The following is a 55784-nucleotide window of genomic DNA, read 5'->3' as shown; positions in this document are numbered from 1 at the left end:
GCTGCGCTCGCCCGGCTCCAAGTGCGCCGGCGGCGAGACGAACACCCAGTCCAATTCCTGCTCGCCGCGCAGGCGGTTCAGCGCCTCGCGGGCCGCCAGGGCGCCGGCCTTCCACTCGGCCGGGAACTGGGGCGTGTCCACCAGCTGCACGCCGGGCGCCACGTAGAGGCTGCCCGCGCCGCCCACCACCAGCAGCCGCGCCACGCCGGCCTGCTTGACGCCGGCCGTGATGGCGGCCGAGCCGCGCAGGAACTCCTCGAACAGCGCCGGGTGGCCCCAACCGGGGTTGTAGGCACTCAGCACCGCATCCACGCCCTGCACCGCCGCAGCCACGGCCTCGGCCTCAGTGGCATCGGCCTGATGCACCTCCAGCCCCGGCTGCACGGCCAGCTTGGCCGGGTCGCGCAGCAGCGCGCGCACCTCGTGGCCGCGCGCCAGCAATTCCTTCAGCAGCGCCGAGCCCACGAAACCGGTGGCGCCAATCAATGCGATCTTCATCTTCAGTCCTTCAGTCCAGATGCCAGCCACAGCGGCCGGCGTGTTGTGATGGGCTCAACTTTATGGACTTCACAATCAAGCCATAAGTCCTCAGAATCGCCTTGGACTCTTTAGAAAAACTTCATGCTGGACCAACTCAAGCGCATGGCCGTGCTGGCCACGGTGGTGGAGCAAGGCAGCTTTGTCGCCGCCGCGCGCCAGCTGCAAACCACCACCTCGGCCGTCAGCCAACAGGTGCGGGCGCTGGAGCGCGACATGGGCATCACGCTCTTGCACCGCAGCACCCGCAAACTCAGCCTGACCCCGGCCGGCGAGCGCTTTCACGCCGGCTGCGCCGCCATGCTCAGCGCGGCCCGCGGCGCGCAGCAGCAGCTGATCCAGCTGCGCGACGCACCCGAAGGCGAGCTGCGCATCGCCGCCCCCGTGGGCTTTGCCCGCCAGCTGGGCCCGGCCCTGGCGCCGCTGCTGCAGGCCCATCCGGGCCTGAGCCTGCATCTGGAGGTGGAGGACGGATTCACCGACCTGGTCGACCGGCGCATCGATCTGGCCATCCGCTTCGGCCGTCTGCCCGACAGCAGCTGGGTGGCGCAGCGCATCGGCGAAAAAAGCATCGCCCTCTACGCCGCACCGGCCTACCTAGCGCAGCGCGGCGTGCCTGCCCAACTGTCGGATCTGGCCGACACGGGCCACGACTGGCTGGCCCTGCGCAGCGGCACCGACCAGCCCCTCGCCCTGAGCCTGCGGCGCGGCGACGATGTCAGCGAATCGGTCCAGGCCGGCCATCTCCTGCCCCTGCTGCCGGGCTTGCAGCTGCCGCCCCTGCCCATCCATGCACTTTCGCCGCAGCGCGATGCCCAGCCGGCCAAGGTGCGCCACGCCATCGCCGCCTTGCGGGCCTTTTTGAGTGCCGCCCCACCGGGCTGACCCCGGGAAGGCCTGTCATGGTTTCGCGGTACGCTGCGCGTCTTTGATCGATTGCGTTCCATCCGCCCGCACCGCCCACCGACCATGAAGACCGCCCCACCCTTCGGCCTGAGTTCCGCCGCCCTGGCGCGCAGCATTCCTTTTGTCCTCTTCATGGGCTTGCTGGCCTTGCGGGGCGCGCTGCCAGCGGGCGGAGCGCTGGACCCGCGCTGGGTCTACGGCCTGAGCGTGGCCATCGTCGGCGGCGCCCTGTTCTGGTTCTGGAAGGACTACGGCGAGCTGGCCCGCCAGAACCGCCCCAACGCCCGCCAGACGCTCTGGAGCGTGGGCATCGGCGTGGCGGTGTTTGGCCTGTGGATCCACCTCGACGCGCCCTGGATGCAGCTGGGCGAGGCCACCGCCAGCTTTGTGCCGGTGAACGATCAGGGCCAGCTCGACTGGCCGCTGATTGTGCTGCGCTGGATCGGCGCGGCCCTGCTGGTGCCGGTGATGGAAGAGCTGTTCTGGCGCGGTTTTCTGATGCGCTGGATCGAAAGCCCGCAGTTCGAAACCGTGGACCCGCAGCGCGTCGGCCTCAAGGCCATCGCCCTGTCCACCTTTGTCTTCATGCTGGCCCACACCTTGTGGCTGGCCGCCATCGTCGCCGGCCTGGCCTATGCCTGGCTCTATGTGCGCACCGGCCGGCTCTGGTGCGCCGTGATCGCCCATGCCGTGACGAATGGCTTGCTGGGCATCTGGGTGGTCCATTCGGGGCAGTGGCAGTTCTGGTGATCGATTGAACGACGCCGCTCGCCGCAAGACCTGACCCCACACGCCGGAACCGCCACCCATGTCTCAAGCCGATTCGACGCACAGCAGCCAATTCGCGCTGCTGCGCCAACGCCGCTTCGCGCCCTATTTCTGGGTGCAGTTCCTCAATGCCGGCAATGACAACCTCTTCAAGTTCCCGCTGATCATCCTGATCACCTACCAGCTGCAGCTGGACTGGCTGCCGGCCTCGCAGGCCGGGCTGGTGGTCAATGCCCTCTTCATCCTGCCCTATGTGCTGTTCTCAGCCACCAGCGGGCAGCTGGCCGACAAGCTGGACAAGGCGCGGCTGATGCGCTGGGTCAAGTCGGTGGAGATCGCCATCATGGCCCTGGCCGCCTGGGGCTATCTGGCCAGCCATGTGCCGGTGCTGCTGGCCTGCGTGCTCTTGATGGGCTTGCACTCCACCCTGTTCGGCCCGGTCAAATACGCCTACCTGCCGCAGCAGCTCAGCGAGCGCGAGCTGCTGGGCGGCAATGGCATGGTCGAGATGGGCACCTTTGTCGCCATCCTGCTGGGCCAGGTGCTGGGCGGCCTCTTGATCGCCCTGCCCGGCGTGGGCGCGCAGTACGTGGCCATCGCCTGCCTGCTGACCGCCGTGCTCGGCCGCTGGCTGGCGCACTACATCCCCGCCTCGCCGCCCACCGACCCCGGCCTCACCATCAACTGGAACCCCTTCACCGAAACCTGGCGCAACCTCAAGCTCGCGCATGAAGAGCCGGTGGTGTTCCGCTCCCTGCTGGGCATCTCCTGGATGTGGTTCTTCGGCGCCGTCTACCTGAGCAACTTCCCGGCCTTTGCCAAGGAGGTGCTGCATGGCGACGCGCAAGTGGCCACCGCCTTGCTGGTGATGTTCTCGGTCGGCATCGGCATCGGCTCCCTGCTGTGCGAGCTGCTCTCGCGCCGCGCGGTCGAGATCGGCCTGGTGCCGGTCGGCGCCATCGGCATGACGGTGTTTTCGGTGGACCTGTACTTCGCCTCGCGCGGCCTGCCGGCCAAGGCGGCACTCGAGGGCCTGGCGGTCTTCTTCGCCCAGCCGGCGCACTGGCGGGTGATGGCCGATCTGGGCCTGCTGGCCTTGTTCACCGGCCTCTACAGCGTGCCCATGTACGCGCTGATCCAGCTGCGCTCGCAGCCGGCCTACCGCGCCCGCATCATCGCTGCCAACAACATCCTCAACGCCCTGTTCATGATCGCCAGCTCCCTGGGCGCCGGCCTGCTGCTCAGCGCCGCCGGCTTCAGCATCCCCGAGCTCTTCCTGACCGTAGGCCTGGCCAATCTGGCCGTCAGCCTCTACGTCTTCATCCGCGTGCCGGAGTATCTGCAGCGCTTCGTGGGATTGTTCCAGCGCGCCCCGGGCGCCCTGTGAACATCGCCGGCGACACGCCCGCTCTGCGCATCGGTGCCCTGGCCCGGCTCAGCGGAGCCACACCGCGCGCGCTGCGCCTGTACGAAGCAATGAGCCTGCTGCCCGCACCGGCACGCGAGGGCAAGTACCGGGTCTACAGCGCCGTGCATCTGAACGTGGTGCGGCTGATCCGCGAAGCCCAGGCCTTGGGCTTCAAGCTGCATGAACTCCAGGCCATGGCGGCCGAAGTGCCGCTGACGCAGGCCCTGAACCCCGACACTGCGCTGCCGGCGCTGCGCGACAAACGCCGGCAGCTGGACCAGCAGATCCATGAGCTGCAAGCACGGGCCGGCACGCTGGACCGCTGCATTGCCGCCTTGAGTGACCCACGGCTGCTCACGGCGCTTTGCACGAAGGGGAGCACGGAGCAGCCCCAACCTTCAGCCCAGGACGCGCGATCCGGCAGCACTTGACTCTGCCCCTAGGGGCAGACAGGACACTGGCGGCCTCGCGTTCGCGCCCAGCTGCAGTCCCTTGTCGACACCCATCCGCCGATGTCCTCCATCCACCCGCCCCGCCGCATCCTCGTCCTCAACGCCAACCCCAAACCCGCCAGCCTCAGCCAGGCCCTGGCCGAGCGCTATGCCGAGGCCGCCAGCACGGCTGGTCATGCCGTTCAGCTGGTGCATCTGCATGCGCTGCGCTTCGAGCCCGATCTGCGCGGCGGCTACGCGAACCCGCAAGTGCTGGAGCCCGATCTGCAGCAGCTGCAGCGGCAGATCCTGGAGGCCGAACACCTGGTGTTGGCCTACCCCGTCTGGTGGGGCTCGGTGCCAGCCTTGTTCAAGGGCCTGCTGGACCGACTGCTGCTGCCCGGCTTCGCCTTCCGCTACGACGGCAGCCAGAGCCTGCCCGAACAACTGTTGAAAGGCCGCAGCGCCCGCCTGCTGGTCTGCATGGACACGCCCGCCTGGTACTTCCGATGGTTCCAGGGGGCCCCGGCCCACCGCATGATGAAAAACGCCGTGCTGGGTTTTTGCGGTATCGCGCCGATTCGCATCAGCAGCTTTGCGCCCGTGATCAAGAGCACACCGGAGCAGCGGGCCCAATGGCTGGAACAGGCTGCGGACCTGGGCCGACAAGGCAGGTGAGGGCGGCGCTGCAGCGTTCAATCGGATTGAAGCCTGACTTCAAGCCAGCGCGCCGATGGCGGCCTCGAAGCGCCCTACAGTTCAGCGCATACCACCACTGCACTGGAGCCCGCGCATGAGCCACATCGACAGCCAGGTCCTGGACCAAGCCTTCCGCCAAGCCCGCACCTTCAACACCTTCCGCCCGGAGCCGGTCAGCGATGCCCTGCTGCAGCAGGTGGTCGAGCTGGCCCAGTGGGGGCCTACGGCCATGAATGGCCAGCCGGTGCGCTATGTCTTCGTGCGCAGCCCCGAGGCCAAGCAGCGCCTGGCGCCGGCCCTGGCCGCCGGCAATCTGGCCAAGACCCTGGCCGCGCCCGTGACCGTGATCGTGGCCGCTGACAGCCAGTTCTTCGAACACCTGCCGACCCAGTTCCCGGCCGTGCCCGGTGCGCGTGACATGTTTGCCGGCAATGCCGCCATGGCCGCCGGCACCGCCAGCCGCGACTCGCACCTGCAAGGCGCCTACTTCATCATCGCCGCTCGCCTGCTGGGCCTGGACTGCGGCCCCATGGCCGGCTTTGACAATGCCAAGGTCAACGCCGAGTTCTTCCCCGACGGCCGTTTTCAATCGCAGTTCCTGATCAACCTGGGCTACGGCGACCCGGCCGGCAACTACCCGCGCGGCCCGCGCCTGGGCTTCGAGCAGGTGGCGCAGGTGCTCTGAAAAACGAAGAGCAGATCCGCAGCCAGGCGCCGGCTCAGTTCGCGCCGTGGCAGAGCGGGTAGGGGCGGCCGCTGCCGCAAGGGCAGAGCGCCGCACCACTGGCGGCCCGGTCTGCCATCCCGGCCATTGCTGCGGCCTCGGCCGCATCGCGCTGCGCCTGCCAGTAGCGCTGGATCTGCCGCGCCTGCTGGGCCAGGCCGGCGGCGGCCGCATCGTGCGCGGCCTCGCTGGGCGGCTGCTGCTCCAGTCGCCGCCAGCCGGCCTCGCTGCCGTAGAGCTGCAAGGTGCTGAACCAGTCCGGGTGGGCCTGCAGCAGCGGCTGCCAGGCGGGCGCGGCGAGCGCAATGCCGCAGAGGTAGCCACGGCACCAGTCATCCAGGATCACCAGAGGCCGGCCGTCCTCGCCCTCGGTGCAGCCGAACAGCGGCTGGTAAACCGGGCGATCGGGCTCGCGCAGCGCTGCGGCCGTGGCCTGCCATTGCTTGAGCAGCAAGGCCTGCAGTCGGGCGTGCAGATGCGGGTCGGCAAAAGTGGGCTGCTGCACACCTTGCTCGGCATCCAGAACCCAGGCCATGGCCCGCTCGGGGGTGATCGGCACGGGGCCGCTGACCAGGGCGCAGATGAAGCCATCGATCATGGGCGCCTGCATGGGCTGATCGAGGCCGACGTCCTCGGCAAACAAGGCCTCTTCAAGCAGGGCGATGTCGTCCAACGACCAGCCCAGCTCGACATTGAGCGCCTTGCCGACGAACACCGTGCTAGACCCCTCGGGCGCGGTCGGCCGCGAACTTGGCCTGGAAGGCGGCGAAGCCGCCCTCGCCGGGCAGGTCCAGCGCGTCGCGCGCTTCCTGCATCAGGTTCAGGTAGTAGTGCAGGTTGTGAATGCTGGTCAGCATGGGGCCCAGCATCTCGCCGCAGCGGTCCAGGTGGTGCAGGTAGGCGCGGCTGAAGGTCTTGCAGGTGTAGCAGGTGCAGGTCTCGTCCACCGGCCGCTCGTCGGTCTTGTAGCGGGCGTTGCGCAGGCGCAGGTCACCGAAGCGGGTGAACAGATGGCCGTTGCGCGCATTGCGGGTGGGCATGACGCAATCGAACATGTCGATGCCGCGGCTGACGCCTTCGATCAGGTCTTCCGGCGTGCCCACGCCCATCAGATAACGCGGCTTTTGCGCAGGCAGCTGATGGCCGATATGGGCCAGCACGCGCTGCATATCGGCCTTGGGCTCGCCCACCGACAGGCCGCCGATGGCATAGCCCGGCAGGTCCAGCTCGGCCAGGCCGGCCAGGGAATGGTCACGCAGGTTCTCGAACATGCCGCCCTGGACGATGCCGAAGAGCGCATTGGGGTTCTCCAGGCGGGCGAACTCATCCTGGCAGCGCTTGGCCCAGCGCAAGCTCATCTCCATGCTCTTGCGGGCTTCCAGCTCGGTGGTGATGTGGCCCTTGGTTTCGTAGGGCGTGCACTCGTCGAACTGCATGACGATGTCGGAATTGAGCACCGTCTGGATCTGCATCGAGATCTCGGGCGTCAGGAAGAGCTTGTCGCCGTTGACCGGCGAGGCGAACTTGACGCCCTCTTCGCTGATCTTGCGCATCTCGCCCAGGCTCCAGACCTGGAAACCGCCGCTGTCGGTCAGGATGGGTTTGTTCCAGCTCTCGAACTGATGCAGGCCGCCGAACTGTTTCATGATGTCCAGGCCCGGGCGCATCCACAGGTGGAAGGTGTTGCCGAGGATGATCTGGGCGCCCATCTCCTCGAGCGAGCGCGGCATCACGCCCTTGACGGTGCCATAGGTGCCCACCGGCATGAAGATCGGCGTTTGCACGACCCCGTGGTTGAGCGTCATCTGGCCACGGCGGGCGTGGCCTTCGGTCTTGAGGAGTTCGAACTTCAGCATGGGCGCGATTGTCGCAGCAGGCGTGGCCGCCGGGGTGGGGGCAGCGCCTCAGACACCGCCATCCCAGCGGCCCAGGGCCTGCTGGGTCGAGCCCCAGGCCAGCCAGACCGCCAGCGCCAGCGGCGGCAGCCAGCGCTCCAGGCCTTTCAGACTCAGCGCCTCGGGCGAGGCCCAGGCGTGCATGCCCTCGGGCAACAGCCAGAGCAAGGCCGCCGCGGCCAGGCCCAGGGCCAGAGGCATCAGCCAGGCCAGCAGGCGGGCCGCGGCTGAAGGCCTGGGCACCGCGCTCGCCGCAGCACGCGGCGCCGGCAAGGCAGCCGGCAAGGCGGCCAGCACCGCGGCGCTGAAACCGGCGTCTTCGCTCAGCGCCGCGGCCTCCTGGGCCAGATCGGCCGCGGCCTCGCGCAGCAGGCCGTCCAGCCAGGCCTCGTCGGCAGCGTCCAGCCGCTCGCTGGTTTGCATCGATGGCGGGGTTGGGGTCATGGCAACACCTCTTCTTCAGTCGCGTGTGGCGCCCAGGCCTGCAGATATTCCTTGAGCTTGATCTTGCCACGCAGCACATGGGTCTTGAGCGTGCCCAGCGGCCAGCCCAGCAGGGCCGCCGCCTCGCTGTGCGAGAGCTCGGCCAGATAGCAATGCACGATGGCCTCCTGCTCCGGCGCGCTCAGCCGCGCCAGTGCCCGGCCCAGGTCCAGGCGCAGAGCCACCTGCTGCGGCAGCTCGGCCTGTGCATCAGCCTCGGTCTCGCCCTGCCAAGCCCCATCGTCCTCCGCCAAGCTCTCGCTGCGCTGCGCCAGCTCGCTCGCGCCCAGGCGCTGCTGTTGCAAAAAGCAGTTGCAGGCGATGCGGTAGAGCCAGCTGCGAAAGCGCGCCTCGCCGCGAAAACCGGGCAGCGCGCGGTAGGCCTGCAAAAAGGCCTCCTGCGCCAGCTCATCGGCACGCGCCGCATCGCCCCGGGTCAGGCGGCACAGCAGGGCGCGCACCATGCCCTGGTGGCGCCGCAGCAGGCAGGCAAAGGCCGCACGATCGTCATGCAGCTGCACCTGGCGCACCCAGAGGCGGTCCTGGGCGTCTTGTGCATCCTCGCGACTGAAGGCCTCGTCATCCATGCGCGGAGCCTGATCTCAAACCTTTGCCTGAGCATCCTTCTGGCCGCGCGTCTCCACCCGCCACACGATCAGCAAAGCAATGCCGATGAAGCCCGGCAGGCAGCCGATGGCCCAGAGCCAACTGCCTGGGTTCATCAGGTAGAACATCACCGCCAAGCCGAGACCGGCGGCCACATTGATCGCGCCCGCTTGCAGGCCGCCGTTTGTGCGTCGCCGCTGGGCATCGAGGCTCGCCTGGCCATCACCGGAAAGCTGATTCAAGAGTTCCGGCGGCAGAGGCTGGCCCTTGTCGGCCAGCTGGCGCAGGGTCTCGTGCAGCAGCTGCTCGCGCCGCATCTTGGCCTGGATGCCCATGATGATGGCCACGATGGGAATCATCAGCGCCATGATGGGCACCAGGAAGGGAAGGACGTGACGCATATTGAGGAAGTCCATGGGCGCTGCTCCTGCAGAGGTTGGGGGAATGCTCGGGCGATCAAGAAGAGAAAACTGATCGGGACGCAAGCTTGGATGCGCGGGCGGCGGTGTTTGGATTCATCCAGCGCCAAATAGTTTGGGCATGCCAGGTCGAGCGCCTGGCATTCGAGGCCTATGTGCGATGGGCGATGGGCGATGGGCGATGGGCGATGGGCGCAGTCTGCCCCGAAGCCGCTGCGCTACTTCTCGCCACCCGACGCGACGGCCTTCAAGGCATCGGCCAGTGCCGTCAAGGCGGCGACCGTGCCCTGCAGCTGCGCGGGCAAGGCGGCCAACCAGGTGGCGTCTGGCGCCTCGCCCTGTTCCAGCCGCGCTTCACCCTCGGCCAGCATTTGAGCCAGGCGCTCAGCGCCCAAGATGGCCGCCATGCCTTTGCTGGCGTGAACCTGCAACTGGGCCGCGGGCCAATCGCGGGCTTGCAGCGCCGCTTCGATCTGCGCCGGCAACTCGGCGGCGGACCGGGAAAAGCTCGCCACGCTCTTCTGATACCTCGGCAATTTGCCCATGAAACGGTCCATGGCCAGCTGGATCTCAATGCCATCGGCCAGAGCTTGCTCCAGCAAAGGCCCGGGTACCAGCAAGGTGGGAAAGGCAAACTTTGCTGTTTCTGCAACGCCCTCTGTTGCGCTTTCAATCGAACCGTCCGAGCTGCGCCCGGTGGGCCGGCCCAGCTTCTGGATCAGACGCACCAGCCGGTCCAGGTCAAAGGGCTTGCCCACATGCTCATCCATGCCCGCGGCCAGGCATTCTTCGCGGTCCGAGGCCATGGCATTGGCCGTCATGGCCACGATGGGCAGACGCAGGCCCAGCTCCTCGCGCAAGATGCGGGTGGCCGTGTAGCCATCCATGACAGGCATCTGCACATCCATCAGCAAGAGGTCCACCGCGCCCGCATCGGCCCGCATGATGTCCACCGCCTCCTGCCCATTCGAGGCCAGGCGGACCGAGGCGCCGGCATCCTCGAGCAGTTCACGCGCGACCTGCTGGTTGTTGAGGTTGTCCTCCACCACGAGCAGGCGGATGCCTGCCAGCGGCGCCGCCCCGGCGTTTGCAGCGGCGCCCTCCCCGTCGTGCTGGCCGTCTGAGGGCGGGGCCGTGGCGGGACAGAGCGACTCACGCAAGGCGACCGCCATCAGGGGTTTGACCAGGAAGGCCTTCAGCAACGCCTGCTCGGCCGGTGTCAGCGCCTCCAGCTGCAGCGGCGTGCCACTCATCACCAGGGGCAGCTCGGCCCAGCCGGGCCGGGCACGCAGCTGCGCCAGGCAGGCCCAAACGTCCTCACCCGGCAGCTGTGCATCCGCCAGCACCAGGTTCAGCGCCAAACCATCGGGCGCCGCCGCCATCCAGGCCTGCGCCTCGGCCACGCTGGCTGTCGCCACCACCTGCCAGCCTTCGGCCATCAACATGCGGCTCAGCAGCTCGCGGGCACGGGCGTTGTCGTCGATCAACAAGACCAACCCCTGGCTCGCCGCTGCCGGGGCTTGGGCGCCGTCAGCCTCGCCCTGCACCACCGGCAAGTCGAGTTGAAAGCTGAAACGACTGCCTTGCCCCAGGGCGCTTTCCAGCGTGATCTGGCCGCCCATCAGCTCCAGCAGGCGCAGGCTGATGGCAAGCCCCAGGCCCGTGCCACCGAACTTGCGCGTGGTGGATGCTTCCGCCTGGCTGAAGCCCGAAAAAATCTTGGCGTGGTGCTCTGGCGCGATGCCGATGCCGGTGTCCGTCACCGTGAACTCCAGCCGCACCGCATCCTCCAGGCGCTGCATGAGCTGAACGCCAACCACCACCTCACCGCTTGAGGTGAACTTGAGCGCATTGCCGGCCAGATTGATCAGCACCTGCAACAGGCGCAAGCCATCCACGTGCAGCAAGGGCGGCAACTGCGGGTCCAGATCGAACAACAGATCCACCGGCTTGGCGCCCACATTGGCAGCCAGGATCACCGACAAGTCGCGGAAGATCTGCGTCAGGGCATGCGGCTGCGGATCCAGCGTCAGCTTGCCGGCTTCGACCTTGGAGAAATCGAGAATGTCGTTGAGCAGCCCCAAGAGCGAACGAGCCGCGCCCTCGGTCTTGCTGGCGTAGTCGCGCTGGCGCGTGCTGAGTTCGGTGCGCTGAAGCAGCTTGAGCAGACCCAGGATCGCATTCATGGGCGTGCGGATCTCGTGGCTCATATTGGCCAGAAAGCGGCTCTTGGAGCGCGAGGCTTCCTCGGCCTCCTGGCGGGCATGCACAAAATCGCTGATGTCATGGAAGCTGTAGACCAGGCCGATCACCTCGCCACGATCCATCTGCGGGCGGACGCGACGCTCGAACAAGCGGCCGTTCTTGAGCTTGGTGATTTCACAGCCCGCTTGTGAATCCAGGCCGACCTGTTGGCTGAAGGCCGTGAAGTCGTCTTGCAGCTGCCACGGCGTACTCAGCTGCTCCATCAGGAAGGCGATGATGGCTTCGCTGTCTTGCAGCAGCACCGCCTCGGGGATCTCCCACATGGCGCTGAAGCGGCGGTTCATGTTGACGATATGGCCGGCCGAATCGAGCACCAAAACGCCTTCCCAGATCGACTCCAAGGTGGCCTGCAACTGACCCGACAGCGCCGCCAACTGGGCCTCGCCGCGCTTCAGGCTGGCACCGTCCCGCACCCGCAGCACCAAGACGTCTTCAACATCGCCACGCAGGCGGCGGATCGACTTGATCACCGGCAGCGCCACCCCATCGCCGCAGATGTACATGGACTCGGCGTTGTCGATATCACTGCCCCCGCCCACGCGCACATCTTCCCAGTAGAAGATATCGGCCAGGCTGCTCTCCACCTCGGTGATGGCGCGGCCGACCAGCGGGGTGGCCTCGTAGCCCAGGGTGACTTCAGCCTGCCGATTGGCCGCGATGATCTGGAGCGACTTGGGGTCCACCACCAAGAGCATCTCGGAGCTCTGGTCGCACATGACGCGATCCAGGGTGGCAGGGTCCCAGCTCATGTGGGCTTGCCCCCGTCAAAGTAGTAATTGACGCGTTTGCGCGGTGCCAGGTATTCGTACACCGCCGCCGGCAGCTGGCTGGGGCGGTAGGCCTTGCTGATGTGGACATCGCCCTCTTCGTTGAGGTCCAGCATCATGGCCTCGCTCTTCGGAACGCCCGCGTCGTAGGTGATGACGGTGGGTTTGAGCGGCCGCGCGGCGTTGACGCGAATCACCAGGCCGATCACATCATTGGACAGGCCCACGATGGTGCCCGGCGGGTACACGCCCATGAACTTGATGAAGGCCTGCAAAAAGCGCGGGTCAAAACGGCTGCGCTGCTGGGCAAACATCTGGGACAAGGCCTCATGCGGGGTCAGCGAGTGGGCGATATGGGGCGCGTTGCAGAGGTTGTCGTAGGTGTTGATCACCGCCACCAGGCGCGCCAAGGGATCGATCGCCTCAGCCACCAGCTTCTTCGGGTAGCCGCTGCCGTCATACGCCTCGTGGTGCTGATGGATGATGTTGCACAGCACATTGGACAGGCCGATCTTCTTCGCCAGGTCCAGGCCGTACTGACAGTGCAGCTCGCGCGCCTCGCGCTCGAATTTGCTCAAGGGCCCGGCCTTGCGCATGATGTTCTCGGGAATGTCATTGAGCCCGATGTCGTGGAACACCGCGGCCATGCCCACCATCTTGACCAGCTCGGCCGGCATGCTCATCTCCTTGCCCAACACCATGGCCAGCACGGCCACATTGAGCGAGTGCAGATAGACATCCTCATTGCCGGGCTTGTCGCCCATCACCTGAATGGCCAGGTCCGGCGCTGCCAGCATCTCGTCAACGATGCCGCCGATCAGCTCGGTGGTGTCACTGAGCGCCTGCTGAGGCTGGGAGTAAATGGTTTTGTTGATGCCCTTGATGACCCCGGCGGCATTGGCAAAGGCACGCTCCACCCGCTCGATCTTCTCGCGGTGTTCGGCCATCTGCCGAATGCGCTGCTGCTTGGCCGCCATCAAGGCGGCCAGCTCGGCCTGGCGGGCCAGTTCCTCCGCAGTGGGGGCGGCCGGGGGCTGCTCACTCTTGGGCAAAGGCTTCACATCGCTCAGGGACGGCGCCCAGCGCACGCTGGCCAGGCCCAGGCTGCGAATGGTCTGCAGCTGCTCTTCGGTCTTGATCTTGAAGTTGTTGAAGTTGAAGGGATGCTCCATCCAACCCACATCCAGGTAGACGTAAACGCCCACACGCAACTGATCAACGGAGATGCGATGTTCGTTTTCTGATGCAGACATGGCGGAGATGATTTAAGCATGTTCCCAAGGGCTTGGGGCCGCCGAAGCCTCCTTCAAGCGCTGCCCCCCAGGATCACCCCCAAGTCCGGCCAGGATCGATCACGGGACAATGGCTTCATGTTCCCACGCCTCGTTTTGCGCGGGTGCCAGCTCTGGCCCAGCCTGTTGATCCTCTTCGTCCTGTTTGGGCAAATCTCCCACGCGCAGGGCCAGGAGCGCCTGAACCTGCGCCAAGCCCAGTTTTCGCATGAGCTGGCGCCGCTTGAGCAAGAGATCAGCCTGCCCGACACCTGGCGCCAACGCGGTCTGCCCGCCCGAGGGCAGGGGCGCTACCGCTTGCACTTCACGCTGGACCAGGCGCCCCCGCATGGCCAGGCCTGGGCGCTGCGCGCCGAGCGCCTGAGCCGGCTGCATCGCGTGCTGCTCAACGGCGCCGTGGTGCACGAGCAAGCCGATTCGGAGGCCATGCGCCTGCATGCCTCCCCGGCCCAAACCTGGCTGGAGCTGCCCAGCGCCCTGCTGCGACCGGGGCCCAACGAACTCGTGCTGGAGCTGTACTACCAGCGTCGCGCCGGCCTCTCCGACCTTTGGATCGGCCCCGCTGCCGAGCTGGAGCCCGGCTACCAGTGGATGCGCTGGCGCGAAGCCCAGCTGCCGCAGTGGATCAATATGCTGGCCGCCGGCTTCTCGCTGCTGCTTTTGCTGGTGTGGATGGAGCGTCGCCACGAACGCAGCCTGGGCCTGTTCGCCTGGCTGTGCCTGCTCACCTCGCTGCGCAACAGCGTGTACGGCCTGAGCCTGCCGCTCGCCTGGGTGCAAGCCCTGGACCTGTTTTTCTACCTGGCCCAGGTGGCAAGCATCCAGCTTCTCGGTCGCTTTGCCCTCGCCTGGTCCGAACGCGCCCTGCCCTGGTACCGCCACAGCCTGCGCTGGACCGCCTGGCCCTTGCTGTTGGGAGGGGTGCTGGCCTCGTGGCTGGGCGCCCTGGAAACCTGGCGCAGCTGGGCCTACCCCGTGGTGCTGCTGCTGGGCCTGCCGGCCCTGGGCCTGGTGGGGCTGCGCGCCTTCCGCGTCGGCGGCTGGCGCCGACTTGCCCTGGCGGGGGCGATGTTGCTGATGATGGGGGCAGCCGTGTTCGACTATCTGGTCGGTCAGGGCCGGCTCAGCGTCATGCATGCCTACGCCATGCCCTGGATCCAGCCTCTGGCCATGATCGCCTTCGCCACTTTGCTGGCAGAGCGACTGGTGGTGGCCTTGCGCCAGAGCGAGCGCCAGCAGGCCGAGCTGGAGCGCCAGGTGGCCGAGCGCACCGCCCAGCTGCAAGCCGCCCATCTGGCCAAGAGCCGGCTGCTGGACGCCGCCAGCCACGACCTGCGCCAGCCCGTCACCGCCCTGGGCCTGCTGGTGGGCATGGCGCGACTCCAGACCCAGGAACCACGGCTGCGCCAGCTGCTCGACCAAGCCGGCGAAGGCGTGCGCGGGCTCGAGCGCCTGCTCAAAGGCCTGCTCGATCATTCGCGCCTCGATCAACAGGACCGGCCCGTGCAAACCACGCCGCTGCGATTGCAGCCCCTGCTGGATGCGGTCTTGGTGCACGCCGGCCCGCTGGCGCGCGAGCGCGGCCTGCGCCTGCGCGTGCGGCCCTGCGCCTTGTGGGTTCGTTCTGAACCGCTGCTGCTGGAGCAGGTGCTGCGCAATCTGGTCAGCAATGCCATCACGCACACAAGCCAGGGCTCGGTGATGGTGGTCGCGCGCCGGCGGGGCGCTCAGCTCTGCCTGCAGGTGCGCGACAGCGGGCCCGGCATCCCGCCCGAAGCACAGCAGCGCATCTTTGAACCCTTTGTGCAGCTGGGCAACCCCGCGCGCAGCCGACAGCATGGCAGCGGTCTTGGCCTGGCCATCGTCGACCAGGCGCTGCGCCGCCTGGGCCATTCGCTGCAGCTGCGTTCAGCGCCGGGCCGCGGCAGCTGCTTCAGCGTGCTGCTGCCGCTCTGCGAAGCGCCCAGCGAAGCCTCCGCGGCGCCAGCGCCCAGCGGCCCCAGCGAGGCCGACAAGAGCCCGGCCGTGGCGCCGCAAACCATCTGGCTGGTGGAGGACGATGTGGAGCTTCAGCAGGCCTTGTCCCAACAGCTGGAAGCCTGGGGGCACTGCGTCTGCAGCTTCGACACCGCCGAGGCCTTGTGGGCGCAATGGCCGGCGCCGCCCGACCCGGCCCCCGACTGGGTGCTGGCCGACCATCGCCTGCCCGGCATGAAGGGTGAAACGCTGCTGCAACGCATCGCCAGCCTCGGCGGGCCCAGCCGCCTGGCCCTGATGACCGCCGACCTGGACCCTGCCTCGGGCGCCATCCTGCGCAGCGCCGCATGGCCGACGTTGCAAAAGCCCTTCAGCCCGCAGGTGTTGCAAGCCTTGCTGTCGCAGACGACAACAGCGCCGGTTCTGCCGACCAAGCCGGCAACCTGAAGCCCAGCCGGGCGGCCACCACCATGGCCTCGGCGCGACGGCTCACATTGAGCTTGCGAAAGATCACGGCCAGATGGGTCTTGACGGTGGATTCCGACATCTCCAGCCGCCGCGCAATCGACTTGTTGCTGAGGCCGCGCAAGAGCAGGCCCAGCACCTCCTGCTGGCGATCCGAAAAATGCGGGGTTTCGCCCAGCTCCTCACTCTGCAGCCGAAAACTGGCCGGCAGGGCAATGCGCCCCTCCAGCGCCGCCGAGAGCTGCGACCAGAGCAGCTCGAAATGCGCCGTCTTGGGGATGAAGCCGGCCGCGCCGCCCTCCAGGCAGGCCAGCACCGTGGCCGGGCGCTCGTCCGCCGACACCACGATCACCGGCACCCATTCCAGCGCTTCGCGCAAGCGCTGCAGCGCATCGAGGCCTTGTGCATCGGGCAGCCCCAGATCGAGCAGCACCAGATCGGGCGCCCCCTGAGACTCGAGCCCGGTCAGCAAGGCGCCCAGGCTGGCGTACTGCAGGCATTGCGTCTGCGGGTGCGCCTGTGACAACAGGGCCACCAGCCCCTCCCTCAGCAGGGTATGGTCATCAACCAAGGCGATGTTCATGAGCGGAAATTATGTCAGCGGCCCATGACAGGCCAGCTCGGCGCGCGCCCCGAGGCAGCTCGCCAGACGTTTCGGCAAAAACCCACACCTCGGCCAAATGGACGATGGTGTGCCCGCTGAGACGGTTCTAGCATCCGCCCCGCTGCAGGCCGCCTCGCCGCGGCGCGGGCGCATGAGCGGCCCGCACCGCCGGCGGCCCTGTCATTCCGTCTCGTTTGCAGCTGCAACCAAAGGCCCGACCCATGAAAGCTCCGCATCCCACCCTGGCCGCATTGCTGGCCGCCAGCCTGCTCTCCGCCTGCGGCGGCGGCGGTGGTTCTGATCCAGCCCCTGCACCTGCGCCCGCACCAGCGCCAGCCCCCGCACCGGCACCTGCGCCCACTCCAGTGGAAGTCAGCGGCGTGGCCTCCAAGGGCTTGCTGGCCAAGGCCATCGTGCGCGCCCACCCGGTCAAGGACGACGGCCAAGCCGACCTCGCCACCGTGCTCAAGGAAACCGAGACCGATCAAGACGGCAAGTACACGCTCAGCGTACCCACCACGCCCGGCAAGCTCTACGTGATCCGCATCAGCGCCAAGGCCGATGGCAGCACCACGCAGAAGGATGAAATCACCGGCCAGGCCCAGGCACTGCCTGCCAGCTTCGCCCTGCGCGCCGTGGTGGCCGCCAGCGCCAGCGTCACCAAGACCGACCTCAACATCACCCCCTTCACCGAAATGGCCACCGCCGCCGCCGAGAAGGCCAGTGGCGGCCTGACAGTGGCCAACAAGGACCAGGCGCAGTCAAATGTGGTGCAGATGCTGGGCTTCGATCCGGCCAAGGTGAAGCCCACCGACATCGCCAACGCCAGCACCGACGAAGAGAAGAAGCTGGCCGTCATGCTGACCTCGGTGGCCCAGCTGGCCAAGGACGGCGCCCTCGGCTGCGCCGACCAGACCCAGGCCGGCGAGCGCGTGCGCTGCGTGGTGCAGAAGCTGGCCGAATCCGCCAAGATCGATTCGACCAAGCCGGGCACCGTGGGCGGCGTCAATGTCGCCGACAAGCTGGTCGAAGCGGTGAACAAGGTCGTCACCACGCCCGAGCTGAACCAGGGCAAGGTCGACGACAAGATCGTCAACGTGGCCCTGGGCAACCTCAAGGGCGACGGCAAGCCGGCCCCGATCAGCAACAGCGGTGACGTGGCCGCCGCGCGCAAGCTCTTCGACGAGCTGCGCAGCTCGGCCCAGGCCCTGGTCAAGCCCGATGCGGGCGCCACCACCGGCGCACTTCAGAAGGAGGCCGAACGCTTCGGCGCCGCGCTGGACAGCGTGGAGGCCCCGGTCATGCTGGCCACCCACACCAGCTCGGCCCTGCTGGGCGGTATCCAGGGTCTGATCGACTACAAGGAAGGTCTGGGCCCCAACAACGGCGGCGGTCTGTACGGTGAGGTGCCCGGCGGTCCGGCCCAGCTCAATGCCGTAGGCTGCACCATCTACCAGGACGAGGCCCGCACGGTGGCCGCCACATCGGCCGACAACGCCCGCTTCCTGGGCTGCTCGGTGCGCTATGGCGTGACCGCCTTCAACGATGTCAACCAGGGCGGAAAGTACGTGCTGGCCCATGTGCGCCATCGCCTCTTCATCACACCCGGCAGCAATGCCGGCGAGTACAGCTACAGCGCACGCGCCCAGGCCATCGTCTGCAAGGACACCAACTTCTGCTCCACCGGCCAGGCCTTCAAGGTCTACGACCTGCAATCCCAACCGGCCGTGGATTTCAGCGGCACGGTCAAGGTGACGGTCGAAGCCCTGCGCATCAAGAGCTTTGAGATCCAGGGTGAGCTGCCGGCCAAGTTCAAGGACGAGGTGTCGGCACCCAAGAGCTCGGCCGACATCCTCTACAACCCCAACGGCAAGGCCAGCTTCACCCTCAAGGGCAGCCGCAATGTGATCGTGCCGGCCACCGCCAAGAAGGGGGATGTGGAGACCGTCAACGTCGAGGGCAAGCTGGCCATCTACAAAGACGGCGCCGGCAGCCTGGACAGCGAGCTCTCCATCCTGACCGGCAGCCAGCTGCAGAGCGTGGTCGTCGCCGACGGCTCGCAAGCGCGCGAAATGGGCGGCTTCAATCTGCAGCTGCTGGCAGGCACGCCCAAGGCCGAGATCGAAGGTCAATTCAAAGTCTCCCAGCTGGTCAACGACAAGAGCGGCAAGACCCTCACGCCCAGCGAGGCCCTGCTCAGCGGCGCCGTGCGCAACAAGGGCGATGATGGCAAGGCCCAGGCCAGCTTCTTCGCCGGCAAGATCAGCGCCAGCCTCACCGGCTATGCCCAGTACGACGACACCCTGCCCAAATCCGCCACCAACAACTACAAGGTCAGCCTGGCCCTGGACGGCAGCCTCACGGCCGACCAGCGCCCGCAGCTCAAGCTCAATCTGGGCCTGAGCAGCTCGGCCTGGAGTGGCGCCAACGACGCCAAGCTGGACGGTCAGTACAAGGTGCTGAACAAGGACAAGGTCGAGACCCTGGTCATCAACCTGAGCGCCAGCCAGGCGGCCAGCGACGGCAAGGCCAGCTTCAAGCTCAGCGAAGCCACCTCGGGCCTGAACTTCGCCACCGACGGCAAGCAAAGCGTGCTCGACCTGAAGAAGGGCGATGTCAAGATCGGTGTGATCGACCTCGACAGCAGCCGCATCACCTTCACCAACGGCGAGTTCTGGTCGCTCAACTGAGCCTGAACCACCACCTTGGGGCCAGCCCTGGCTGCGCCCCGCCACAACGGGGGCATCATGCCCCCGTGTTCTTTTGTGCGCCCAGGAAGCAGCCACATGCCCGCTCCACTCCCCTTCACCGCTCGCTCAGCACCTCTCACCCTGAACCGCGCCTGGCGGGCCGCCTGGCTCTTGCTGGCCAGCAGTGCCGCACTTGCCCAGGGCTCGAGCGCCGGCCTGAGCCTCAGCCTCAGCAGCGAGCGCTTCAACGATGCCACCCGCCTCAGCCAGATGGGCCGCGAAGGCGCGCCCGCGCTGCAGCCCCGCGCGGGTGACAACCTCGCGTACGAGGAGAACGAGGTCCGCCTGGCCTGGGACCAAGGCCCCTGGCGCTTGAGCGCCCTGGGCCGCCAGAGCGCCAGCATCGTGGCCGGCGCCTCGGGCCTGCAGCTGGCCCAGGGCCTGATCGAACGCCGCAAGCCCGGCCAAGATCAGGACTACCGCGTCGACCTCAGCTACCGCGGCTTCTCGGGCCTCGGGCTGGCCCTGGCGCGGCGTTGGGGCGAAGCCGGTCTGGGCAGCCAGGGCTGGCAGGGTCAGCTGGAGCTGCAAGCCCTGCAGCTGCGCCGCCTGCGCGAGACCGAGATCCACGGCACGGCCCGTTACCAGACGTCTTCACAAAGCTATGCCTTCGATCTGCAAGGCCTGCGCGTGCAGGACACGCTGCGCTTTCCCTTCCAGCAGGATCACCCGCGCCAGGGCTGGGGCCTGCTGGCCCAGGCGGAGCTGGGCTGGTGTCAGGCGGGGGCCCTTCCCTGGTGCCTCTCCCTGCGAGGCGAGAACCTGGGCCAGCTGCGCTGGCGCCAGATGCCGCAGGAATGGCTGCAGCTCTCCACGCAAACCCAAAGTTATGACGAAGACGGCTACCTGATCTACAAACCCATGCTCAGCGGCCGCTACAGCCAGACCGCCTACCGCCAGCAGGCGCGCCAGCGCTGGACCCTGCAGGCCCAGGGCGAGACCGACTGGGGCCGCGCCCAGCTGCGCCTGATCCGGCTGCAGGGCTACGGCCCGCTGCTGCCCGAGCTGGGCATGGACTGGACCGCGGCCAACGAAGGCTGGAGCCAGAGCCTGGGCCTGCAACGCTGGGGCCTGCACTGGGCCACGCACGAACGCCGCCTCAGCCTGCGCCTTCAGGGCACGCACTGGCAGATGGCCCTGGGTGGTGACCGGCCCGGCGCCGGTGCCCGGGCGCGCGAAGTGAGCCTGGCCTGGCATCAGCCTTTCTGAGCCGCGCGCCCGGACTGGCTGTGGGTGCTCGGGGACAATCGCGCCCATGTCCTCTCCTGCTTCGAGCTTCTCCATCGCCCAGGCCGTCCACAGCGAGCTGATCATCAAGAAGAGCCGCTTCATCGGCTGCGTCGAGCCCTGCAGCGGGCGCGAGGCGGCGCTGGCGCGAGTGCAGGAACTTCGCGCGCAGCACCCCACGGCTGTACATGTGTGCTGGGCCCTGCTGGCCGGCGGCCAGTCGGCGGCGGTGGACGATGGCGAGCCCAGCGGCACGGCCGGGCGGCCCATGCTGGAGGTGATGCGCCACCAGGATCTGGAAGGCGTGCTGGCCACCGTGGTGCGCTACTGGGGCGGCACCAAGCTCGGCGCCGGCGGCCTGGTGCGCGCCTACACCGACAGCGTGGCCCAGGCCCTGCTGCAGGCCGAGAAAGTGCCACGCGTCGCCCTGCACACCCTGCGCTGCACCGTGCCCTATGCGTTTGAGGGCCTGCTGCGCCGCGAGATCGAAGGCGCCGGCGCCGAGCTGCTGGGCGTGCAGCATGGCAGCCAGGTCGAGTTCCGCTTTGCATTGCCTGTGCCTGCTGTGGCGCCGCTGCTGGCGCGGCTGCAGGAGTCGGGCCAGGGGCGCATCGGCTGGCTCAAGGATGAGGGGGCGGACGAGGCTTGAGCCTTGTCCTGCTCAGAACAGGCTGCCCTGCGGCGGCCCTTGGCGCAAGCGCGCCAGTAGCGCGTCGGTCTGTTCGGCCGGGCCCAGATCAAACGCCTCCGGCGCCGGCAGGCGCTCGGCCGCCAGCAAGGCCTGCGCCTCGCTGACCGAGCCGCGCAACCAAGCCTGCCAGTCCTCGGGCCGTATCGTCATCACGGCGCGCTTGTCCTGCGCGTCCGGCGGCAGGGCCGGGTCGGGCTTGTGCAGGCGATTGAGCAGCGGGTGTGCGTCGCAATTGAGCGTCAGCATCGAGTAGTTGGGGATGAGCTCGCCCGTCTCGGGGTGCTGCCACTCCGACCAGATGCCGGCCAGCGCCCAGGGCAGGCCATCGGCGCGGCGCAGCGGCCACCAGATGTTGCGGCCGGTCTCCCAGTTGGGTTCCTGGTAGCTCTGCGCCGGGATCAAACAGCGCCGGCCGCTGAGCCAGGCCTCGCGATACGTGGGCCGCTCGGCCACCGATTCGATCCGCGCGTTGTTCGTCAGAATCGCCCGCCCCGCCGGCCGCGGCTGTTTGGAGCGCGGCGGCACCATGCCCCATTGGCCGATCACGGCCTCGCGGCCGGGTTCATCGCTCGCAGCGGTGCTGCCAGCCCGGATGAACAAGCCGCGCCCGAACGGGCCCACGGGCGCCTGCGGGTAGGCCTCTTCGCCCGCCCCGCCGGCTTTCACGACCACACGGAAATGCCGCTCGACCTCTTCCTTGGGGCTGACGTTGTAGAGATTGCACATGGTGGGGTGACTGTAGCGAAAGGGGCCAGCCACGGCGGGCCGCTGGTCGCCGGCCGCAGCTCGCCGGCCCCCGCCGCGAATCAATCGAAGCGGAAGCGGAACTCCTGCATGGCCTCCACCCGCTTCTTGTGCTTGCCCGTGCTGCATTGGTAGGACTCGATGGCGCGGCGCACGGCAGGCTGCAGGCGCTCGTCGCCTTGCAAGCTGAGCACCTTCACCTGGTTCGAGGCATCGATGCTGAAGCGCGCCGTCAGGATGAACTCGCCGCGGATGTTCAGCTCGGGGATCTCCGGGCGCGCCATCTGGTGGCAGTAGGTTTTGGCGCTCTCCGGCTTGGCCGCCGTGTCCGGCTGGGCCTCGGTCTGGCCGCCTGTCGACAACGCCGCCGACACGCCCAGGCTGGCCACGGCCAGGCTCAAAGCCAGGGCCAGACCGCCGTGACGACGCAGGTGGGAGGCGGGTGAGGATGTGGATGAGGCAAGGCTCAGACGGTTCATCTTCTTCAACATGGCGATTCTTTCAATCAAGGGATGGGTGGATTGCCAAGCCGTGGCAAGAGGCGGTACTGCCGAAGACAGGCCCTGGGCCTTGAGCAAGGCCTGGGCATACACCGGCCAGGCCTCGGGGCGCCTGGCCAAGACCTGCGCATCGCAGGCCAGTTCCTGGTCCTGGCGCAGGCGAGGCAAGGCCAGCCAGACCAGGGGGTTGAACCATTGCAGCGCCGCCAGGGCCCAGGCCAGCGCACGCAACGCGTTGTCGTGGCGGGCGGCGTGGCCCCGCTCATGGGCCAGCACCAGCTCTCGTTCCTCGGCGCTGAAGCGTTGGGCAAAGTCCTGCGGCAGCACCAGGCGCGGCCGCCAGCAGCCGAGCAAGGCCGGGCTGCTGCCCGCCGGCGCCCACCACAGGCCCGGGCCGGGCCGCAGCCGGCGCCGGTAGACCCGGTGCTGCACGCCAGCCCACAGGCCCAGGCCCAGCACGCCCACGGCCCAAGCCAGCAGCAAGGCGGGCGCGGCGACCGGCAGGCTGCCCGCCAGCCAGGCTTGCACGGCCGCCTGCCACAGGCCCCGCGCAGGCTCGCGCCAGGCCTGCAGCACCATCACCACCGCCGGCAGCTGCAGGGCCTCGGCCCCGCTGGCCTGAGCCGCCAGGGCAGGCGCAGCCGCCAGCGCCAGCGCCATCAGCGGCGGCAAGGCCCAGAGGCTGTACTGGCCCTGCGCGCCCAGCCACGCAAGCAGCGGCCGGCGCAAGAGCAGCACCCCAAGCAAGCCCAGACTGAAGCCCAGGCTCACCCGGCCCAGCAGGGCCAAGGCCGACCCGGCATCGACATCGCCCAGCACAGAGATAACGAGGCTGTTCATCGCACACCCCCTCGCCGTTTGGCCGCTGTCCGAGCGTTCGCTGGCTTGGCCTTGGCGCCGGGTGTGGGTGCGACCGTTGGCGGCTGCTGGTCCAGCAGTTCGCGCAAGGCCTGCACGTCCTCGGGGCTCAGCTGCCGCTGGGCCGAAAAATGCGCCACCAGCGGCGAAAGCCGGCCGCGGAACAGCCGGTCGAGCAAACCCAGCGACTCCTGCCCCTCCCAGGCCTGCTGCTCCAGCACGGGGCGGTAAAGGTAGCGCCGCCCGTCCCGCTCGGCGCTGATCGCCCCCTTGTTGAGCAAGCGGTTCAGCAGGGTCTTCACCGTGCCCAGCTGCCACTCGCTGGCCTCACCCGGCGCCTCGGCCGCCTGGGCCGCCAGCGCAGCGGCAATGTCCTCGGCCGCCAAAGGCTGCAGACCGGGCTGCGCCCACAGCACTTGCAGGATGCGGCTTTCCGCGTCGGAGATCGATCCCATCGTCTGGCCCCTTACCTTTTCTGTACTTCGCGGCCTCTCGACCGCAATCGACAACAAGTGTTAACGGAAGCAATGTTTACGCTTGTTGTCGTTCAAGGCAAGGGGGTGGAAACCCGGAGCCCGCGAGGCAGGCGCCTCTGATCGATCGTTTCGATTCAGCTCAAGCCAGCACTGCCTCACGGCAGGCGCGCAGGGATCTCCCGCGCTGCGGGAATGCGCTCAGGGCTTGCTCACGCGGTGCAGCAACCAGGTGGGCGTAGCTTCATTCTGGGTGCGAACTTCCGCCAGCAGGAGCAGGCTGCCGTCTGAACGATGCATGAGGTGGCGGCCCCATTGCTGCAGGCGGTCGCGGTTGCGCACATACGGGGCCAGGCCCTTCAGGCTGCGCCGCTCCAGCGTGGTCGCGTCGTAGACAGCCAAGCGGGTGTAGCACTTGCTCAAATGTCCGGTCAAAGGGCGGCAGTTTTGCCAGTGCTCTTCCAGCAAGGCGATGCTGGCGTTGTCCGGGGCAACATTCAAGGCTGCGGCCCTGTAATCGCTATTGCCCCATGTGTCCGTGGCAGACAGCTTCATGCTTCCCGCATACACCAGATCGTCGGTCCAGTTCGGCGAGCTGCTCAAGACGGTCCCGCACGCCGTGTAGATGCGAAGCCCGTTGGGCGCGACGGCCAGGCGCCCACAGAAGCGGTGCTCGCCGTGATAGCGCGAATTGCGTGCCTTGCCGGTCGCCGCATCGCCAGAAAGGTCCATGCGCCACACATCATCGGGTGACACGCCAAGATCGGCCATATACAGCCGATCCCCGCTGGGATGCAGCGCAGAGGCGGCGGTGCCGTAGATCCCAAATCCACCGAACGCTGCGTCGAAGCGGCTCGCAAGCCCGGTCTTGGTGTCCAGCCAATAGATGGGGTTGGAGTTGTTGCTGACTGAACCCATGGCCACCACCCGATCTCCGGCCAGGACCAGCGAGCCCACCGCAAGAGGCACATCAAAGCGTCGCGCAGGCTCCGGGCTATCGGCCTGCAGATCGAGAAGCGTCACGGCGGCATCATGGCCAACGGCAGCGCGAAGGCCGTCCGCGCTCAGCGACAAAGAAGTCGGCGGAACCGCCAAAGGCACCGTGCGCACCTGGCCGCTGCGCAGATCGTGCAGCCGCAAAGTCGCGGTCGGGCGGGCCGAGACGGTGACCACCGCATCCAGCGCAGCGCTGTAGGCCGCGCCGAGCACATCGTGAGTCAGTACCGTGGTCTGCGCCGGCTGCAAGGGCTCGACATCAGCTTCCGCGACCGCGAAATAACCGACATCCAGGCGCATCGGCAGATTGAAAGGCCCGCCGGGCACCTCGCGATTGCAGTTCGCGTCGTAGCAAAGAAGGACCGACAAGGTATCGGAATAGCTACCGACTGCTCGGGCCGGGAACAAAGGAAACCCAACACTGAAATCCAGGCCCTCATCGGCCGTCCGATGAGAATGACTGACGTCAGCAAAGGCCTTGTCGTAGCTGTACTTGTACCAGTAGCTTCCCCCGGTATTTCGCAGCGACAGGGCGACCTTGCTCGGCAAGCTCGATTCCGTGGCAAAGACATCGCGCTCCACGTTCAGGGCACTCGCAGACCAGGCAACGGCACTGATCTTCGCCGTCGCTTCCACCGTGCCGCTCGAACTTCCACCGCCGCCAGAACCTCCGCCCCCGCCACAGCCGAGCACAGCGCCCGAGATACACAGTGCCGCACCCGTGCTCCGCCAGCGCTGAATGCCACCCAACTTTTTCATGTCGAAGTCACCTCTTGCCTTGTCTCCTGCACGCCGATCACAGCGACGAGCTCAGCGCCAAAACCGCTGGACTGCAATCTCCCTGGCGCCAGGCTTTCAGCTGGCCCCGATGCATCCATGCGTCTCACCGTTATCACAAGGGACGCTGCAGGACTTCCATCGCGCCCGCCGCCGCCGCGAAGTGGACCACACGGATCAGCAACTTGCCCTGCGCAGAATCCCTTGGCCCTGGGGAATCTCCCGAGTCGGCCAGGCCGGCGGCTGCTTCAGGCTGCCCAGCCCTTTTTCCGTCGAGTCGCGAACCCCTTTTTTCCATGCGATCCAGCCGCTTCCAAAAGACCACCGCCCTGCTTCTCTCCCTGACCCTGCTGTCCGGCTGCATGACACGCAAGCTCTGGCGTCCGGACCAGGCGCCGCACTACAACGAATCGGTGTCCTCGGTGCTGATTGCCAAAGATCAGAAGCATGTGGTGTTCATCGGCAAGCAGTACCACGATGTGTTCCAGGAGATTCCGGGGCTGGCGGAGCTGATCCGCAGCCGGCTGGCCGCCCGCATGCTGTGGTCACAGAACAGCGACTGCAAGTACGAGCCCGACCAGACGGTGCGCTGCACCATCGGGCTCTCGGTCGTCTTGCGCAATGCCGAGGATGAAAAAGAAGGCGCGCGCATCGGCTTGAAGCCCGATAGCCAGATCCAGCTGTCCTTCGTCGGCAAACGCTACGCGCCCGTCCCCGTGCCCGCCGACGAAATCACCCCCCTGCACAACACCTACAACATCTCGGTGTGGGGCAAGGATGTGGCGGACCGCAGCGCCGGGAAGCTGCTGAAATCCCCCGTCACGGTGGCTGGCGACGGCGTCCTGCTGCTGGTGGGCGTGCCCCTGCTGGTGATCGGCAAAGTCCTGGGCGGAGGCGGCTCCTGGCGTTGAGCTGGGTCTGACCGGGGGGGCTCGCGGGTCAAGACTCGGGGGAAGGCGCGCGGGTCACACCTACCCCTCGCTCCCCTCAGCGACCTTGGCCCAAGCGCAGGCCGCGATGCAGAACGTGCATCCTGCGCGCTATCGCAGGTCGCCGCCTACATCCACAAACCCCTCCCCTCTGAACACTCGGCTCGCATTGCCACGCTCGACACCGTGATGCTGGCTCCAACGCTGCTGACGAGCGTTGCGCTCTGCGGCACTGGCCTTTTCGGCCAGCTTGTGGCTTAGCAAGGCTCGGGCCAAGCGCTTGTTGGCATGCTGGCTGCGCTCGGTTTGGACCTTCACGCTCAGGCCAGTCGGCAAGTGGGTCAAGCGAACCGCCGAATCGGTCTTGTTGATGTGTTGCCCGCCGGGGCCACTCGCGCGCAGAGTTTCGAAGCACAGGTCTTGATCCCGCAAGACCTGGCCCAGCGCGTCGGCGACCTCATCCTCATAGACTTCAGCGCCAATGAACCAGTTCTTGCGTTTGTGCGCAGGCCGATAGGGGCTGGCGATCACCCATTGGAGGGTGCCGCACCATTGCGCCGCCAATGCACGGGCTTGCGCACCTTCCAAGGCCACAAGCACCGAGCGCAGGTTGCCGCCGATTGCACTGGGCACTTGTTCCAGGACCTCGATACGCACACGTTCTTTCTGCGCCTCCTCGGTCAGGCGGACCAGCGCTTTGCGAACACCCAAGCAGCACTCCTCCGGGCCGGTATTGGCCGTCAATTGCAGCATGATCATTCGCAGCACTCCCCACGGGTCTTGTAGGTCAACACAGGCTTGAGCCGTGCCAGCAGCTCGATCAAGCCCGCCCCCACCAAGGCCTGCACCACGCTGTCAATCCCTTTGTAGGCTTGCGGCGCTTCCTCATAAATGAGTTGGCGGTCATTGCAGATCACGCGGCTGCCCAGTGCGGTACGGGCCATTTGGGTCGGGCTTGTCAGCTTGAACAAGCGGTCCTTGCAAGCCGAGCGAATCCACTTGCGACCCGCGCCATGAGCCAGCGACAACAAGGTGTCATGGCAAAGGCGACGTGATCTCACCAAGTAGCTGTAGTCCCCGCGCGAGCCAGGGATCACGACCGGACCTTGATCCGAAGGCGTGGCGCCTTTGCGATGCAGCCAGCCATCCTGTCCGCCCACGTTCGCCGACGCCACAAAGTTGTGATGCACATCGAGCACACATTCGCCTTGTGCGCGCACATTGAGCAGCAGCCGCTGGGCGACCAGACTGCGGTTGCAGCGCGCAAAACGCAAGGCAGCTTCATGCTCATCGAGATAGGCCGCCGCAACGTCCGTTCCCACCGTCAAGCCGCGATGCCCAAAGGTATCGACATGCCGGCGCAGAATGCGCTCACCCAGACCTCGTGAGCCGCTATGCACCAGCAAGAGCAGATGGCGCGGGCTCAGACCAAGATCCGACAGCGCTTGCGCCGCATAGATGGCGTCCACCTGCTGGAACTCAGCAAAGTGATTGCCGCCTCCGATCGTTCCCAACGCCGACAGGTGCTCGCCAGGCTGCACACCCTGAACCTCCGCAGCCTGAGCGCGCAGCTGAAGATCTTCCAGTGGGCCATCAATATTGCCGACGCGCTTGTCCAGTTTGTCGAGCCGAACAGCACTGGCCAGAAGGTCGGTTTGCCACAGCGCCATGCCGCAGCCAATGTCGTTGCCCACCAGCGTGGGGTAGATGATGTCCTTTGAGAAAAAGGCCGCACCCACAGGGTTGCCACGGCCGGGGTGCAGATCAGGCATGCCCGCAACGCGCTGCATGCCCTCCATTTGTGCCGTGGACAGCAGCTGCGCCAAGGCAGCATCTTCCATCCACGTGGAGTCGGCCATCACCACGCAGGCGCGGTCCGACAAAGCTTTGACAAAATTGCCCATAAGAATCCAGATTCATGAGATTGAAACCGGACTGGGACAGACGCGCGCAATCTATCAATCAAGCCACTCGCTGCACCCCATGGGTGCACAGCAAATACTGAAAGTAGTCCGCGAGAGAAATGGAAAGCGGCTTAGCGCAAGCACTCCGCCATCTTCGACCCAGCCCACAGGGAGGTCGTGTTCTTTTGCATGTTGTCCTCCTTGTGAATGGAATGAAAGGTGGGGATTTCGTGGCGCTGGAACATGCTAAGTGCATGAAGGCCGCCGAGCCCGCGACTGTATCGGCTTGTCCCAACTGGGTCCAATTGAGCGAAGCTTTTGCGCGACACCTTCACCTGAAATGTCGCCGCATATCGCAAGGGGGCGCCACCTCAGACTGTCAACAGGCCAAGGCCTCCATCGTCTCGGACGGTCACTTCTCGCTTGGACCGGAACCGATGTTTCATCAAGTTATGGGACATAGACCATGTAGACGGCATAGGCGAAACCATGTTCGCTCTCGGTCACCTGGACAGCCAGCAGCAGATCACTCCTGCCTTCGCCCAGCGTCCACAAATCAATCAGCGCATCCCAGCGCTTGCCATTCCACATGCAGACCGAACTGATCCACGTTTCATCGGGCAACTCGGTGAGCGTCGCACCGTAGCTGGCGACGTAGTTTCGAATCTGGTCAGCGGTCTCCGCCGAAACCGGCGCGACCTCGGCGATACCTTTGCTGAGCTGATAGTCATGCTGAGCCAGGTCGCTGACGATCTGCTTGAGAACCGGGCGCCAAGCGCTTGGGATGGGTCGTTCTGAGGCCAAATCCTTGACGGCGGGAACGAAGTCCTGAATTTCTGACACGTTCATCACTCCCCCGGTGGTCAAGCCTTTGCGCTTCAAGTCAAATCTGATTGCCTACCGCCTTTCGCAAGGCCAAGGCTCAGCGCAAATTTAGTAGCGAGCGAAGCCTACAACGACTTCAAGCCAAAGACCTGGCCCACACAGCCCAAAACCTGTCGGCCCTGGATGGAGTCCGCCCCAAGCAAGTCAGACGAGCGGCTTGTCCGCGTCGGCGTCAGCGCCAGCCCCTTCCCTCGCCCACTCACGCGCCAGCAAACCGTACTGCAGCAGATCGTGGTGGCGCCCGCCCCAGAACGCGACTTCGCGCTGGCGGCCCTCCTGGGCAAAGCCCAGGCGCTGCAGCAGGGCAACCGAGGCCACGTTGTCCTCGTGGACCTGGGCCTCCACCCGGTGAAGTTGCATGCCCTCGCCGAAACCCCAGTCGAGTGCCGCCGTCAGCGCTTCGCGCATCAGGCCCCGGCCCGCCAGCTCGGGCGCCACCTCGTAGCCCAAGCTGCATTTCTTCCAGCCACGGTTCCAAGCGAACAAGCCGCAGCTGCCGATCAGGCCGGGCTGCTGTCCTTTCAATTGCAGACCCCAACGCACACCGGGGTTGGGCAGCTGCCGCCAACTGGCGAAGGTGGCAATCAGGCGCTTGGCCTCGTTCAAGTCCGTCAACGGGTCGGTTCCAAACCAGGCCATGTGGCGCGCATCGCTGTGGATGCGGAACAGGTCTTCGACGTCGGCCTCGGAGATCTCGCGGAGGAGGAGGCGTGGGGTTTGGAGGAGGGGGAAGTCGGGCATGTTGTATTCAACTGCGTGTGTCAGAGCCGGGGCGGCTTGCGAAACGACCGACCAACCGAGCTGCCAGGAATGCGTTTGGCGCTGTCGTCCGATTCGAGGCGCAAGCCAATGGCCGACTGGCAGCTCGGGAACGGAAAAAATGGCCTGAGTCTTCAGACTAAGCCGCGGCAAGGCCAGGCTGCGAATCAGGTGCATTTGCAGCCGCAAATATTTTGGCAACCTGGGCAATTCTCCTCCCCAAGTAATTTGCCGTAATCAAATCAATCTCGTGCAGCTCGCCATCTCTTGAGTGAGCAATCAAGCCTGATTGCGCACCAAGCCTGTTCCGACCTTCAGCATCACAATTACCTGGAATATCCAAACTTGCCCATAACATGCCATGCTGGGATGCAAATATTTGCATGTACTGAATGGTATTCAATTGATCACCACTCATATTCGAGCCAATCGTGAAACCGCCAGCCACTTTATTGGACCATGCCTTATCAGCCCACAGATCGCCTGTTGCATCGGCAAAAGCCTTGAATTGCGCTGACACACAACCCATGAATGTGGGGCTGCCGAAAATCATCGCATCCACATCCTTCAATCGCTCGATCAAGCTTGAATTTCTAAAGCGCCCCTCGACAATATCGGCGCCCACGATCTCAACGTTGACAACATCGACCTCGGCAACGGACAAAGCTCCATCTGCAACGGCTGCGGCCAGCTGTTTCGTTGTGCCAGTTGCCGAGTGAAAAACAATCGCGACCTTTGTCATCTAATCACCTTTAAAGAACTCAAAGTATGCTTTCTGAGGGCACCAGTTTTGGTGGCCTTAATCTAAGGATGGAAGAGCATCTGCCAATGCCGCGATCATGCTCGGCCGAGTGGTTTGCACCTTGCTAATCAAAATCAGCTCGCGCTGATACCGATCATCCTCAATTGGCGTGAGGCAACAGGATTGCGCCAGTCTCTCTAGATTGGACCAATGCGGCACCAGACTCACCCCAACATCATCGGCAACCAGCATGGCTATGGTTTCGAGTGCATCCAAGTCGCACATGGGCGTGCTCGCAAGGCCATGGTCTTGAAGGAAGGCTGCTGCGTGACGCCCGCCCCAGGTTTCTGGCAGATATCGCAGATATGGGCGCTGACACAACATCTCGGCCAGCCCAGCATCAGGTCTATTTTTCGACAAAAATACCAAGGCCTCTTTCCTGAGTGAGCTGGCCTTTATGAGTTTAGGCAAGGCGAAAGGCGGGGCAGCAATAATCGCCGCATCGAGTTCGTCGCTCATCACCGCCTCGTACAGGAACTTTGACGCACCAGGAATTATTTCCAGCTTGATGCCCGGCGCGTCTTTCGCAAGCAATCGCATCGCACTTGGAAGCAGGCCTGTTAACGCGGTCGATATTGCGCCAAGCTTCAATGTTCCACTCAAGCCGGTCGGATCATTATCACCCGCCAGCAAATCAAACTCTTTGACGATACGCCTGGCCCTGGGCAGGATGCTTAAACAGGCTTGTGTCGGTTTTGCCGAATGACCGATGCGAGATAACAGATCGAATCCAAACTCCCGCTCAAGCGCATTAATTCTTTGACTAATTGCCGCTGCCGTCAGTTGCTCGACACGCGCCGCCTCGGCGATGGAGCCACGATCGATAACCACAATCAAACTTCTCAAATAGCGACTATCCATAAGTAGTTCTTTCGAAGAGCATAAGAAATATATGCTATCCCTGCAAGGTGGAAACAGCTACGCTTTGTGCCCGCTAAAGCAATCAAAAGGAGCTCGCATGTCGCCACTGTTTCACCTGGCTTTTCAAGTCCACGATCTTAATGCAGCGCGCCGGTTTTACGGTCAAATACTTGGCTGTACCGAAGGCCGCAGCACAGATAGGTGGGTAGATTTCAATTTCTTCGGCCACCAATTATCGTTGCACCTCGGCGCAGCCGCAGATCAAACCAGCACATCACTCGTAGACGAGCACAATGTTCCCATACCCCATTTTGGCGTCATATTGGAAATGCCGGAATGGGAAAAACTGATGGCGCAACTTGAACAGCAAGGTGTGGTATTCGCAGTTTCACCAAATTTGCGCTTTGCCGGCCAGGCAGGACAACAGGCAAGCGCATTTGTCCGAGACCCATCGGGCAATGCCTTGGAATTCAAGGGCTTTACAGATTTATCCGGTGTCTACGAAAAATAACACCATGCGCATCATTCCATTTTTGGCTGCGCCTGCTAGCACTTCTACCGAGGCTTGGGTGGCGGCTCTACAGGCGGCCATGCCAGAAGAAAAAATCATTGCATTCAATGAATTGAGCGAAGCCGCCAAAGCATCCTGCAAAGTCGCCATCGTCGCCAATCCAGATCCTGCGCAACTACAACAACTGCCCCAGTTGGAATGGGTGCAGAGTGTTTGGGCCGGCGTCGATCGACTCGCAGCCGATGTCGCAAAGACTGAACTCAAGGTCGTGAGGCTCGTCGACCCGCAATTGGCGCGCACGATGGCCGAAGCCGTATTGACCTGGACGCTGTATCTGCACCGGGAAATCCCAAGCTATGCAAAGCAGCAAAAAGAGAAAATATGGCTTGGGCGCCCGTATGTAAAAGCACAGCACAGGACTGTAAGCATATTGGGCCTGGGTGCTTTGGGCGAGGCAGCAGCCATCAGCTTATTGCAAGCTGGTTTCAATGTGTGTGCATGGAGCAGCAGCGCAAAGTCGGTTTCAGGCATTGAATGCTTCAGTGGCGAAAGCACCTTGACGGCCATGCTGGCCAAGACCGACATCCTTGTTTGCCTGCTGCCCTTGACGCCTCAGACCCAAGGCCTGATTAATGCAAGCTTTCTGGCACAGCTTCCGAAAGGCGCGTCTCTCATCAATTTCGCTCGCGGGGCCATCGTGAATGATGAGGATTTGCTGGATGCGCTCAATCAAGCCCATCTATCCCATGCGATTTTGGATGTTTTCACGCTTGAACCCCTACCGAAATCGGCATGGCAATGGCAACACCCCCAGGTGACCGTTCTGCCCCATTGCAGCGCCCCCACAGACAAGGGTACTGCGTCACTCATCGTCGCTGGCAATATCGAACGCTATCGCAAAACAGGTGAATTGCCGCAAACGGTTGACATGCGCCGAGGATATTAAGTAAGCAGAGCACGTTCAGGCGGGGGCATACCCGGCTCAGATAGTGCCTTGATCAATCAGGTTTGGTCTGCAAAAGGCCCCCGGGCCAATCAGCTACGCGGCTGCATGCGCAGCTCAGACGATTCGGGTCTTGAGGCCAGACGAATCTTGGACTGGGTCCATCGAGCAAGCGCATGCGGCAACGCATGTTCCTGGAAGAGATGGATCGCGTGGCGCCGGGGCCTCCTGGTCGGACTCGCCCTGGCGCGTTCGCAGCAGGGCCCGTCGGTCGTGATGCATCTCGAATCTCCTGCGCGCCTTCCCTGAGCCTCCAGGCAAAAACCCAAAGGGTAGAGACAAGCGCCGGTCAATTCGGGGTGTCGTTCAGCGGCCGGTGGCTGGGCCAGTGGCTCCATGACGCCGATCGGAGGCTGGCTCCAATGCGCCGGTCGGTGCGATTCCGCAGTTGCCGATCTGGCCGGGCAGGCTTTCTCTTTCAACTGCAAACCCCAGCGCACACCAAGATTCGGCAGTTGGCGCCAACTGGCGAAGGTGGCAATCAGGCGCTTGGCCTCGCTCAAGTCCTTCAGCGGGTCGCTGCCAAACCAGGCCATGTGGCGCGCATCGCTGTGAATGCGGAACAGGTCCTCGGCGTCAGCCTCGGTGATCTCGCGGAGGAGGAGGCGTGGGGTTTGGAGGAGGGGGAAGTCGGGCATGGTGTCTTCAGCAGATGGGGGCAGTCAGAGCCGGGCGGCGTGCGCATCGGCAAGCTGTGCAGCCAGAGGCCGAGTGGCACCCCGGGCAAAACGGCCTGGGACTTCAAATTTAAGGTCTGACCCTCGCGGCGGGTAAGGTCTGACCCTCGCGGCGGGTGTGACCCTCGCGGCGGGTGCTGACCCTCGCGGCGGGTGAGCGCATCGGCTTGAAGCCCGATGGCCAGATCCAGCTGGCCTTCGTCGGCAAACGCTACGCGCCCGTCCCCTTGCCCGCCGACGAAATCACCACCCTGCACAACACCTACAACATCACGCTGTGGGGCACAGGCGTGGAGAACCGCAGCGCCGAGAAGCTGCTGAAATCCCCCGTCACGGTGGCGTCCGACGGCGTCCTGCTGCTGGTGGGCGTGCCCTTGCTGGTGATTGGCAAGCTGCTGGGCGGGGGTGGGTCTTGACGGTGAGGGGGAGCTGAAGCGCGCGCCTCGCGACCGCAAAAGGCGTGCCCCCGTTGCCCCGAAAATGCAATGGCTTTGACTTTGGTCTATTCCTGCCCTAACGGCTTCAACCTTGAGCACCCGTCGGCTGATGGTCTCTGTCGCAGGAGCGTCTTTTAACCTGACATCGAAAATCAAATGCTAGGGAATGCCAACATCAAGGGACGCTGGGCGCCACTTATTGGAGTGACGATTATCACGTTACTGACAGTCCTTGAGTATTCAGGCCAAAAGTCCGCAAAACAAAGTACAACGCCGGGCGTGCATTCAATTCAAGCCCGAGAAATCTCGAAACACCTACCGGGCGAGTTCATCACTGCGCCAAATAAGCAATGCGAGGAACGCATTACCGAGCGTTTGCTTGAATGCAAAATTGAGCGGATAAGCGACAAGGACTGGCGCGATGCCTTTCTGCCGGCGTTGCAGCGTATTGGCTGGTCCCTCGAACCACAGCCGACATCATCGAACGCCCAGTCCTCTTTCAAGCTCCGCGAATACAAGATGAATGCCAAATACGTAAGCAAAGGCAGCTTCGTTCGAGTGCAGATTATTTATTGACTGGAGACCCCAAAAAAGCCGACCGATACACATAGGCCCGAGGGTCAAACCTTGAGTTTCAAGTCCTCGTATCGTGTAGCTCCTGCAATACAAAAGCCCCAGCAACTTAGCCTCCGGCAAAGCCTCCTGGGACTTCAAAACTAAGACCTGATCCCGCGGCGTCTGACCCTCGCGGCCTCCTTCTACCGCTCCGATCGGCGAAATTCAGAGCAGGCCTCACCCTGACTCACGTGGGGGGGGACAAGACATCAAAGTCGCACATCGCCAGCTGATAATGCGGCGCCTTTGTGCATAGTCCGTCCATGATGCGTGGGCCCTTGCAGCAATCTGCACGAACCCATCCTGAGCGACTTGGCCGAATGTGCCGCGGCACCAAGGTCAAGGATCGGCTTGTTGATCAACCTCTCACACCGCAGCAACATGTTTGGCACCCGCGCCATAAGCGCCTATCTGCTACCCCTTGCCCTGATCCTCACGGCTTGCGCAACGCCACCCGATGGTGCCCCTTTGCGGGGTGGCACCGAGGCCACCAAACTCGGAGAGGGTCGCTACCAGGTGTTCGCCTCGATCAATGGCTACACCCACCCCGCCACGCTGAAAGGCTTCATCAGCCGACAGGCGCAGAAGACTGCTCTCGCCGAAGGATTTCAAGCGTTCGAAATCGAGCGCGCGATTCAACCGCCCACGGTCGACGGCTGGCACATGGCCGCGTTGGTGTCATTCTCCAAGGCTTCTGCGGTCCACGGCCCTCATGCCTACACAGTCTCTGCCGAGGCCAACCCGATACCCACCCCCTTCGGAACAGCCCTCGACCTGAAGCGCCCGGCGAAACTCACCGGCTTCAGTCGCCGCGATGGCCTGACCCACTGGGAATCGTTCATGCCCTTTGTTCTGGATACCGTGGACGTGGACCACAACCCGCTGCGTGACATGAGTGGGGGGCTCACCGCGGCCATCTTGAGCGTCCCAGCCGGTGAGCAGGTGATCGTGGTTCAAGCACGCGTGAATCGCGGGTTTGGTGGCGGTGGCCCGTGGACCCATAACCTGCCCATCACCGCCACACTCAATCCAGGTGGGGATTACATCGTCACAGGCGCTGTCGTGAACGAAGACCTGGAAGTCTGGGTGGAGGATCGCAGCACCGGGGCGCCGGTCAGCCAGCGGTCCAGAACCAAGCTTCAACAAGCCCGCAGTGCTGAGATCCCCTTGCGTTAAGTACGCAGGCTGGACACCATTCCTGAACACCTTCCTCCCTCAAAATTTGACAACATGTTGAACACCATGCGCAGAACTTTCACCACGAGCCTTCTGCTGGCCGGCCTCACGCTTTTCACGGGTTGCGCGGGTCTCGGTGCCGACTCGGGCCCGCCGCCAGGACTCAACATCACTCGCGGCACAGAGGGCTGGCTGGTTGGGTCGATATCGCGCGCCAAGCCAAGCCCATTCACCCAGTACTCAGTCGGCTACATGCTCGTCGGTGCAGAAAGCGCACAGAAAGGCGGCCAGCTTCGCTTCGCAGCCACCGGGATTCCTGGTTTGGACACTCGCGAGGACTTCAACACAGACAAAGAGCAGGGGCAGGTCTTTGCCATCCCACTCCCCCCGGGTGAATACAAGCTGACCCATGCGATTGCCTTTGCGCCTTACGGCATTTCTGGCGGCAGCGTGATGTACCTCAGCCGCATTCCCGAAGCAAAGTTCCAGATCACGTCGGGCAAGTCCACCTATATTGGCAATCTTCAGATTTCACCTTCGGGCCCTCGAAGCGGCTTTGGTGTGCCACTGTCTGCCAACGTTCAGAAACTCAACACCTTGGAACGCGACTTCTCGGTGCTGAAGGCCAAAGGCGATACCTCCGTCGCCGCGCCCGTGGATCAATGGCTCTACACCTTGGATCTGACTCTGAAGCAGTCTGAAAAGTAAGTAGCCGGGCACCACCGCACGGCGCTCGGGCGCTGGCGGCAACTTGGTTTGGACAGAGCTTGAGAGCCCAAGGAGCGTGTTCAGGTCAGAAGATGCCGAAACTGGCCCTGCGCCAGGCTCGCAAACTGGGTCACGTCGCCGAATCGGCAACAATGCCCTCGCTCCGACCCTTTGCCCCAACGCTCCCCTGCGCCATGCCCACCCGTCGCCTCTCCCGCCCGCTCTCGGCCCTATCCACCGCCGCCCTCGCACTGCTCCTCAGCGCCTGCGCGACGACGACCACCTCCACCCCAACGGAACCCACCGGCCCCAAGATCGACCGCAGCTACACCTCCGTGGCGCAAGACAGCCGGGCGCTGTTCATCGTCTTGCACTACACGGCGCTGGATTGGGAGAGATCGCTGAAGGTGCTGGCCACGGGCGGGCAGGTGAGCGCGCACTACCTGGTGCGGGACGAGCCGGCGGCGATTTACCAGTTGGTGGATGAGAACCGGCGGGCCTGGCATGCGGGGGCGAGCTTCTGGGCAGGGCACAGCAATCTGAATTCGGCGTCCATCGGCATCGAGATCGTCAACCCCGGCTACAAGGACACGGAGCTGGGCCGCGTCTACCCGCCTTACCCGCAAGCGCAGGTGGACGAGATCATTGCCCTGGTGCGCGACATCGCCAAGCGCCACAACATCCGGCCCGAGCGCATCATCGGCCACTCGGACATCGCACCCGGCCGCAAGCAGGACCCGGGCCCGAGCTTCCCCTGGAAGCAGCTGGCCGATGCCGGCCTGATCCCCTGGCCCGACCCGGTGCAGGTGGCAGCCAAGATTCCGCTCTACGCCGCCCTGCCGCCAGACGCGGCCTGGTTCCAGGACAAGCTGACCCGCGTGGGCTACAGCACCTCGCGCAGCGGCATCGAGGACGAGCTGACCAAGGCGACGATTGCCACCTTCCAGAGCAAGTACCGCCCGCGCGACTGGAGCGGCGCCATGGACGCGGAAACCGCGGCCCTGCTCGATGTGGCCACCAGCCCGGGCGGTATGCTGCTGGCCAAGTCCATGGCGGCGCCGGCGAACGAGCCGGCCAAGCCGCTGAGCTCGCGCTTCTGACTGACCACAGAGCACTGGCCATCACCAACAAGGCCGCGCTCGCGGGCTGGATGAGACCCTGATGACCCCGCTGGCACCCACCACTCTTTCGACACCGATCTCCCGCCCCTCGTGCTGACCTTTCTGCTCAAGCGACTCGCCACCCTGCTGCCCACGCTGCTGGGCATCACCCTGGTGGCCTTTGGCCTGATCCGGCTGGTGCCGGGCGACCCCATCGAGATCATGATGGGCGAGCGCCGCCTGGACGCCGCCACCCATGCGGAGCTGATGGCGCGCATGGGCCTGGACCAGCCCCTGCATGTGCAGTACGGCCAGTACCTGGCGCAGCTGGCGCGCGGTGACCTGGGCCAGAGCCTGGTCAGCCGAGAGCCGGTGGCCCAGGAGTTCGCGGCCCTGTTCCCGGCCACGGTGGAGCTGGCCCTGGCGGCCTTGCTGCTGGCCGTGAGCCTGGGCCTGCTGCTCGGTGTGACGGCGGGGCTCAAGCGCGGCTCGCTGCTGGACCAGGGCGTGATGGGCGTGGCCACGGTGGGCTACTCCATGCCGGTGTTCTGGTGGGGGCTGATCCTGATCATGTTCTTCTCGGTGCAGCTGGGCTGGACACCTGTGTCGGGGCGCATCGGCATCGAATACGACGTGCCGGTGCGCAGCGGCTTTTTGCTGATCGACAGCTGGCTCTCGGGCGAGGAGGGCGCCTTCCGCTCGGCCTGCCTGCACCTGCTGCTGCCGGCCACCGTGCTGGGCACCAGCACCATGGCGGTGGTGGCGCGCATGACGCGCTCCAGCATGCTGGAGGTGCTGCGCGAGGACTACATCCGCGCCGCCCGCGCCAAGGGCCTGAGCCCGGCGCGCGTGGTGCTGCGCCACGGCCTGCGCAATGCGCTGATCCCGGTGCTGACGGTGATCGGCATGCAGACCGGCAGCCTGCTGGCCGGCGCGGTGCTGACCGAAACCATCTTCTCCTGGCCCGGCATCGGCAAATGGCTGATCGACTCCATCGCCCGGCGCGACTACCCGGTGGTGCAGGCCGGCATCCTGATCTCGGCCCTGACCTTCATCGGTGTGAACCTGCTGGTGGATGTGTTGTACGGCGTGGTCAACCCACGCATTCGCAGCGAGCGGTAACGAGATGACGACCCCTTCGACACCGACACCGCTGCCCCCCAGCGCGCACGAAGAAGAGCAGCTGCTTTCACAACAGCCGCCCGGCCCGCTGCGCGAGTTCTGGCAAGGCTTTGCCGCCAACCGCGGCGCCCTGGCGGCGCTGGCTGTGTTCGCGCTGATCGCCCTGGCCGCGCTGTTCGCGCCCTGGGTGGCGCCGCACAGCCCGATCGAGCAGTACCGCGATCACATGCTGCAGCCGCCGGTCTGGGCCGAGGGCGGCAGCGCGCGCTTCCTGCTCGGCACCGACGAGCTGGGCCGCGACATGCTCTCGCGCCTGCTGCATGGCGGGCGGGTCTCGCTGGGCATCGGCCTGGCCTCGGTGCTGCTGTCCTTGCTGCCGGGTGTGCTGCTGGGCCTGCTGGCGGCGTTTCATCAGCAATGGCTGTCGCCGGCCATCATGCGGGTGATGGACATCATGCTGGCCTTGCCGGGCCTGCTGCTGGCCATCTGCGTGATCACGGTGCTGGGCCCGGGCCTGGTGAACACGGTGATCGCCATCGCCATCGGCGCCCTGCCCGGCTACACGCGGCTGACGCGCGCCGCCGCCCTGGCCGAGATCCACAAGGACTACGTCACCGCCAGCCGCGTGGCCGGCGCCGGCCCGCTGCGCCTGATGTTCAGCGCCGTGCTGCCCAACTGCATGGCGCCGCTGATCGTCAACGCGACGCTGAGTTTTTCCTCCGCCATCCTGGAAACCGCGGGCCTGGGCTTTCTGGGCCTGGGCGTGCAGGCGCCCACGCCCGAGTGGGGCACCATGCTCAGCGCCGCGCGCGACTATATGCAGCGGGCGCCCTGGGTGGTGACGCTGCCGGGCCTGACGATTCTGTTCAGCGTGCTGAGCATCAACCTGATCGGCGACGGCCTGCGCGACGCGCTCGATCCCAAACTGAAACGGACGCGCTGAGCCATGGCCGAGGACGCAATGCTGTCGCCGCCGCAGCCCCAAGCACTTCTGCGCATCGAAAACCTGCGGGTCGAGTTCGGCCGCTTCCCCGCCGTGGACGGGCTGGACCTGAGCCTGGCGCCGGGCGAGCTGCTGGGCATCGTCGGTGAATCGGGTTCGGGCAAATCGGTGGCCATGTTGGCCTTGATGGGCCTGGTGGACGCGCCCGGCCGCGTCAGCGCCGACCGGCTGGAGTTCCAGGGTCAGGACTTGCTGCGCTTGAACGCGCGGGAACGCCGCCGCCTGATCGGCCGCGACATCGCCATGGTGTTCCAGGACGCGCTGTCCAGCCTGGACCCGAGCTACACCGTGGGCGCGCAGATCGCCGAGGTGCTGCAGACCCACCTGGGCCTGCGCGGCGCGGCCGCAAGGCAGAGGGTGGTGGAGCTGCTGGAGCTGGTGGAGATCCCCGATGCGGCGCGCCGCGCCGAGGCCTACCCGCACCAGCTCTCGGGCGGCATGAACCAGCGCGTGATGATCGCCATGGCGATCGCCTGCGGCCCCAAGCTGCTGATCGCCGACGAGCCCACCACCGCCCTGGACGTGACCATCCAGGCCCAGATCATGGAGCTGCTGCTTCGCCTGCAGCGCGAGCAAGGCATGGGCTTGCTGATGATCACCCACGACCTGGCCGTGGTGGCCGAAATGGCCCAACGCGTGGCCGTGATGTACGCCGGCCAGGTGGTCGAGACCGGCCCGCTGCCGGCCCTGTTCGACGCGCCGCGCCACCCCTACACCGCTGCACTGCTGGCCGCCATCCCCGAGCACAACCGCGGCGCCCGCCGCCTGGCCGCCCTGCCCGGCATCGTGCCCGGCGCGCTGGACCGCCCGGCCGGCTGCCTGCTGAGCCCGCGCTGCGCGCAGGTGCAGGGGCGCTGCCGCAGCGAACGCCCAGCCCTGACCAACGAAGGCGTGCGCTGCTTCTTCCCGCTGCCGCCTGCGGCCCGATTGGAGGCGCAGCATGGCCAATGAACAGACAAGCCAGCCGGTGCTGCTGCAGGCCGAGAACCTGAGCCGCCACTACCGCGTCAGCCAGGGCCTGCTCCAGCCCAAGGCCACGGTGCGCGCGCTCGATGGCGTGAGCTTCAGCCTTCGCCCGCGCCAGACCTTGGCCGTGGTGGGCGAATCGGGATGCGGCAAATCGACCCTGGCGCGCCAGCTGACCCTGATCGAGCCGCCCAGCGCCGGCCGCCTGCTGCTGGGCGGCGAGGCCACGGCCGGCGCCGACGGTGCGCGCCTCAAAACGCTGCGCCAACAAGTGCAGATGGTGTTCCAGAACCCCTTCAGCTCGCTCAACCCGCGCAAGAGCATTGCCGCCACGCTGGACGAGCCGCTCCTGATCAACACCGCGCTCAGCAAAGCCGAGCGGCGCGAGCGCATCGCAGCCCTGATCACCCAGGTGGGCCTGCGCCCCGAGCATCTGGCGCGTTACCCGCATATGTTCAGCGGCGGCCAGCGCCAGCGCATTGCCATCGCCCGGGCCATGATTCTGCAGCCGCGCATCGTCGTGGCGGACGAACCGGTGTCGGCCCTGGATGTGTCCATCCAGGCGCAGATCCTCAACCTCTTCATGGACCTGCAGGAGCAGTCGGGCACCAGCTATGTCTTCATCTCCCACAACCTCAGCGTGGTCGAGCATGTGGCCGACGAAGTGATGGTGATGTACCTGGGCCGCGCGGTGGAGCTGGGCGAAAAGCGCCGCATCTTTGCCCAGCCCCTGCACCCCTACACCCGCGCGCTGATGAGCGCCACGCCGGCCCTGCATGCGGCCGAGCGGCGCGAGCGCGTGCTGCTCAAGGGCGAGCTGCCCAGCCCGCTGAACCCACCCAGCGGCTGCGCCTTCCACAAGCGCTGCCCGATGGCGGTGGCGCGGTGCGCGCAGGGAGCGCCGCTCTTGCGCGAGGTGGACGGGCGGCAGGTGGCCTGCCACCAGGTCTGAAGCGCGGCAAGCCCGGCCGAGAACCCCAGGCTCGGCTTTCACCGACAATTTGCCTTTGTTGCGCAGCTTGCTGTTTTTGCGCATTCCACACCCAAGCCTCACTCAAGCCATGCTGACCGACCTGATCGCCGCCTCCGCCGAAGACGCGACCGTGATTCTCCACACCCCCGGCCACGCCAACATCTGGCCCACGCTGGAGGTCTCGGGCGTCGAGCCCACGCAATGGGCCAGCCTGCGCCTGATCCTCAAGCAGCAAGCCCTGCCCAGCGCCATGGACGCCGCCCCGGTGGCCCTGAGCCACGCTATGCAAGATTTCGAGCGCGTGGGTCCGGCCGGCGAGCAAGGCGACCCCTGGCTGGTGGCCCTGCCCGAGGAGCTGGGCACCTTGCTGGCCCAGCTCTCGGAAGACCAGTTCCCCGCCCTGGCCCGCGCCTGGCTGACGGCCGAAGCCGAGCGCCGCCCGCACTGGGAAGCCGAGGCGCTGGAGTTTCTGGTGGCTGATCTCGCCGCGTTCTCCGCAACGGCAGTGGCGCAAGGACATCGCCTCTTCCTCTGGATCTGCCCTTGATCTGTCCCTGATCGCGGCGGTGCCGGGCTTTGTTGAATGGAGCGATGACGATGAGCCACTTTGCTTTTCTCAGCCAGAACGCCTTCATGGGCCTGCAGCCCGCCGGACAGGAAAGCGGCGACACGCCCTTCGGCCTCGCCGGCATCGCCTGGGACGGCTGCGTCACCAACCGGCCCGGCGCGCGCTTCGGGCCCTCGGCCATCCGCCAGGCCAGCCAGATGCTGTGCGACGGCATCCACCCGCTGTTCGACACCACGCCCGAGGGCCAGCTCAGCGACCACGGCGATCTGGCCCTGCCCAACACCAGCCTGGAGGCCATGCGCGCGGCCATGATGCCGCTGATCGCCCCGCTGATCGCGCGCCAGCACATGGTCTGGCTGGGCGGCGACCACAGCATCACCCTGCCTTTGCTGCGCGCCTACCGGGCGCAGCAGGGCCAGCCGCTGGCGGTGATCCATTTCGATGCGCACTGCGACACCTGGGTCGACCATTTCGGCGAGCCCAGCGGCCACGGCACCTGGGTCTATGAGGCGATTCAGGAAGGCCTGGTGCGGCCCGAGTGCTTTGTGCAGTTCGGCATCCGCTCGGCCGGCCAGCGCGAGGCGCGCGAGTACGTGGCCGACCAGGGCGGCCTGATCTTCAACGCCCGCGCCTTGCGCGGCCTGGACGGCCCCGCCCAGCTGGCGCCGCTGCTGCAACAGGTACGCGAGCGCATGGCCGCCCACGGCCAGCCGCCCGTCTACCTGAGCCTGGACATCGACTGCCTGGACCCCGCCTTCGCCCCCGGCACCGGCACGCCCGAGCCCGGCGGCATGAGCAGCAACCAGGTCTTCAGCATCCTCGAAGAACTGGTGCCTGAACTCAACTTCGTCGGCATGGATTGCGTGGAAGTGGCGCCTCCGTACGACCACGCCGAACTGACCAGTTATGCGGCCGCGCAGTTTGTCTGGACCTACCTCTGCGCGCGGCTGGCAGGCCGCCAGCCTTGACTCGCGGACGCGATGCTGCTGAACAAGGACTTCACCCCGGCGGAGCGCGTGCGGCTGGACGGCCTCCTTCTTGAAAAGCTGTCGCCCCAGCATGCCGACGCCGACTTCGCCGCTGTGCGCGAAAGCGCCGATCACATCCGCCATGTCTTCGGCCCCGACAACGGCTGGCCCGACGCCGAGATGAGCTTCGAGGAGAACCTGGCCGATCTGCAGCGCCACGCCGCCGAGTTCGAGGAAGGCCGCGCGTTCAACTACGCTCTGCTCTCAGCCGAGGGGAATGACTAGCTCGGCTGCCTCTACATCAAGCCCATCAAATCGCGCCTGGCCTTTTCGCCCCGGGGCCGTGGCCTTTCCCGGCCGGGTTCAGGGCTGGGCAGAGTGGGCGGCGATGGCTTCGGGCGCCAATGTCTGTGGGGCGGCGGGCGACTGAGCGGCAAAGTCAGCGCCGCTCTCCGCTCGGTAGCGGACCACAAAGGTCTTGCGCACACGCTCCGACTTCAGCACATACCAGCTCCAGAAGGACAGCACCACAGCAGAGCGGATGAGTTCAACAATGTCCTTGCTGCTGCTTTGATCCTCCAGCACCGGAACCTGAGCCAACAACACTTGATCCAAGGTCGCGAAGCACACGACCGCCCACATATAGCCCAGGTAGACGGGGACAGCACTGGCTCTGCGCTTGAAGAACAGCAAAGCCAGCAAGCACCATCCGACCGCCTGGGCCAGCAGTGCGACCATTTCCAGCAGCAGCATGGGAGCCATCATCGGGTGGTAACGGGCACCGCCCGGCATGGTGAACATATGCCAGGTCTGCAGGCCATAGGCCGGCCATGCGCTCCAAGCCCCATAGGCCACATAGCCACCTTGGATCAAAATGCCCAAGGCCAGCAGCCACAAGAGCCCACCCAAGGGCTCGCCCGCGGCGCTGAGGGTGTCCCCCGGCTTCCTGGCGGGGTCCCAGCGGTACAGCCGCAAGGCAAGGTGCACCAACAGAGCCAGCGTCAAACCACCGAGCAAAAGCACAGGCAGGTTCAGCCCGGCCGATTCGCTGGAGACCTGATCCCCTGCAGCACTCGCGCCGGGGTCGGTCTTGTAGACCACATAGCCCAGCATTTTGCGCGCCTTCTCGACATTGGCCGCATAGGCCGCGGTTGCATCGGCGGGCACATGGTCCGCCAAGGAGCGGTAGTGGTCGCGAATCAAGAGCCGCTGCCCATCGCCCTGGATCTCGCGGCTCAACTCAAAGGCGCGATCTCGAACTTCCTTCACTTCATTCTTGAAGGTCCAGGATTCAGGCAGGAGCAACTCCACCTCGTGGCGCATGTCCTGCGGGTGCGGCAAAGCCAGCGGTGCATTGCGGATGGTGTCGCGCGGCGACTGAAGCAGGGCCAGCAACTCGGGCACCTCCAATGAGGCTTCGAGGCGCTTTTCTGCCTCCACGCGGGCAAAGAAGTCCTTGACCCGGTAGCGCTCAAGCACCTGGATCTTGTTCACGGCGGGCTGCTCGTCGCGAACTTCGAAGGGACGGTCCACCACGATGCCAGGGTAGTAGCGCGCGTAGTAGTTGAGGTAGCGCTGCTGAAGTTCCGCGGCGTTTTCAGCCGACAGGTTGGCGCGCATCTGCTCGGCGCTCAGGCCCTCCACCTGGGTTGTCACCTCCATGAGCGCGGCTTCATTCAAACCGGCTCGCGCATCCAGGCGCACGCTCACCTGACGCTTGCTCCACATGGCTGGCCCCGACTCCATGGCTGTCAAGGCCTGCGTGGACGGGTCGACCACCAGAGCCAGTGCATAACTGGACTGGCCCAGGTCGTCCAAAGGCCCTGGCTGGCTGCTGCGCGTGGGATCGAGCCAATAGGTCTTGCCGTCGACCTCGGCACGCACGATGACGTGGTTGAAGGCACTCGGTCGAGGCAGAACCTGGGCCAATGCCTGCCTCTGCTGGGTGTGAACCAGCGCGGCACGAGCCGGCACACCCAGATGATGCAAGAGCGTCAAGGTGAGCAGCGTCTTGTCTTTGCAGTCGCCAAAGCGGCGCTTGAAGACGAGCTCGGGCGGATTGGGCGCATGGGAGCCGGCGCCCACCTCCACCCCCAGGTAGCGCACTTCTCGTTGCACCCAGCGCAAGGCCTCGGCCGTGCGAGTCTTGGCATCAAGCCCCAGGCCGGAGATGCGCTTCACCTCGGCGCGCAAGCCAGCGGGCAGTTGCTCTGGAACCTTGTACAAGGGCAGTGCCCAGGCGGCCACGTCCGACCACTTGCCAAAGTCGCCCCATTGCACCATGGCATAGGGGTCGTACCAGGCCGGTGAGTCCGGGCTCAGCTGCAGGCCCTCTTGGCCCTCCTTGTGCCACACCAGCTCCTGCTGATCACCACGCTGAACACGCCGAGGTTCCGGTGCGCCGTTCAAGGGCCGCAGGTTCAAGGGGCGACCGGCCGGCCAGAGCAGGCGCGCATGCAGCCTCTGGACGGGACTGCCCCATTGCAAATCGAAAGTGCCAAAGAAGCGATCGCCAAACACCGGGTTGCTGCCGCTCACGGTGTAGGCGTACTCGACCACATCGCCGACACGCACATCGTCCAGGAAGGCATGTGCGGTCTTGCTGCCGTCGTAGATCAGGTAGTCCAGCTCTTTTTCACGTTGAACCACCCGCCACTCAACCGCAGGAAGCCGCTCATGGCGACGCCCCTGGCGATGAACCGCAACCGAGTGCACCACCAGCTGCTCGTAGGCGGGATCAAAGCGGATCTCCAGATTGGCGGCGCTCTCGAGGCCCTTCTCGTTCAAGGCCTTCAATGCGTAATGACGGAACATCTGGCGCTGCTTGCCATCCACCCGCGCTTGCACGTCGGAGAGCAGGTACTGAATGCCCTGCCGAGACTGCTCCGCACCGGATGCACTGCCCTTGGGGACTTGGACCTCGCTGACCCATGATGGGCTTGGTCCGCTCAGCTGCTGAAGCACCTGACCCGCCGGAGGCGCCTTGGGCGCCTGAGCCAGGGCTGGATTGCCGCCGCTGAACAGCCCGCACACGGCCAGCAACGCGCACGCGCGCAAGCACCACGAAGTCAAAACCTGGCCCATCTGCCTCCCCTTCCGTACTCATGTTCTTGTGCCGGCACGGCATCTGCCGCACCTGGCCGCTCAGCAGCTTTGCTGGCCGAACTATTGTCTGGGTGGCGCGTCTGCTTCGCCCTAGGGCTTGCCCGCGACAGGCAGAATTCCCTTTCACCTCCCTCACAACGCCGCTGCCAACCCTCGCCCATGTACCGACTCACCATCTCCGAGAGCTTCCAGGTCCAGATCGAGGGGCAGCCGCCGCGAACCTGGTATGCGCTGGAGGGCGCTTTTGACGGCGAGCATCAGCTGCCGGCCATCGGCAGCCTGCTGCTGGTGCAAACGCCCGATGGGCGCAGCGTGGCGGCGCAGCTGGCCGCCCGCTCGATCTGGGAGCGCGAGGCCTCGCTGCGCTTTCATGAGCTGGAGGAGCAGGGCTTTGCGCCGGGCTCGGTGGTGCTGTGGCGGCAGGGCTGAGACCGCGCGCTGGCCGGTGAGCTCAGGCCGAGCGGTCTATAGTTCCCGCCAACCCTGATTGCCTCAACCGATGAACGCGCCTGCCTTCCCCCCACTTTCTCGCCCCTCTGCCTCCCTCCGTTTGGCCGGCCTCGCGCCGCTGAGCCTGGCCCTGGCTGCGGCCCTGCTGGCGGTGCCGGCCCTGGCGGCCAAGCCGCTGATCTTCTGCGCCGACGCCAGCCCCGAGGGCTTTGACCCCGGCCTCTGGGACAGCTCCACCACCAACAACGCCAACCGGCAGATGTTCCAGGGCCTGCTGGCCTTCAAGCGCGGCAGCACCGAGCTGGTGCCCAGACTGGCCACGGCCTGGCAGATGTCGCCCGACGCCAAGACCCTGACGCTGACCCTGCGCCGCGGGGTGCAGTTCCACAAGGCCCCGGGCTTCACGCCCAGCCGGGCAATGAACGCCGACGATGTGCTGTTCACCTTCGGCCGTTTTCTGAACCCCGAGCACCCGTTCAACAAGGCCTTCCCGGCCACCTTCGTCTACCCGCAGAACATGGGCCTGGCGCAGATGGTCGAGGGCCTGGACCGGGTGGACGACCACACCGTGCGCTTCCGACTCAAGCAGGCCAATGCCAGCTTCGCCAGCAACCTGGCCATGGTCTGGGCCTCCATCCATTCGGCCGAGTACGGCGCCCATCTGCTCAAGCAAGGCCGCGCCAACCAGATCAACAACCAGCCGGTCGGCACCGGGCCCTATCGCTTCAAGTCCTACGCCAAGGACGATGTGCTGCGCATGGAGCCCCACCCCGAGTACTGGGGCAACAAGCAGGCCGGCGCCCTGGTCTTCAGCATCAGCCGCGAGGCCAATGTGCGGGTGCAAAAGCTGCTGGCCGGCGAGTGCCAGGTGGCCGCGGCCCTGCGCGATGTGGACCTGGCCGCGCTCGACGGCAAGCCCGACATCACGGTCATGAAGACCCAGGCGCTGAACATCTCCTACCTGTCCTTCAACCTGAAGAAGGCGCCCACCGACCAGCGCGAGGTGCGCGAAGCCCTGGACATCGCCATCGACCGCAATGCCATCTTCAAGGCCTTGTTCCCGCGCGGCGATGCGCTGCAGGCGGTGAGTGCGTTCCCGCCCTCCATCCCCGGCTACAACAGCAAGCTCAAGAACGAATACAACCCGGCCCGCGCCCGCGAGCTGCTGGCCAAGGCCGGCCATGCCAAGGGCCTGGAGCTGGACCTCTGGGCCCTGCCCGTGGCCCGGCCCACCAACCCCAACGGCCAGCTGATGGCCCAGCTGATCCAGCAGGACTGGGCCAAGATCGGCGTCAAGGCCAATATCAAGACCTACGAGTGGGGCGAGTACCTCAAGCGCGCCAACCAGGGCGAGCACAGCGTCTACATGAGCGGCTGGAGCGGTGAGACCGGCGACGCGGATGAGTTCCTGACGCCCAATCTCAGCTGCGCCGCCAACCAGAGCGGCATCAAGTTCTGCAACAAGGAGTTCGACGCCCTGATCGACGCCGCCCGCGCCACCCCCGACGCCAAGAAGCGCCAGGCCGCCTACGAGAAAGCGCAAGAGATCTTCAAGCGCGAGCGCCCCTGGATCACCATGGCCCACTCGGCCATTTACATGCCCGTGCGCCGCGACGTGAGCGGCTTCATCATGGCCCCGAACGGCAGCGTCGATTTCGAGAACGTGCAGCGCAAGTAAGCGGACAGCGGCGACGAATCAGCACAGAGTGTCCGGGTTCGTCACAGAACAGCCGACGGTTTTGCTCGTGAGGCCCTGCAGCCCGTGCCGCCACCGGGCTCATGGTTCCGGGGTCGGCCCGGGCGGGCCGACTTCCCTGCGCTGCTCGCACCTCCGGGCTGGCGCATAACTCACTCCGCTCCCTGCGTTCGCTTCATTCAGACAGAAGCGCCAAGTCAGAACTTGAAGCGCACGAGTACGTGCGCGCCCCGAGGCGCTGTGCTGCTCGGCCCTTCACAAATCGCCCGGCAGCGGCACGGGCTGCAGGGCGCTTGCATCGCGATCGATCTGCCTCATCCACGGTGGAACACGCCATCTCCGGAGGTGGCTCGGCCCGCCGACGGGCGATTTGTGCGCGGCCGAGGGCGCAGCGGAGCGGCTCAGGCGCGCGTAACCGCGCGCTTCAAGAACTGACTCGGCGCCACTGTTTGACCACAGTGAGCGCAGCGAACGGAGGGAGATTGGCGCCGCTGAGCCGCGCAGTGAGCAGCGAGGGGAGTCGGCTCGCCCGAGCCGACCCGCGAACCATGAGCCCGGCGGCGGGACGAGACACCGCAGCGAGAGCGATCAAGACAGCGGAGGTCCGCAATGTGCCGATGGCTGAACGATACGACGCTCACTTGGCGCAGGGTGAGGCCGGCAAGGCGTAGGGCCGGATCAGCTCGGCCGTGCGGCCGCGGCGGCAGAGCTCGTCCAGGGCCTTGTTGAAGCGGCGGAACTCACGTTCGCTGATGCGTTGGCGGCTGAGGCCGAAGCTGTAGCTGAACTGCTTGGCCACGCCGGCGGCTTGCAGGCCGTTCAGGCCGTTCTCGCGCAGCAGCCACAGGGCCACACTTTCATTCATGAAGGCCAGGCCGTCCTCGCCGTAGCGGCCGCTGACCAGCTTGCGCAGCACGGTCAGGTTGTCGGGCTCCAGCACCAGCTGGGCGGCGTCGGCGCTGGGCAGGGTGTCGATCAGGGCGCGCAGGCTGATGGAGCTGCCCGAGGGGCCGTAGACGCCGATCTGCCGCCCGGTCAGCGAGGCCGCACCGGTGTAGGAGAAGGCCTGGCCAGCCCGTGCAAACAAGGTGTAACGCCCATCGAGCACCGGCGAAGACGCGCGAAACAGCTCGCGTCGCTCCGGCGTATCGAGCAGGGTGAACAAGCCATCGGCCTGGCCGCGCTCCGCCATGGCCAGGGCGCGTCGCCAAGGCAAGACCTCGATGCGGCAGCTCCAGCCCAGCTGGATGCAGACCTCCTGCAGCACATCCACCATGGGCCCGGCGGCCTGGCCTGCCTGCATGAAGGTGTAGGGCGGAAAGGCCTCGGTGACAAAGAAGCGAGGCGTCATGGCCCCGCTGTCCTTGCCCGCGGCCCGGGCGCCCGTGGCGGCCAGCCCGGCCAACAGCAGCGCCAGGCAGGCACGGCCTGACATGGTCATCAGCATTTGCATCGACAAGTCCTGCGTTGGGCGGGCGGGTACATGGGGGAAGCACAACTCCTGATCCTGGGCGGCGCCAGCATAGCGCGCCCAGCCCTGCGGCCCGCTGACAGCCGGGCGGACTCCCGCCTGTCAGCGCACAGCCATGGTCACGAAACGAAACAGGCCAGGCCTGGCCTCAGGCCGCCGACGGTTCACGGCGATTGCCGCGCCACCCAATCCGCCACGGCGTCCAGCACCGGCCGGCCGCGGCGGCCGGCCTGCTCGTGGTTGACAAAGGCCACCAGCACCCAGGGGCGGCCCTGGCGGTCGGGCACATAGCCGGCCAGGGCCACGGCTTCATTCAAGCTGCCGGTCTTGAGGCGGGCGCGGCCCGCGGCCGGGCTGGCCTTGAGGCGGCGGCGCAGGGTGCCGTCCACCCCGGCCAGGGGCAGGCCGCTCTGCAGCTCGGGCGCCAGCGGCAGACGGGCGGCGCGGGCCAGCACGGCAGCCAGCAGCTCGGGCCGGATGCGCTCGCGCCGCGACAGGCCGGAGCCGTTCTCCAGCACCAGGCCCTGTGCGTCCAAGCCTTGCTCGGCCAGCCACTCGCGCACCGCACGGTCCGCTGCAGCCAAGGTCTCCTCGCCGGGGCGGGCGACGGAGGCACCGAGGCGCAGATAGACCAGGCGGGTCAGCGGGTTGTCCGAGCTTTTCAGCGCGCCGCGCAGCAGCTCGCCCAGCGGACGGTCCTGATGCTGGGCCAGCAGCTGCGCGCCCGCGGGCGTGGCGGCCTCTTGCACGGCCGGACCCAGGCTGCCGCCCAGCTCTTCCCAGAGCGAGCGCAGCACCAGGGGCACGAGGGCCTGGCGGTCGACCAGGCTCATGTCCTGGCGCTGCTGACACTGGCGCGGAAAACTGCCCTGCAGGCGCAACCGCCAGCCCTGGCCCTCGGGTGCAGGCAGCAGCTGCGGGCGGCCGAAATCCAGCTCCCAGTCGGCGCAGGGGCGTTCGCTCCAGGCCAGGGCGCTGAGGTCCAGTTGCAGGCCGCGCCAGGCGGGGCTGAGGCGTCCGCGCAGGGTCTGGCTGTCGGACTCCAGGCTCAGGCCGATCAGATTGCCGTTGAGCAGCAAAGCATCGGGCACCACGTTGTAGGCCGACTCGGGGTATTCGTCGAAGGGCGGCAGCGTGGGCTCGGGCCGCGCGGGGCGGAACAGGCTGCGGTCCAGCACCAGGCCGGCCGGCACCTCGCGCACGCCCTGCTCGCGCGCCTGGCGCAGCATCAGCCAGAGGGCGCCCCAGTCCAGCTGGGCATCGGCGCCGCCGCGCAGGTAGAGCGGGCCGGCCAGGCGGCCCTCGGCATCGGGCGGGCCCTCGGTCAAAAGCTCGGTGCGGCCGCGTGTGCCGGCGCCCAGGCGGTCGAGGGCGACCACGGCAGTCAGTATCTTGATGGATGAGCTGGGCGCCATCGCCTGCTCGGCCTGCCAGCGCAGGGCGGCTGTGCGGCGGTGCATCATCTTGCCGCCGGTTCGCGCGCCTTCATCGGGCAAAGGGTAGGCCACCACGCCCAGCGCCGTGGCGGGCAGGCCGGCCTGATCGAGCGCAGCCTGCACCGGGGCGGGCACATCAGTGGTGGCCTGGGCAGCCGGGGCGGCCTGGGCCGACGCCGCCCACAGCGCCAGCAGTGCGCTCAGCAGCCAGCCGGCCCGATGGTGGAGCTGGGCGCAGCCGCTCACGTCACTTCACTTCAGCGTGCGGACAAACTCCAGCACCTGGGCCACCATAGGCGCATTGGACTGGGGCGACTCGATGTCACCGGCCAGCACATGCTGGTTGGGGCTCTGGCTGTAGTCCACCTCGACCAGGCGCTTGCCCGGGTGGCTGAAGCGCTCAAAAGCCTGGCGCGCGGCCTGCACGTCAATGACCTGGTCGCGCGGCGAGAGCATCATCAGCAAGGGCGCCTTGACGTTCTCGAGCGCGCTGTCGCGCACCCGGGCCACCAGGGCCATCATGGGGAACAGGGCCGAGGTCGGGTACTCGTGCGTCCAGTAGCGGGCCTTGGCCGGGCTGTTGGGCGTCCAGCGGCTGGTTTCGCCGTGGATCCAGCGGGCCAGCACCCGGCCCCAGGGCCAGTTGATGACCGAGGCCCAGGCGTTCTTGGGCCCGAAATTGGGCGAGACCATGACCCAGCCGGCCACATCCTTGGCCTCGGGCCGCAAGGCCAGCCAGGCCGACAAAGTGGCGCCGGTCGAGGTGCCCATGACCAGCACACGCTCGCCCAGCTGATGGCCAATGGCCAGGGCTTCCAGCGCGTCGGCCTTCCACTCGCTGACCGTCATCTGGCCCATGGCCGCGCCGGGGCGGCCGTGGCCGGACAGGCGGGCGTAGTAGACATGGCCACCCAGCTCCTTGGCGATCAGCTCGGGCACCGGGGCCAGCTCTTGCCGCGTGGCGCTGAAGCCATGCAGATAGACCACCACCCAGGGCGCGCGCTGGCGGCCGGCCGGGCCCCAGACGATGTGCTTCTCGGCGCCCGGCGTGACGTCGCCCAGGCGCGCCTCGGCAGCGGCCAGGTGGGCGTCGAGCTGGTCCAGCTGCGAAGGCAGCGGCGCCACCGTGTCCGGCGGCAACCAGGCTTGGTCGGCGTTGCGCGGCCCCATCAGCAGCACAGCGCCCAGCAGGGCAGCGACAAAGAGGACCGGGCCTTTGGACTTCAAGCCAGCACAGCGGCCATGGCACTGGCCGTGGCCTCGACGTTCTTGTTGTTCAGGCCAGCCACGCACATGCGGCCCGAGCGCACCAGGTAGACGCCGAACTCGTCCTTCAGACGGTCCACCTGGGCGGCGGTCAGGCCGGTGTAGCTGAACATGCCGCGCTGGGTCAGGAAGTAGTCGAAGTTGCGGCCCGGCAGCTTGGCCGTCAGCACCTCGTACAAAGCGTTGCGCATGGCGTGGATGCGCTCACGCATCTCGGTCACTTCGCCTTCCCAGAGGCTGCGCAGCTGCGGGTCGCTGAGCACACGGGCGACGATCTGGCCACCGTGCAGCGGCGGGTTCGAGTAGTTGCGGCGGATCATGAACTTCATCTGACCCAGCACCAGGGCCGCCTGGGCCGCATCGGGGCAGACCACGCTCAATGCGCCGCAGCGCTCGCCGTACAGGCTCATGCTCTTGGAGAAGCTGTTGGCGACGAAGAAGGACAGGCCGGCGTCCAGCATGGCGCGGATGGCAAAGGCATCTTCGTCGATGCCGTCGCCATAGCCCTGGTAGGCCAGGTCCAGGAAGGGCAGCAGCTCGCGCTCTTTCAACACCGGGATCAGCTCGTCCCACTGCATGGGGCTCAGGTCCACGCCGGTCGGGTTGTGGCAGCAGGCGTGCAGCAGCACCACGCTCTTGGCCGGCAGGGCGCGGATGGATTCCAGCATGTCCGCAAAGCGCACGCCGCCGGTGGCGGCGTCGTAGTACGGGTAGGTCTTGACCTCGATGCCCGAGCCTTCGAACACCGCGCGGTGGTTGTCCCAGGTCGGGTCGGACACATAGATGGCGCTGGCCGGGAAGTAGCGCTTGATGAAATCAGCGCCGACTTTGAGGCCACCGCTGGAGCCCACGCTCTGGATGGTGACGATGCGGCCTTCGGCGCGGGCCGGGTGGTTTTCACCGAAGAGCAGGCCTTGCACGGCGTTGCGGAAATTGGCCGCGCCTTCCATCGGCAGGTAGGGGCGGGCGCCGGCATCGGCCACCACGGCCAGCTCGGCCTTGCGGACCGAATCCAGCATGGGGATGCGGCCTTCGTCGTCGAAATAGATGCCGATGGACAGATTGATCTTGCCCGGGCGGCTGTCCTTCTGGAACGCCTCGTTGAGGCTCAGGATGGGGTCGCCGGCGTAGGCGTCAACGTGCTTGAACATGGTGGGAGGCTCCGAGCTGAGAAGAATCTGACTCCCCGCATTATCGACCGGCTTGGCCTCAAAACCGGCACCGGGCGAGCGTCCGCAGGTGATTGTCTGCGCGGTCCACAGCCGCGCCCCCAGGGGTGCTCAGCGATAGGCCGCCACCAGACGCTGCCAGCTGCCATCGTCCCGCATGGCCTGAAATGCGTGCTCCAACTGCGCCTGGCGGGCCAGCCAAGGCGAACGGCGCGACAGCACGAGGTAGGCAGTTTCGCCCTCCAGCCGCAGGGCCTGCTTGCGCAGGTCCAGCCGCCGCTGACGCAGCAGGGGGTCGCCCTGGCGTTCGGGTACCACGGCCAGGTCCACGCGGCCCAGAGCCACCATGTCGAGCGCGACGCGGTAGTCGTTGACCTCTTGCAAGCGCAGCCCCGGCAGCGCGTCGAATGCTGCGCCATAGCGCTTGCCGCGGTGGACTGCGATCATTCGCCCTTCCAGATCCGCGAGTCGGCGCAGGGGCGGTGCATCCGGCCGGCCATAAAACACCTTGTCCTCGGCTGGCAAAAGAACCTGGGTGTAGCTCAGAAACCGCTGGCGCTCGGGGGTCAGCAAGGGCCCCAGCATGAGGTCGGCCTCGCCGTTTTCCATCATCTTGAAGGCCCGCGCCGAGGGCACCTCGATGAAACTCACGGGCCAAGCCAGACGCCTCGCCGCCTCGCGCATGAGATCAAAGTAGAGGCCTGAAGGGCCGTCCGCACCGAACACCCGATACGGTGGGTCGGCACTGCCGACCACCCGCAAGGCGGACTCCTGCGCCCGCAAACCGCGCCCGCCGGCGCCGCCGAATCCCAGGCCGGCCAGGGCCAGCAGCTGGAGCAGCACGCGTCGACATGCTCGCGGTGAACCGCAAGCGCTGGCATCGCCCCATGAGCGGTCCCGCATCGACAGCCTCCTTGCAGCTCGCAGCACGCTGAAGCTGGATCTTAGACGCCGGCCCGCCACCCGCGGGCCGAACACCATTCAATTCATTCCGTCATTCACTCAGTCGCCGGCGCGCTGCAGCAGCATGGCATCGCCGTAGCTGAAGAAGCGGTAGCGCTGCGCAATCGCGTGGCGGTAGAGCGCCATCACCCGCCCATGGCCGGCCAAGGCGCTGACCAGCATCATCAAGGTGCTCTTGGGCAAGTGGAAGTTGGTGACCAGGCTGTCGACCACGCGGAAGGGGAAGCCAGGCGTGATGAAGATCTCGGTCTCGCGCGCCCCGGCCACCAGCTCGCCGCCCTGGGCGGCTGACTCCAGCGCGCGCAGCGTGGTCGTGCCCACAGCCACCACCCGGCCGCCGCGGGCCCGGCAGGCGGCCACGGCGGCCACCGTCTCAGCCGGCACCTCGAACCATTCGCTGTGCATCTTGTGCTCGCTCAAGTGCTCGACGCGCACGGGCTGGAAGGTGCCGGCGCCCACGTGCAAGGTGACATGGGCCGAGGCGATGCCGCGCTCGCTCATGCGGGCCAGCAGGGCTTCGTCGAAATGCAGGGCGGCGGTCGGCGCGGCCACCGCGCCGGGCTCACGGGCGAACACGGTCTGGTAGCGGCGCACATCGTCGGCCTCGTCGGCATGCTCGATGTAAGGCGGCAGCGGCACATGGCCATGCTGTTCCAGCAGGGCAAAGGGGTCGCTGGGAAAGCGCAGATGGAACATGCCGCCGTCGGGGCCGCAGCGGCCCAGCACCTCGGCATCAAACGCTTCGTTGAAGCGGATCCAGCTGCCCGGCTTGGGCGATTTGCTGGCCCGCACATGGGCCCAGACCTCCTGCGTGCCGGGCAGCACCCGTTCGATCAGCGCCTCGACCGAGCCACCGGTCGCCTTGGCGCCGTACATGCGGGCCTTGATCACCTTGGTGTTGTTGAAGACCAGCAGGTCGCCGGGGTTGAGCAGATCGGGCAGCTCGCGAAACACGCGGTCCACCGGCACATCGCTGCGGCCATCAAGCAGGCGCGAACC

Annotated in this window: 53 protein-coding genes and 1 pseudogene (2 of these 54 cut by a window edge); 27 read left to right on the top strand and 27 right to left on the bottom strand. The window is 66.1% G+C overall.

From position 1 onward, the window contains the following. On the bottom strand, positions 1 to 498 hold the 5' portion of the coding sequence (locus tag C1O66_RS17310) for an NAD(P)-dependent oxidoreductase (RefSeq protein ID WP_102769028.1). 144 nt of this gene lie to the left of the window's left edge; the window shows 498 of its 642 coding nt (coding positions 1-498); the start codon lies at positions 496 to 498; its stop codon lies beyond the left edge, outside the window. Positions 499 to 621: 123 nt separating this feature from the next. Between C1O66_RS17310 and C1O66_RS17305 the strand changes: the two genes are divergently transcribed. From C1O66_RS17305 to C1O66_RS17280, 6 genes and pseudogenes are all read left to right on the top strand, one after another. Continuing rightward, positions 622 to 1422: a LysR family transcriptional regulator gene (locus C1O66_RS17305; RefSeq protein ID WP_102769027.1), complete on the top strand. Its 801-nt coding sequence runs from the start codon at positions 622 to 624 to the stop codon at positions 1420 to 1422. A gap of 84 nt (positions 1423 to 1506) precedes the next feature. Continuing rightward, positions 1507 to 2193, top strand: coding sequence for a CAAX prenyl protease-related protein (locus tag C1O66_RS17300; protein ID WP_102769026.1), 687 nt, complete (start codon positions 1507 to 1509; stop codon positions 2191 to 2193). A 58-nt stretch (positions 2194 to 2251) separates the two neighbouring features. Next, positions 2252 to 3565 (top strand): annotated as a pseudogene (locus tag C1O66_RS17295) (MFS transporter); the annotation flags it as partial. Positions 3566 to 3594: 29 nt separating this feature from the next. Next, positions 3595 to 4050, top strand: a complete 456-nt coding sequence (locus C1O66_RS17290; protein ID WP_207795978.1) for a MerR family transcriptional regulator — start codon at positions 3595 to 3597, stop codon at positions 4048 to 4050. An 81-nt stretch (positions 4051 to 4131) separates the two neighbouring features. Then, entirely contained in the window at positions 4132 to 4728 is a 597-nt protein-coding gene (locus C1O66_RS17285; RefSeq protein WP_102769024.1) for an NAD(P)H-dependent oxidoreductase, read from the top strand. 115 nt (positions 4729 to 4843) lie between these two features. Next, the gene (locus C1O66_RS17280) at positions 4844 to 5434 is read left to right on the top strand and encodes a malonic semialdehyde reductase (protein ID WP_102769023.1); all 591 of its coding nucleotides are present in this window, start codon (positions 4844 to 4846) and stop codon (positions 5432 to 5434) included. Positions 5435 to 5468: 34 nt separating this feature from the next. Here C1O66_RS17280 and C1O66_RS17275 read toward each other — a convergent pair whose 3' ends face one another. From C1O66_RS17275 to C1O66_RS17245, 7 genes are all read right to left on the bottom strand, one after another. Beyond that, positions 5469 to 6188 (bottom strand): UPF0149 family protein, encoded by a 720-nt coding sequence (locus C1O66_RS17275; protein WP_102769022.1) that lies wholly within the window; start codon positions 6186 to 6188, stop codon positions 5469 to 5471. Between the two features lie 4 nt (positions 6189 to 6192). Continuing rightward, complete coding sequence (gene tgt, locus C1O66_RS17270; RefSeq protein ID WP_102769021.1) at positions 6193 to 7329, bottom strand: tRNA guanosine(34) transglycosylase Tgt; 1137 nt, start codon at positions 7327 to 7329, stop codon at positions 6193 to 6195. Between the two features lie 48 nt (positions 7330 to 7377). Beyond that, complete coding sequence (locus C1O66_RS17265) at positions 7378 to 7812, bottom strand: hypothetical protein (protein WP_133155268.1); 435 nt, start codon at positions 7810 to 7812, stop codon at positions 7378 to 7380. Further along, entirely contained in the window at positions 7809 to 8438 is a 630-nt protein-coding gene (locus C1O66_RS17260) for an RNA polymerase sigma factor (RefSeq protein WP_102769019.1), read from the bottom strand. The genes C1O66_RS17265 and C1O66_RS17260 overlap by 4 nt, the downstream gene beginning before the upstream one ends. A gap of 15 nt (positions 8439 to 8453) precedes the next feature. Next, positions 8454 to 8873 carry a DUF6249 domain-containing protein gene (locus C1O66_RS17255; protein WP_102769018.1) on the bottom strand — a complete coding sequence of 140 codons (420 nt, stop codon included), beginning with the start codon at positions 8871 to 8873 and terminating at the stop codon, positions 8454 to 8456. A gap of 221 nt (positions 8874 to 9094) precedes the next feature. Continuing rightward, entirely contained in the window at positions 9095 to 11890 is a 2796-nt protein-coding gene (locus C1O66_RS17250) for a response regulator (RefSeq protein ID WP_102769017.1), read from the bottom strand. Beyond that, positions 11887 to 13161, bottom strand: coding sequence for an HD-GYP domain-containing protein (locus C1O66_RS17245; RefSeq protein WP_102769016.1), 1275 nt, complete (start codon positions 13159 to 13161; stop codon positions 11887 to 11889). The genes C1O66_RS17250 and C1O66_RS17245 overlap by 4 nt, the downstream gene beginning before the upstream one ends. Positions 13162 to 13278: 117 nt before the next feature. Here C1O66_RS17245 and C1O66_RS17240 point away from each other — a divergent pair, with 117 nt between their 5' ends. Continuing rightward, complete coding sequence (locus tag C1O66_RS17240) at positions 13279 to 15624, top strand: ATP-binding protein (RefSeq protein ID WP_165794660.1); 2346 nt, start codon at positions 13279 to 13281, stop codon at positions 15622 to 15624. Here C1O66_RS17240 and C1O66_RS17235 read toward each other — a convergent pair. Beyond that, complete coding sequence (locus C1O66_RS17235) at positions 15548 to 16225, bottom strand: response regulator (RefSeq protein ID WP_102769014.1); 678 nt, start codon at positions 16223 to 16225, stop codon at positions 15548 to 15550. The two genes, C1O66_RS17240 and C1O66_RS17235, sit on opposite strands and share 77 nt — an antisense overlap. Before the next feature lie 242 nt (positions 16226 to 16467). Here C1O66_RS17235 and C1O66_RS17225 point away from each other — a divergent pair, with 242 nt between their 5' ends. From C1O66_RS17225 to C1O66_RS17215, 3 genes are all read left to right on the top strand, one after another. Further along, complete coding sequence (locus C1O66_RS17225; protein WP_165794452.1) at positions 16468 to 18936, top strand: hypothetical protein; 2469 nt, start codon at positions 16468 to 16470, stop codon at positions 18934 to 18936. A gap of 96 nt (positions 18937 to 19032) precedes the next feature. Further along, positions 19033 to 20205 (top strand): hypothetical protein, encoded by a 1173-nt coding sequence (locus C1O66_RS17220; protein WP_102769012.1) that lies wholly within the window; start codon positions 19033 to 19035, stop codon positions 20203 to 20205. A 46-nt stretch (positions 20206 to 20251) separates the two neighbouring features. Beyond that, positions 20252 to 20872 carry an IMPACT family protein gene (locus C1O66_RS17215; protein WP_102769011.1) on the top strand — a complete coding sequence of 207 codons (621 nt, stop codon included), beginning with the start codon at positions 20252 to 20254 and terminating at the stop codon, positions 20870 to 20872. A 12-nt stretch (positions 20873 to 20884) separates the two neighbouring features. Here the strand turns inward: C1O66_RS17215 and C1O66_RS17210 are convergent, their stop codons facing one another. The 4 genes from C1O66_RS17210 to C1O66_RS17195 all read right to left on the bottom strand — a co-directional run bounded on the left by C1O66_RS17210 (position 20885) and on the right by C1O66_RS17195 (position 25244). Then, entirely contained in the window at positions 20885 to 21640 is a 756-nt protein-coding gene (locus C1O66_RS17210) for an SOS response-associated peptidase (protein WP_102769010.1), read from the bottom strand. A gap of 80 nt (positions 21641 to 21720) precedes the next feature. Then, positions 21721 to 22998, bottom strand: coding sequence for a M56 family metallopeptidase (locus C1O66_RS17205; RefSeq protein WP_102769009.1), 1278 nt, complete (start codon positions 22996 to 22998; stop codon positions 21721 to 21723). Continuing rightward, positions 22995 to 23471, bottom strand: coding sequence for a BlaI/MecI/CopY family transcriptional regulator (locus C1O66_RS17200; protein ID WP_102769008.1), 477 nt, complete (start codon positions 23469 to 23471; stop codon positions 22995 to 22997). The genes C1O66_RS17205 and C1O66_RS17200 overlap by 4 nt, the downstream gene beginning before the upstream one ends. Before the next feature lie 219 nt (positions 23472 to 23690). After that, positions 23691 to 25244 carry a YncE family protein gene (locus C1O66_RS17195; RefSeq protein WP_133155266.1) on the bottom strand — a complete coding sequence of 518 codons (1554 nt, stop codon included), beginning with the start codon at positions 25242 to 25244 and terminating at the stop codon, positions 23691 to 23693. A gap of 314 nt (positions 25245 to 25558) precedes the next feature. Here C1O66_RS17195 and C1O66_RS17190 point away from each other — a divergent pair, with 314 nt between their 5' ends. Beyond that, the gene (locus C1O66_RS17190) at positions 25559 to 26173 is read left to right on the top strand and encodes a hypothetical protein (RefSeq protein WP_102769006.1); all 615 of its coding nucleotides are present in this window, start codon (positions 25559 to 25561) and stop codon (positions 26171 to 26173) included. A 129-nt stretch (positions 26174 to 26302) separates the two neighbouring features. Here C1O66_RS17190 and prfH read toward each other — a convergent pair whose 3' ends face one another. From prfH to C1O66_RS17160, 6 genes are all read right to left on the bottom strand, one after another. Then, positions 26303 to 26944, bottom strand: a complete 642-nt coding sequence (gene prfH / locus C1O66_RS17185) for a peptide chain release factor H (protein WP_243392890.1) — start codon at positions 26942 to 26944, stop codon at positions 26303 to 26305. Between the two features lie 2 nt (positions 26945 to 26946). Further along, positions 26947 to 28095, bottom strand: coding sequence for an RNA ligase RtcB family protein (locus C1O66_RS17180; protein WP_102769004.1), 1149 nt, complete (start codon positions 28093 to 28095; stop codon positions 26947 to 26949). A gap of 450 nt (positions 28096 to 28545) precedes the next feature. Beyond that, positions 28546 to 28977, bottom strand: coding sequence for a DUF7668 domain-containing protein (locus C1O66_RS17175; protein WP_207795977.1), 432 nt, complete (start codon positions 28975 to 28977; stop codon positions 28546 to 28548). 147 nt (positions 28978 to 29124) lie between these two features. After that, the gene (locus C1O66_RS17170; RefSeq protein ID WP_102769002.1) at positions 29125 to 29721 is read right to left on the bottom strand and encodes a GNAT family N-acetyltransferase; all 597 of its coding nucleotides are present in this window, start codon (positions 29719 to 29721) and stop codon (positions 29125 to 29127) included. A 157-nt stretch (positions 29722 to 29878) separates the two neighbouring features. Further along, positions 29879 to 30481, bottom strand: a complete 603-nt coding sequence (locus tag C1O66_RS17165; protein WP_102769001.1) for a flavodoxin family protein — start codon at positions 30479 to 30481, stop codon at positions 29879 to 29881. Positions 30482 to 30538: 57 nt separating this feature from the next. Continuing rightward, on the bottom strand, positions 30539 to 31402 hold the full coding sequence (locus C1O66_RS17160) for a LysR family transcriptional regulator (RefSeq protein ID WP_102769000.1): 864 nt from the start codon (positions 31400 to 31402) through the stop codon (positions 30539 to 30541). Positions 31403 to 31499: 97 nt separating this feature from the next. Between C1O66_RS17160 and C1O66_RS17155 the strand changes: the two genes are divergently transcribed. After that, positions 31500 to 31913: a VOC family protein gene (locus C1O66_RS17155; RefSeq protein ID WP_102768999.1), complete on the top strand. Its 414-nt coding sequence runs from the start codon at positions 31500 to 31502 to the stop codon at positions 31911 to 31913. A gap of 4 nt (positions 31914 to 31917) precedes the next feature. Continuing rightward, positions 31918 to 32859 carry a 2-hydroxyacid dehydrogenase gene (locus C1O66_RS17150; RefSeq protein WP_207795976.1) on the top strand — a complete coding sequence of 314 codons (942 nt, stop codon included), beginning with the start codon at positions 31918 to 31920 and terminating at the stop codon, positions 32857 to 32859. Positions 32860 to 32948: 89 nt separating this feature from the next. Here the strand turns inward: C1O66_RS17150 and C1O66_RS24740 are convergent, their stop codons facing one another. Then, complete coding sequence (locus tag C1O66_RS24740) at positions 32949 to 33554, bottom strand: GNAT family N-acetyltransferase (RefSeq protein WP_133155265.1); 606 nt, start codon at positions 33552 to 33554, stop codon at positions 32949 to 32951. A 173-nt stretch (positions 33555 to 33727) separates the two neighbouring features. On the opposite strand from C1O66_RS24740, the gene C1O66_RS17140 reads away from it, so the two are divergent. The 12 genes from C1O66_RS17140 to C1O66_RS17090 all read left to right on the top strand — a co-directional run bounded on the left by C1O66_RS17140 (position 33728) and on the right by C1O66_RS17090 (position 43514). Continuing rightward, positions 33728 to 34009: a hypothetical protein gene (locus tag C1O66_RS17140; RefSeq protein WP_102768996.1), complete on the top strand. Its 282-nt coding sequence runs from the start codon at positions 33728 to 33730 to the stop codon at positions 34007 to 34009. A gap of 177 nt (positions 34010 to 34186) precedes the next feature. Further along, entirely contained in the window at positions 34187 to 34606 is a 420-nt protein-coding gene (locus tag C1O66_RS23745) for a hypothetical protein (RefSeq protein WP_133155264.1), read from the top strand. Positions 34607 to 34996: 390 nt separating this feature from the next. Continuing rightward, a complete protein-coding gene (locus C1O66_RS17135) occupies positions 34997 to 35821 on the top strand; it encodes a hypothetical protein (protein WP_133155263.1) in 825 nt (274 codons plus the stop codon). A 54-nt stretch (positions 35822 to 35875) separates the two neighbouring features. Next, positions 35876 to 36529: a hypothetical protein gene (locus tag C1O66_RS17130; RefSeq protein ID WP_133155262.1), complete on the top strand. Its 654-nt coding sequence runs from the start codon at positions 35876 to 35878 to the stop codon at positions 36527 to 36529. A 194-nt stretch (positions 36530 to 36723) separates the two neighbouring features. Then, positions 36724 to 37629, top strand: a complete 906-nt coding sequence (locus tag C1O66_RS17125) for an N-acetylmuramoyl-L-alanine amidase (RefSeq protein ID WP_102768993.1) — start codon at positions 36724 to 36726, stop codon at positions 37627 to 37629. Positions 37630 to 37740: 111 nt separating this feature from the next. After that, positions 37741 to 38751: an ABC transporter permease gene (locus C1O66_RS17120; protein ID WP_102768992.1), complete on the top strand. Its 1011-nt coding sequence runs from the start codon at positions 37741 to 37743 to the stop codon at positions 38749 to 38751. Positions 38752 to 38755: 4 nt separating this feature from the next. Beyond that, positions 38756 to 39694 (top strand): ABC transporter permease subunit, encoded by a 939-nt coding sequence (locus tag C1O66_RS17115; RefSeq protein WP_102768991.1) that lies wholly within the window; start codon positions 38756 to 38758, stop codon positions 39692 to 39694. A gap of 3 nt (positions 39695 to 39697) precedes the next feature. Then, entirely contained in the window at positions 39698 to 40705 is a 1008-nt protein-coding gene (locus C1O66_RS17110; protein WP_243392839.1) for an ABC transporter ATP-binding protein, read from the top strand. Further along, positions 40695 to 41672 (top strand): dipeptide ABC transporter ATP-binding protein, encoded by a 978-nt coding sequence (locus tag C1O66_RS17105; RefSeq protein ID WP_102768990.1) that lies wholly within the window; start codon positions 40695 to 40697, stop codon positions 41670 to 41672. The genes C1O66_RS17110 and C1O66_RS17105 overlap by 11 nt, the downstream gene beginning before the upstream one ends. 109 nt (positions 41673 to 41781) lie before the next feature. Next, positions 41782 to 42240 (top strand): hypothetical protein, encoded by a 459-nt coding sequence (locus C1O66_RS17100; RefSeq protein WP_133155261.1) that lies wholly within the window; start codon positions 41782 to 41784, stop codon positions 42238 to 42240. Between the two features lie 44 nt (positions 42241 to 42284). Then, a complete protein-coding gene (speB, locus tag C1O66_RS17095; protein WP_394341031.1) occupies positions 42285 to 43229 on the top strand; it encodes an agmatinase in 945 nt (314 codons plus the stop codon). A 12-nt stretch (positions 43230 to 43241) separates the two neighbouring features. Further along, on the top strand, positions 43242 to 43514 hold the full coding sequence (locus tag C1O66_RS17090) for a hypothetical protein (protein WP_102768987.1): 273 nt from the start codon (positions 43242 to 43244) through the stop codon (positions 43512 to 43514). Between the two features lie 78 nt (positions 43515 to 43592). On the opposite strand, the gene C1O66_RS17085 is transcribed toward C1O66_RS17090, so the two are convergent. Further along, on the bottom strand, positions 43593 to 46286 hold the full coding sequence (locus C1O66_RS17085; protein WP_165794659.1) for a DUF3857 domain-containing protein: 2694 nt from the start codon (positions 46284 to 46286) through the stop codon (positions 43593 to 43595). Between the two features lie 207 nt (positions 46287 to 46493). On the opposite strand from C1O66_RS17085, the gene C1O66_RS17080 reads away from it, so the two are divergent. Next, entirely contained in the window at positions 46494 to 46763 is a 270-nt protein-coding gene (locus C1O66_RS17080; protein ID WP_102768985.1) for a hypothetical protein, read from the top strand. A 121-nt stretch (positions 46764 to 46884) separates the two neighbouring features. Beyond that, positions 46885 to 48462 (top strand): ABC transporter substrate-binding protein, encoded by a 1578-nt coding sequence (locus tag C1O66_RS17075; protein ID WP_207795975.1) that lies wholly within the window; start codon positions 46885 to 46887, stop codon positions 48460 to 48462. Positions 48463 to 49117: 655 nt separating this feature from the next. Here the strand turns inward: C1O66_RS17075 and C1O66_RS17070 are convergent. The 6 genes from C1O66_RS17070 to queA all read right to left on the bottom strand — a co-directional run. Further along, positions 49118 to 49933, bottom strand: a complete 816-nt coding sequence (locus C1O66_RS17070) for a substrate-binding periplasmic protein (protein WP_102768983.1) — start codon at positions 49931 to 49933, stop codon at positions 49118 to 49120. Between the two features lie 182 nt (positions 49934 to 50115). Continuing rightward, a complete protein-coding gene (dacB, locus tag C1O66_RS17065; RefSeq protein ID WP_102768982.1) occupies positions 50116 to 51633 on the bottom strand; it encodes a D-alanyl-D-alanine carboxypeptidase/D-alanyl-D-alanine endopeptidase in 1518 nt (505 codons plus the stop codon). Positions 51634 to 51639: 6 nt separating this feature from the next. Further along, positions 51640 to 52614: an alpha/beta hydrolase gene (locus C1O66_RS17060; protein ID WP_102768981.1), complete on the bottom strand. Its 975-nt coding sequence runs from the start codon at positions 52612 to 52614 to the stop codon at positions 51640 to 51642. Beyond that, positions 52611 to 53804 carry an amino acid aminotransferase gene (locus C1O66_RS17055; RefSeq protein WP_102768980.1) on the bottom strand — a complete coding sequence of 398 codons (1194 nt, stop codon included), beginning with the start codon at positions 53802 to 53804 and terminating at the stop codon, positions 52611 to 52613. Before C1O66_RS17055 ends, C1O66_RS17060 begins: the two co-directional genes overlap by 4 nt. A 129-nt stretch (positions 53805 to 53933) precedes the next feature. Further along, a complete protein-coding gene (locus tag C1O66_RS17050; RefSeq protein WP_165794658.1) occupies positions 53934 to 54665 on the bottom strand; it encodes a substrate-binding periplasmic protein in 732 nt (243 codons plus the stop codon). 159 nt (positions 54666 to 54824) lie between these two features. After that, positions 54825 to 55784: the 3' portion of a tRNA preQ1(34) S-adenosylmethionine ribosyltransferase-isomerase QueA gene (queA, locus tag C1O66_RS17045; RefSeq protein ID WP_102768978.1), read on the bottom strand. Its footprint extends 117 nt past the window's final position; the window shows 960 of its 1077 coding nt (coding positions 118-1077); its start codon lies off the right edge, out of view; its stop codon occupies positions 54825 to 54827.

The sequence above is a fragment of the Paucibacter aquatile genome, assembly GCF_002885975.1.
Classification (GTDB): domain Bacteria; phylum Pseudomonadota; class Gammaproteobacteria; order Burkholderiales; family Burkholderiaceae_C; genus Paucibacter_A; species Paucibacter_A aquatilis.
Note: the sequence above shows the minus strand (reverse complement) of the source record. Positions and strands in the feature narration are given on the sequence as shown.

Excerpts from the sequence above, each read along its gene's own strand:
- C1O66_RS17305 (WP_102769027.1), top strand. The coding sequence starts at position 622 with ATGCTGGACCAACTCAAGCGCATGGCCGTGCTGGCCACGGTGGTGGAG.
- C1O66_RS17300 (WP_102769026.1), top strand. The coding sequence starts at position 1,507 with ATGAAGACCGCCCCACCCTTCGGCCTGAGTTCCGCCGCCCTGGCGCGC.
- C1O66_RS17285 (WP_102769024.1), top strand. The coding sequence starts at position 4,132 with ATGTCCTCCATCCACCCGCCCCGCCGCATCCTCGTCCTCAACGCCAAC.
- C1O66_RS17280 (WP_102769023.1), top strand. The coding sequence starts at position 4,844 with ATGAGCCACATCGACAGCCAGGTCCTGGACCAAGCCTTCCGCCAAGCC.
- tgt (WP_102769021.1), bottom strand. The coding sequence starts at position 7,329 with ATGCTGAAGTTCGAACTCCTCAAGACCGAAGGCCACGCCCGCCGTGGC.
- C1O66_RS17265 (WP_133155268.1), bottom strand. The coding sequence starts at position 7,812 with ATGACCCCAACCCCGCCATCGATGCAAACCAGCGAGCGGCTGGACGCT.
- C1O66_RS17260 (WP_102769019.1), bottom strand. The coding sequence starts at position 8,438 with ATGGATGACGAGGCCTTCAGTCGCGAGGATGCACAAGACGCCCAGGAC.
- C1O66_RS17255 (WP_102769018.1), bottom strand. The coding sequence starts at position 8,873 with ATGGACTTCCTCAATATGCGTCACGTCCTTCCCTTCCTGGTGCCCATC.
- C1O66_RS17250 (WP_102769017.1), bottom strand. The coding sequence starts at position 11,890 with ATGAGCTGGGACCCTGCCACCCTGGATCGCGTCATGTGCGACCAGAGC.
- C1O66_RS17245 (WP_102769016.1), bottom strand. The coding sequence starts at position 13,161 with ATGTCTGCATCAGAAAACGAACATCGCATCTCCGTTGATCAGTTGCGT.
- C1O66_RS17240 (WP_165794660.1), top strand. The coding sequence starts at position 13,279 with ATGTTCCCACGCCTCGTTTTGCGCGGGTGCCAGCTCTGGCCCAGCCTG.
- C1O66_RS17235 (WP_102769014.1), bottom strand. The coding sequence starts at position 16,225 with ATGAACATCGCCTTGGTTGATGACCATACCCTGCTGAGGGAGGGGCTG.
- C1O66_RS17225 (WP_165794452.1), top strand. The coding sequence starts at position 16,468 with ATGAAAGCTCCGCATCCCACCCTGGCCGCATTGCTGGCCGCCAGCCTG.
- C1O66_RS17220 (WP_102769012.1), top strand. The coding sequence starts at position 19,033 with ATGCCCGCTCCACTCCCCTTCACCGCTCGCTCAGCACCTCTCACCCTG.
- C1O66_RS17215 (WP_102769011.1), top strand. The coding sequence starts at position 20,252 with ATGTCCTCTCCTGCTTCGAGCTTCTCCATCGCCCAGGCCGTCCACAGC.
- C1O66_RS17210 (WP_102769010.1), bottom strand. The coding sequence starts at position 21,640 with ATGTGCAATCTCTACAACGTCAGCCCCAAGGAAGAGGTCGAGCGGCAT.
- C1O66_RS17205 (WP_102769009.1), bottom strand. The coding sequence starts at position 22,998 with ATGAACAGCCTCGTTATCTCTGTGCTGGGCGATGTCGATGCCGGGTCG.
- C1O66_RS17200 (WP_102769008.1), bottom strand. The coding sequence starts at position 23,471 with ATGGGATCGATCTCCGACGCGGAAAGCCGCATCCTGCAAGTGCTGTGG.
- C1O66_RS17195 (WP_133155266.1), bottom strand. The coding sequence starts at position 25,244 with ATGAAAAAGTTGGGTGGCATTCAGCGCTGGCGGAGCACGGGTGCGGCA.
- C1O66_RS17190 (WP_102769006.1), top strand. The coding sequence starts at position 25,559 with ATGCGATCCAGCCGCTTCCAAAAGACCACCGCCCTGCTTCTCTCCCTG.
- prfH (WP_243392890.1), bottom strand. The coding sequence starts at position 26,944 with ATGCTGCAATTGACGGCCAATACCGGCCCGGAGGAGTGCTGCTTGGGT.
- C1O66_RS17180 (WP_102769004.1), bottom strand. The coding sequence starts at position 28,095 with ATGGGCAATTTTGTCAAAGCTTTGTCGGACCGCGCCTGCGTGGTGATG.
- C1O66_RS17170 (WP_102769002.1), bottom strand. The coding sequence starts at position 29,721 with ATGCCCGACTTCCCCCTCCTCCAAACCCCACGCCTCCTCCTCCGCGAG.
- C1O66_RS17165 (WP_102769001.1), bottom strand. The coding sequence starts at position 30,481 with ATGACAAAGGTCGCGATTGTTTTTCACTCGGCAACTGGCACAACGAAA.
- C1O66_RS17160 (WP_102769000.1), bottom strand. The coding sequence starts at position 31,402 with ATGGATAGTCGCTATTTGAGAAGTTTGATTGTGGTTATCGATCGTGGC.
- C1O66_RS17155 (WP_102768999.1), top strand. The coding sequence starts at position 31,500 with ATGTCGCCACTGTTTCACCTGGCTTTTCAAGTCCACGATCTTAATGCA.
- C1O66_RS17150 (WP_207795976.1), top strand. The coding sequence starts at position 31,918 with ATGCGCATCATTCCATTTTTGGCTGCGCCTGCTAGCACTTCTACCGAG.
- C1O66_RS24740 (WP_133155265.1), bottom strand. The coding sequence starts at position 33,554 with ATGCCCGACTTCCCCCTCCTCCAAACCCCACGCCTCCTCCTCCGCGAG.
- C1O66_RS23745 (WP_133155264.1), top strand. The coding sequence starts at position 34,187 with ATGCTAGGGAATGCCAACATCAAGGGACGCTGGGCGCCACTTATTGGA.
- C1O66_RS17130 (WP_133155262.1), top strand. The coding sequence starts at position 35,876 with ATGTTGAACACCATGCGCAGAACTTTCACCACGAGCCTTCTGCTGGCC.
- C1O66_RS17125 (WP_102768993.1), top strand. The coding sequence starts at position 36,724 with ATGCCCACCCGTCGCCTCTCCCGCCCGCTCTCGGCCCTATCCACCGCC.
- C1O66_RS17115 (WP_102768991.1), top strand. The coding sequence starts at position 38,756 with ATGACGACCCCTTCGACACCGACACCGCTGCCCCCCAGCGCGCACGAA.
- C1O66_RS17110 (WP_243392839.1), top strand. The coding sequence starts at position 39,698 with ATGGCCGAGGACGCAATGCTGTCGCCGCCGCAGCCCCAAGCACTTCTG.
- C1O66_RS17105 (WP_102768990.1), top strand. The coding sequence starts at position 40,695 with ATGGCCAATGAACAGACAAGCCAGCCGGTGCTGCTGCAGGCCGAGAAC.
- C1O66_RS17100 (WP_133155261.1), top strand. The coding sequence starts at position 41,782 with ATGCTGACCGACCTGATCGCCGCCTCCGCCGAAGACGCGACCGTGATT.
- speB (WP_394341031.1), top strand. The coding sequence starts at position 42,285 with ATGACGATGAGCCACTTTGCTTTTCTCAGCCAGAACGCCTTCATGGGC.
- C1O66_RS17090 (WP_102768987.1), top strand. The coding sequence starts at position 43,242 with ATGCTGCTGAACAAGGACTTCACCCCGGCGGAGCGCGTGCGGCTGGAC.
- C1O66_RS17080 (WP_102768985.1), top strand. The coding sequence starts at position 46,494 with ATGTACCGACTCACCATCTCCGAGAGCTTCCAGGTCCAGATCGAGGGG.
- C1O66_RS17070 (WP_102768983.1), bottom strand. The coding sequence starts at position 49,933 with ATGCAAATGCTGATGACCATGTCAGGCCGTGCCTGCCTGGCGCTGCTG.
- C1O66_RS17055 (WP_102768980.1), bottom strand. The coding sequence starts at position 53,804 with ATGTTCAAGCACGTTGACGCCTACGCCGGCGACCCCATCCTGAGCCTC.